Raw genomic sequence first — 57671 nt, forward strand, 5'->3', positions numbered from 1 at the left:
GTTGAGGTCGGGCAGCTTGCGCTCCGCGATCTCCTTGATCTGAGTCCGGCTCAGCGTGCCAACGGTCTGGGTCAGCGGGTTGGAAGCGCCCGACTGGATGCCCAGCGACTTGCGGATCAGGAAGCTGGTCGGCGGCGTCTTGTAGGCCAGCGTGTGGCTGCGGTCCTCGTAGACGGAGACGATGACCGGGATGATCTCGCCCCGGTTCTTGGCGGTGGCCTCGTCGTACTCCACCTTCACGGCACGCATGTTGGCCCCGGTCGGACCAAGCATCTTGCCGAGGTCGACCATCGCGGCGTTACCCGCCTCAAGCGCGAGGGTTACCTCATGGGTCTTTTTCTTGGGCGGCATTGCGTAGGGCTCCTCTTAGGCGCGCTGCGGGCTGAATGCGCAGCTCGCCAGCATCATCAACACACGACAGTTACACACGAGAACCCCGAGACCTTACTACCGCGGTCCGGACAGGGTCAAAACGCCTGGCTTGATCAAACGGCAGTGGATTCTCGGGTACCGCCTACCAGCATAACTCGGCGCTCAGTACTGGTCGCACTTGCACCGGGTCATCAGTGCCCGGACGGTCGACACGTACTGCGGGTTGGGCACGCTCTTGGTCGCGCCGTCCTCCTCGATCGAGCCCTGCCCGGCGTTGTAACCGGAGATCACCACGTTGAGCAGGCACCACGACGTGGTCGTCTTGCACCTGCTGGGGCTCAGGTCGTACTTGCCGCCGAAGTAGAGGTCGCCGGCGTGACGCGTCAGGTAGGCCAGGTAGTTGGCGCCGGCCAGCGCGTTCTGCTTGTAGTCGGAGGCGTCGTAGTCGAGGCCGAAGCGCTGGTTGATGAAGGCCACCGTGTCGGGCATCACCTGCATGATGCCGGCGCCGCCGTCGCAGTTGTGGATGTTGCTCTGCCAGCCGCTCTCCATGTATGACACGCCCTTGACCAGCGTGTAGTTGAGCTTGAGCTGGGGCGCCTCATGAGTCCAGTAGATGCGGCCGGACGCGGCCTTGAGCGCCGCCTTGACCTTGCTCATCGAGACCGGCTTGGTCTTGTCCTTGTGGGCGCAGGACGGCAGTTGCTCCCAGAACGGCTGCTCGGTCGGGGTGGTGCTCGACGGCTTCTTGGTCGCTTTGGTCTTTTTCGGCGTCGGTTTGGTCGTCGGCTCGGGTGCCTGGGTCGTCGGGTCGGGCGCCGGCTCGTCGGTGGTCGGGTCGGCCGACGGCACCGAGGCCTGGTCGGCCATCGGGGCGGCGTCGTTGACCGGCTCGTGACGACCGCCGAACACACCGCAACCACCGAGGACCAGCAGCGCCGTGGTCGCCACAATCAGGTGCCGGATCTTCCCCATCGACGACCTTTCCTACCCCGAGCCGAACCGATGGCGAACGGTAACAGTCGGTCGTCGCGCCGCGCTGCCCGGCGAAACGGACAAAGAGCACGTGTGACGGAACCGGTCCCATCGATTCAACCCCGGAACGGCAATCGCAACCGTCGCCGGGGACAATAGAGGTATGCAGACCCGCACCGACCTACGCAACGTCGCCATCATCGCCCACGTGGACCATGGCAAGACAACCTTGGTCGACGCCATGCTGCGCCAGGGGAGCCAGTCCCACGCGCGCGGTGAGATGGCCGACCGCGCCATGGACTCCATGGACCTGGAGCGGGAAAAGGGCATCACCATTCTCGCCAAGAACACGGCGATCAGCTACCAGCCCGCCGGCGACTCGAAGCCCGTCACCATCAACATCATCGACACCCCGGGCCACGCCGACTTCGGTGGTGAGGTCGAGCGCGGCCTCACCATGGTCGACGGCGTCGCACTGCTGGTCGACGCCAGCGAGGGGCCGCTGCCACAGACCCGCTTCGTGCTCCGCAAGGCGCTCGCCGCGAAGCTGCCGATCATCCTGATCATCAACAAGGTGGACCGGCCCGACGCCCGCATCAAGGAGGTCGTCGACGAGACCTACGAGCTCTTCCTCGACCTCGACGCCGACGAGCACCAGATCGAGTTCCCGATCGTCTACGCGTGCGCCCGCGACGGCATCGCCTCGCTGACCATGCCCAAGGACGGCACCGTCCCGGAGGACGCGACCGACCTCGAGGTGCTGTTCAACACGATCCTCGAGACCATCCCGGCACCGACCTACCACGAGGGTGCGCCGCTGCAGGCCCACGTGGTCAACCTCGACGCGTCCAACTTCCTCGGCCGCCTCGCGCTGTGCCGGGTGCACGAGGGCACGATCCGCAAGGGTCAGACCGTGGCCTGGTGCAAGACCGACGGCACGATCACCAGCGTCCGCATCTCGGAGCTGCTGATCACCGAGGGCCTGGAACGTAAGCCGGCCGAGAGCGCCGGGCCGGGCGACATCATGGCCGTCGCCGGCATCGCCGACATCATGATCGGTGAAACCCTGGCCGACGCGGAGAACCCGATCCCGCTGCCGCTGATCAGCGTCGACGAGCCGGCCATCTCGATGGTCCTGGGCACCAACACGTCGCCGATGGTCGGCAAGGTCAAGGGCGGCAAGGTGACCGCCCGCATGGTCAAGGACCGGCTCGACCGGGAGATGGTCGGTAACGTCTCGCTCCGGGTCCTGCCGACCGAGCGCCCCGACGCCTGGGAGGTGCAGGGCCGCGGCGAGCTGGCGCTGGCCATCCTGGTCGAGCAGATGCGCCGCGAGTCGTACGAGCTGACCGTCGGTAAGCCCCAGGTGGTCACCAGGATCATCGACGGCAAGATCCACGAGCCGGTCGAGCGGCTGACCATCGACGCGCCCGACGAGTTCATGGGCGCCATCACCACGCTGCTGTCCACCCGCAAGGGCCGGATGGAGGAGCTGATCAACCACGGCACCGGCTGGCTGCGGATGGAGTGGCTGGTCCCGGCGCGCGCGCTGATCGGCTTCCGCACCGAGTTCCTGACCGAGACCCGCGGCACCGGCATCATGCACCACCTGTTCGAGACCTACGAGCCGTGGTTCGGCGAGCTACGCACCCGCAGCAACGGCTCGCTGGTCGCCGACCGGGCGGGCGTGGTGACCGCGTTCGCGATGACCAACCTGCAGGAGCGCGGCCAGCTGTTCGTCGAGCCGACCACCGAGGTGTACGAAGGCATGATCGTCGGCGAGAACTCCCGCCAGGACGACATGGATGTCAACATCACCAAGGAGAAGAAGCTGACGAACATGCGTCAGTCGACCTCCGACGAGACCGAGAAGCTGATCCCGCCGCGCAAGCTGTCGCTCGAGCAGGCCCTCGAGTTCTGCCGCGAGGACGAGTGCGTCGAGGTGACCCCGGCGGCCGTGCGCATCCGCAAGGTGATCCTCGACCAGCAGACCCGTGGACGGCAGGCGGCACGGCGCAAGCACGCGCAGTAGAGCTCCTGCTCAGCGCGTACGCCCGCAAACCGCAAGCCCCCGCCCACCGTGAGGTGAGCGGGGGTCTTGTCGTTCAGCTGTGGTGAGCGGCCAACTCGCGCCGGCGCTCGCGGGCCAGGCTGGCGACGGTGGCGACGCCGAGGCAGCCGACGATGACGACCAGCGAGAGCCAGATCGGGATCTCGGGCGCCCAGTGCACGCCGTGGCCGCCGTTGAGGAACGGCAGCGTGTTGGTGTGCAGCGCCTCGAGGAACAGCTTGACCCCGATGAACGCGAGCACGGCGGCCAGACCGAGGTTGAGGTAGACCAGGCGCTCGAGCAGGTTGCCGAGCAGGAAGAACAGCTGACGCAGCCCCATCAGCGCGAAGACGTTGGCCGTGAAGACCAGGTACGGCTCCTTGGTGATGCCGAAGATCGCCGGGATCGAGTCGAGCGCGAACAGCAGATCGGTCGTCCCGAGCGCGATCATGACGATGAGCATCGGGGTGACCATGCGCCGCCCCCGGCTGAGCACCGTCAGCCGCCCGTCGCCGAAGCTGCCGGACACCGGCAGGACCCGCTTCGCCCAGCGGATCAGGACGTTCTCCTGGAACTCCTCGTCGCCGCCGTTCTCCTTGACCAGCGTGACGGCGGTGTAGACCAGGAACGCGCCGAACAGGTAGAACACCCAGGAGAACTGCGAGATCAGGGCGGCACCGGCAGCGATGAACGCGCCCCGCATCAGCAGGGCCAGCACGATGCCGATCAGCAGCACCTTCTGCTGGAACTGCCGCGGCACGGCGAACCGGGCCATGATGATCACGAAGACGAACAGGTTGTCGACGCTAAGCGAGTATTCGGTCAGCCAGCCGGTGTAGAACTCGCCGGCCGCGCGGCCCCCGCTCACGAACCAGACGCCGAGCCCGAACAGCAGCGCCAGAGCGACATAGAAGGCCACCCAGAGGCTCGACTCGCGCATCGTCGGCTCGTGCGGACGCCGTCCGACGATCAGCAGATCGACCGCGAGCACGGCAACCAGGGCGACCAGGGTGGCGATCCACGCCCAGGCTGAGACGTTCACAATGAACCTCCGGCAGACACGATTCGGCGCTGTGTCCGCCGTTGGGCCTGTTCCCGGGCTTACTGGCGTGCACAGCGACGTGCGGCTGTCGGAGGTCTCTTCCGCCGCCCCCATCACGTGGGACGACCGCCGGGCCCGGGTCGGCCCTCGGGTGGGCCTTCCGTGTTGACGATCCCGGCGCGGGGGAATACTCCCCTCCTACGAGTAGCCATTCTGTCTCATGGTCGGCCGTTCTGTTAGGGCAACCCCGGGAAACGTGGGGGCGGTCTCCCTGGAGAATCGCCCATCTCGTTGATCGCGGTGGCTTCCCGGGCCGGCGAACGCGTTCGCTACGATCCTGTTCATGAGTCCGCGTCGGGTGCCGGTCAGCCGCCGGGACCGGCCGGCCAAAGCGCCGCTCAGCCGGGCGGCGGTCGTTGCCGCCGGCATGCGGGTCATGCGGGAGGAAGGGCTCGAGCGGCTCACCATGCGGCGGCTCGCCGCCGAGCTCGACACCGGGGCGGCATCGCTCTACGTGTACGTCGACAACATGGCCGAGCTGCACGGGGCGCTGCTGGACGAGCTGCTGCGGGACCTTCCGCTGCCGCCGATCGCCGCGGCCGGTTGGCAGGACGCGGTGATCGGGGTGCTCAGCGATTACACCCGCATGCTGTGGACCTATCCGAGCCTGGCCCGGTCGCTGCTCGCGCTGCTTCCGTCCGGGCCGCACTACCTGCGCCTGATCGACCGTGTGCTGGGCCTGCTGGTGGCCGGCGGGGTGCCGGCGCGCGCCGCGGCGTGGGGGGTGGACCCGCTTCTTCAGCTGGCTACGGCCACCGCGGCCGAGCAGGGGACACGCCGCGAATCGGCCGAGGCGGCCGGCGAGGAACAGCACCTGCAGGCCGCGGTTCGCGAGGCGCAGCCGGCCGACCACCCGAACATCGCCCGCGCGCGCGACGACCTCTTCTCCGGGACCGGGGAGCAGAGGCTCCGCTGGTACTTCGGCATCCTTCTCGCCGGCATGGCCACCACCCCCCTGCCCGTCACGCCGCCCGGTAGCGGGCTCGACGGCCCCGCAGGGTGAAGCCGACCTCCTGGTAGAGGCGGGCGGCGCCCGGGTTGTCGACGTTGACGTTGAGCCAGGCCTCGGGCTCGCCGGCCGCGGCCATGCGGCGCAGGGCCTCGGTGACCAGGGCCCGGGCCAGACCGCGGCGGCGGGCGGCCGGGACGACGCCCACCTGCACTATCCAGCCGGCCGCGGCGGTCACGAAGCCGGCGTCGCCGACGCCGGGCAGGTGGGCCAGCAGCGACCAGCCGGGACGGAAGTCGTCGTCGGTCTCGTTGTCGGCGATCCACTCGGCGGCGGTCGGGGCCGGATAGCCGGGACGGCTCCGGAACGCGGCCGCGTAGACGTCGAAGAATCGGCCGGCCCGGCCGGTCGTCCACGTGCTGACGGCGACGCCGGGCGGCCAGCACGGGAGGCCGTCGAACCAGGTCAGGTCGATGCAGAGCACGTACTCGGCGAAGATCGGCCGCAACCCGCGCGAGCCGAAGAGGGCCGCCGCCCGATCGGTCAGCGACTCCGTCTCGACGGTGGCGGCGCCCCCGCCGAGCGAACCGGCCATGGTCAGGCCGTGGTCGAGCAGCCGGCCGCCGACGCCGCGGCCGCGCGCCGCCGGATCGACCAGCCCGGTGATGATCGGACCGGGTCCGGCTCCCGGGCACACCACGCCGGCCGCCATCAGCTCGCCCGAGGAACCGCGCAGGCCGAAACGGACCGCCCCGGCCGCAGCCCACCGCCGCCGCAGGAACCCGGGTTCGGCGGCCAGCGGCAACCCGCCGTCGGCGACCAGGCACCGCCGAGCGAGCCGCACCAGCTCCTCCGGCACATCCCCGGCCACCTCGGCCCACGGCACCTCGCGGCCGGCCGCAGCCGGACCACGGCTCGCCTGCGGCTCGGGGGTCGACGCCTCGGTCGAGGTCATCGACCGAGGCTATCGAACCGGACCGATGGACCGGGACTGGCGAAGTGGCGCTATTTGACGCCGGTCATGTCCATGCCGCGCAGTTCCTTCTTCAGCTCGCTCATCTCGTCGCGGATGCGGGCGGCCAGCTCGAACTGAAGTTCGCGGGCGGCGGCCAGCATCTGCTCGTTGAGGTCCTGGATGAGCTGGGCCAGTTCGGCCCGCGCCATGCCGGCGGTCGCCGCGGGTGTCGTGGCGCCGCGGCCACGGGACCGGGTCTCGGGGACCGGGGCCTTACCACGGGACATCTGACGGCCGCCGCCGCCGACCATCGGACCACTGACCGTGGCGTCGGTGTCCTCGGCCTCGCGGTAGATGTCGTCGAGGATGTCGTGGATCTTTTTGCGGAGGGCCTGCGGCGTGATGCCGTTCGCCTCGTTGTGGGCGATCTGCTTGGCCCGGCGGCGGTCGGTCTCGTCGATCGCGTCGCGCATCGACGGGGTCATCTTGTCGGCGTACATATGGACCTCGCCGGACACGTTTCGCGCGGCGCGGCCGATCGTCTGGATCAGCGAGCGGCCGCTGCGGAGGAAGCCCTCCTTGTCGGCGTCGAGGATCGCGACCAGCGACACCTCAGGCAGGTCGAGGCCCTCGCGCAGCAGGTTGATGCCGACCAGGACGTCGTAGTCGCCCTTGCGGAGCTCCTTCAGCAGCTCGACCCGGCGCAGCGTGTCCACCTCGGAGTGCAGGTAGCGCACGCGGATGCCGTTCTCCAGAAGGTAGTCGGTCAGGTCCTCGGCCATCTTCTTGGTCAGCGTGGTGACCAGGACCCGCTCGTTGCGCTCGGTGCGCAGCCGGATCTCGTGCATCAGGTCGTCGATCTGGCCCTTGGTCGGCTTGACCACGACCTGGGGGTCGACCAGGCCGGTCGGCCGGATCACCTGCTCGACGTACTCCCCCTGGGCCTGCTGCATCTCCCACGGCCCCGGGGTCGCGGACAGATAGACCGACTGGCCGACCCGCTCGAGGAACTCGTCGAACCGCAGCGGGCGGTTGTCGGCCGCGCTGGGCAGCCGGAACCCGTGCTCGATCAGGATGCGCTTGCGGGAGGCATCCCCCTCATACATCCCGCCGATCTGCGGGATCGTCACGTGCGACTCGTCGATGACGGTGAGGTAGTCGTCGGGGAAGTAGTCGAGCAGCGTGAACGACGGATCGCCCGGCGACCGGCCGTCCATGTGCATCGAGTAGTTCTCGATGCCGTTGCAGAAGCCGACCTGCCGCATCATCTCGATGTCGTAGGTGGTGCGCATGCGCAGCCGCTGAGCCTCGAGCAGCTTGCCCTGCCGCTCGAACTCGGCCAGCCGCTCCTCGAGCTCGGCCTCGATGCCGCGGATCGCCCGTTCCATGCGCTCCGGACCGGCCACGTAGTGGGTCGCCGGGAAGATGATCAGCTCGTCGACCTCGCGGACCACGTCACCGGTCAGCGGGTGCAGATAGTAGAGCCTCTCGACCTCGTCACCGAAGAGCTCGATGCGGATCGCCAGCTCCTCGTAAGCCGGGATGATCTCGAGCGTGTCGCCCCGGACCCGGAACGTGCCCCGCTGGAACGCCATGTCGTTGCGCGAGTATTGGATGTCGACCAGCCGGCGCAGCAGCTTGTCGCGGTCGACCTCGGCGCCGACCTTGATCTTCGCGGCGCGGTCGACGTATTCCTGCGGGGTGCCCAGGCCGTAGATGGCGCTCACGGTGGCGACGACGATCACGTCGCGCCGGGTGAGCAGCGACATCGTCGCCGAGTGCCGCAGCCGCTCGACCTCCTCGTTGACCGACGAGTCCTTCTCGATGTAGGTGTCGGTCTGCGCGATGTAGGCCTCGGGCTGGTAATAGTCGTAGTAGCTGACGAAGTATTCGACCGCGTTGTTGGGCATCAGCTCGCGCAACTCCTTGGCGAGCTGCGCGCAGAGCGTCTTGTTGGGAGCCATCACGAGCGCCGGCCGCTGCAGCTTCTCGATCAGCCACGCGGTCGTGGCACTCTTGCCGGTGCCGGTCGCGCCGAGCAGAACCGTGTTGCGGTCGCCGCGCCGGACCCGTCGCTCCAGCTCAGCGATGGCCGCCGGCTGGTCACCGGCGGGCTGAAACTCACTGATGACCTCGAAACGGCCGTCGAGGACAGGGATGTCGAGCGCCATGGCAACCACCGTACGTCGGGGGTACGACAAGTTCCCGCAGTCGCCGGACGCCCTCGGCGAACAGCAAAGCCGGCACCGTGCTGAGGGTGCACATTCAGCCCCCGCGGCGGCCATGTACTGCGTCGTGCGACACACCTAGGCTGTGGCGGGTAGGCCGCTCGCGGCGGTCGCCCGGGATGCAGCGGATAACCACACGTCCGACATTCCGGCCCATGGTCGATGCGCCCCGGCACTAGCCCGCTGGGCGCACCCAGGGAGGTCGCGCGCATTGCGCCGACCGGCCGCCGCGAGCGCCACCTCTCTTTCAAAACCTTTTCCCGTACGCGGGTGAGCCGCGCGACAACCACACCCGCGCCGCCCCGGGCTGCTCACTCGTCCGGCGGCTGCCACCCGGTGGCTGCGGCCCATTCGTCGGCGGCCAGTGCCTCCGCCTCGAACCAGGGTTGTTTGGCTTCGCCGTACGGGAAGAAGTTCTGATTTTGCCGTGACCAGCCCGCCTTGGCCGTCGCATAGTCGTCGCGGGCCGCCGGGACCGCCCGCAGGTGATCGCGCATGAGCAGGGCGAACCGCCACCCCGGCGACCCGGCCACCCGAACGTGCAGCTTGGCCGGCCGGCCCGGGTCGGCGTTGCCGTGCAGCCGTTTCGGCCAGGTCTCGCCGGGCCGGCCGTGCGCGTTGTCGGACCACTCCCCGGCCCGGCGCGGGAACCCGGCGTCGGCCAGCCGCCCGGCCAGGTCATCGGCCTCGTCGAGGGTGCGCACGGCGAGCATCAGATCGATGACGTCCTTGGCCGGCAGCCCCGGAACCGCAGTCGATCCGATGTGCGTGACCTGGGCGTTCCCCACCGCCGGACCCAGCGCGTGCCGGATCCGCCCGATCAGCCGCGCTGCCTCCGCCGGCCACGCCGGGTCGGGGTCGCGCACAGTCACCTCCGAGCCGATCGGCGCCGTCGTGCGCAGCCGATGATGCTCCTCGAACGGCCGCAGCCGCTCCCGCACCAGCGCGTCGACCCGTCGGTGAAGCCCCACGAGGTCCCCGTTGTTGTCGATCAGCACGTCGGCCGCGGCCCGGCGCTGCCCGTCGGTGGCCTGCGCGGCGATCCGCGCCGCCGCCTGAGCCTCGCTCATCCCCCGCGTCTCGACAAGCCTGGCGATCCGCCGTTCCTGCTCGGCGTCAACCACCAGGACGAGATGGTACGAACTGGCCAGCCCGGTCTCGACCAGCAGCGGAACGTCGTTGACGACGATTGCGTCGGGTGGGGCGGCGCGGGTCAGTTCGGCTGTCCGGGCCCGGACCCGCGGGTGAATGATCCTCTCGAGGCGCCGGCGGGCATCGTCGTCACCGAAGACCTCAGCCCCCAGAGCCGGCCGGTCGAGCGCCCCGTCCGGGCCGAGAATCTTGTCACCGAAGGCGCCGACGATCTCGGCCAGGCCGTCGGTACCCTTCTCCACGACCTCGCGGGCCAGCCGGTCAGCGTCGATGATGATCGCGCCGTTGTGGGCCAGTCGTTTGGCTACTTCGCTTTTGCCGGCGCCTATGCCCCCGGTCAGCCCTACCTTTAGCACTCGGTCAGTATCTCCCGAGCCCCCGCCCCGAACCCTGGCCACCACTCGGAGATCTCCCCGCGACGTGGGCGGGGTGCGGGGCCGGGCGTTCGCCTCCCACCGGCCATGAGGCGACCACCCCAAACCCGAGTGTCGGCGACGCGCGAAAGTTGCCGCCGCTGCCCTTGCCGCCCGCCTCGGCCCAACCCAGACCCGACCCGACCCGACCCGGCACGGCCCGGCACGGCCCGGCACGGCACGGCCCGGCACGACCCAGCGCGGGGCGGCGCGGCGCGGCACGGCGAGGCGAGGCGAGGCGAGGCGAGGATCTGCCGGGCGAGCTCGCGCAATGCGACCTGTGGTTCGCGCCGGCCGAGGTGCCGTTCAAGGTTCGGTCGCCCGGGCGGCTCGCCGATGATGGTGATGGTGACGGTGATGGTCTGCGGCTACTGGCCTGGTTGTCCGCAACGATGATCCCGACCCGGCATCGCCGCCCTTTGACACCGGGCCAGGGCTGGCCTGCGGCCAGGAATCCCCGCGACCGCAACCGATGCGGCCGCGCGCAAAGCTTTAAAGAGGCAGTCCAAGCTCAGCTTGGCCTGCCCTCGGCGACTTCCCCCGAGCAGGCGCCGACCGTAAGCCCACCGCGAAGCGCTGCGGGACAGCCGAGCGTGAGTCACACCCGGCGGCATGGAACCTCGATGACGGCCGCATCCACTGACCGGGAGCAGGCAAGGAATTTGGGGCGGGGTGACCAAGAACGAACTAGATGCTTTACCTAGTTCTTGGTCACCCCGCCCAAATTCCGTCCGAGCGCAAGAAAAAGACCGCCCCGGACCAAGAAGGCCCGGAGCGGTCTTTCAAACAGAACTAGTTCTTCCCACCAGCAAGCTTCTCGCGAAGAGCAGCGAGAGCCTCATCGGTGGCAAGGGTGCCGGCCGGCTCCTCACCAGCACGCGCCGGAGCGGGCGAGCTGGAAGAGGAGGAGGAGGACGACGACGACGAGGTGGCACCGGCGGCCGCGGGCGGAGCCGGGTTGAGGGCGGCCTCGGCGTCGGCGTCGCGGGACGCCTGGACCTGCTTGGTGTGGGCCTCCCAGCGCTCGCGGGCGTCAGCGTACTGCTTCTCCCACGTCTCGCGCTGCTTCTCGTATCCCTCGAGCCACTCGCCCGTCTCGGGGTCGAAGCCTTCGGGGTAGATGTAGTTGCCCTCGGTGTCGTACGTCGCGGCCATGCCGTAGAGGGTCGGGTCGAAGTGCTCCTCGCCCTCGACGAAGCCCTCGTTGGCCTGCTTGAGCGACAGGCTGATGCGGCGGCGCTCCAGGTCGATGTCGATGACCTTGACCAGGACGTCGGAGCCGACCTGGACGACCTGCTCGGGCAGCTCGACGTGGCGCTCGGCCAGCTCGGAGATGTGGACCAGGCCTTCGATGCCGTCGTCGACGCGGACGAAGGCGCCGAACGGGACCAGCTTGGTGACCTTGCCCGGCACGATCTGGTTGATCGCGTGGGTGCGGGCGAACTGGCGCCACGGGTCTTCCTGGGTGGCCTTCAGCGACAGCGAGACGCGCTCACGGTCGAGGTCGACGTCGAGAACCTCGACCTCGACCTCCTGGCCGACCTCGACAACCTCGGACGGGTGGTCGATGTGCTTCCAGGAGAGCTCGGACACGTGCACCAGACCGTCGACGCCGCCGAGGTCGACGAACGCGCCGAAGTTGACGATCGAGGACACGACGCCCTTGCGGACCTGGCCCTTCTGCAGCTTGTTGAGGAACTCGGTGCGCACCTCGGACTGCGTCTGCTCGAGCCAGGCGCGGCGGGACAGGACCACGTTGTTGCGGTTCTTGTCCAGCTCGATGATCTTGGCTTCGAGCTCGCGGCCCACGTAGGGCTGCAGGTCGCGCACGCGGCGCATCTCGACCAGGGAGGCGGGCAGGAAGCCGCGCAGGCCGATGTCGAGGATGAGGCCACCCTTGACGACCTCGATGACCGAACCGCGGACGACGCCGTCGTCCTCCTTGATCTTCTCGATCGTGCCCCACGCCCGCTCGTACTGCGCGCGCTTCTTCGAGAGGATCAGACGGCCTTCTTTGTCCTCCTTGGTGAGGACGAGAGCTTCGATGTGGTCACCGACCGACACCACTTCCGCGGGGTCCACGTCATGCTTGATCGACAACTCACGCGAGGGGATCACGCCCTCGGTCTTGTAGCCGATGTCGAGCAGGACCTCGTCCCGATCGACCTTGACGACGGTGCCTTCGACAATGTCGCCGTCGTTGAAGTACTTGATGGTCTCGTCGATGGCGGCGAGGAAAGCTTCCTCAGAGCCGAGATCGTCGATGGTGACCCTGTTGGCGCTCGAGGTGGCCTCGATGCTGCTCGTCATGTGGACTGTTGCTCCGAACGGATGGTGTAGTGGTGGCTCTCGCGCGCCGCGGAACTGCCGACCGCCGCAGCACGAACATCCGTTGTGATCATGACGGTGAATGTCAGATCAGGCGAGTAGATCATGCCGAGACCGACGACCACGGAACCTGCTCCCTGCCGAGGCACACGATCCGCGAGCGCATCGACTAGCTTACCGTGCGCATTACCACAGGTTGCAAGCCCTCCGGAGGAGGCGGACACATTGTTCGGCCGAAACCCCTCATCGTGCCCGTAATATGCCGAATCTGGGCGGAGACACGCCCTGCCGTACCGTTGCCGCGTGATCGAAATCCCTTCCCACGCGGCCGAGGCGGAGACGCACGTGCTGCGCCGCGCCATCACCGACGACGAGAGCCGGTCCGCCAGCCGCGCCTGGTGGGACCTCGACGCCGACGACTACCAGGCCGAGCACGGCGGGTTCCTGGGTGACGTCGACTTCGTCTGGTGCCCCGAGGGGTTGCGCGAGGCCGACGCACGGTTGCTGGGCGACGTACGGAAAAAGCAGGTCCTGGAGCTCGGGGCCGGCGCCGCGGCCGGCGCCCGGTGGCTCTCCGGGCAGGGCGCCGACGTCGTCGCGATGGATCTCTCGGCGGGCATGCTGCGGCATGCCCGCGAGGCGGGCGAACGTTCGGGGGTACGCGTACCCCTCGTGCAGGCCGACGCCCTGGCCCTCCCGTTCCGGGCGGGCGCGTTCGACATCGTCTGCACCGCGTTCGGCGCGATCCCGTTCGTGGCCGACTCGGGCGCGGCGATGCGCGAGGTGGCCCGGGTCCTCCGGCCGGGTGGTTCCTGGGTGTTCTCGATCACTCACCCGATGAGGTGGATCTTCTGGGACGAGCCCGACGAGACCGGGCTGATCGCCCGCAACTCCTACTTCGACCGCACCCCCTACGTGGAGACCGACGAGCGGGGCGTGCCGACGTACGTCGAGCAGCACCGCACCCTGGGTGACCGGGTCCGCGAGCTGGTGGCGGCGGGTTTCGTGCTGCGTGATCTCGTGGAGCCGGAGTGGCCGCCGGGGCACGAGGAGATCTGGGGTCAGTGGAGCCCGCTGCGGGGGCGGCTGTTCCCGGGCACGGCGATCTTCGTGGCCGTCCGGGGATAGCTCGCTTGCGGATCGTTTTCGCTGATCGGGGGCGGGTACCCGGCCGCCATGAGCGAATTCAGGAACGGTGACGACGTCACCTGGCGCAGCCACGGCGAGGTCGTGCACGGGACCGTCGAGAAGGAGATCACCGAGCGGACCTCGGAGGCCGGCCGGACCGTGGACGCGTCACCGGACGAGCCGCAGTACAAGGTCAGGAGCGCCAAGACCGGACGGGACGCCGTGCACAAGCCGGGGGCGCTGCACCGTGACTGACGACGTCCGGACCGAGTTCCGCGACGCGGTCAACATGACCCCGGGCGAGCTCGAGAAGTGGCTGGCGACCGACGAGTCGAAGCAGGTCGGGCAGAAGTCGTCGGCCGGCGCCGAGTCGGTGGGCCACGACTCCGGTCACCGGATCATCGGCATCCTCGGCAAGAAGAAGGCGTCCCTGACCGAGGCCGACGAGGCGCACATGCGCAAGGTCGTCGGGTACGTACACCGGCATCTGGCGCAGCGGCCGGACGGCGACGTGGCGGAGACGCCGTGGCGGTACTCGCTGATGAACTGGGGTCACGACCCGCTGAAGAAGTGATGCGCTTCCGGCCCCCTCGCGGGAGGGGGCCGATCGAGGCGGAACGACGGGGCGGTCAGCCGCCGGTGACGTTGGAAATGACGGTGCTGACGTCGAGGACGGCGCCCATGACGGCCAGGGCGGCCGGGATGAGGCGGTAGTAGACCCAGGTGCCGCGGCGGTCACTGTCGACCAGACCGGCTTCGCGCAGGACCTTGAGGTGGTGCGAGATGGTCGGGCCGCTGAGCTCGAACTCCCCGGTCAGATCGTTGACACACACCTCGCCGGCGCGAGCCGACGCGATCATCGAAAGCAACCGGAGGCGAACAGGGTCGCCCACGGCCTTGAACATCCGTGCGAAGTTGTCGGCACGGCCGGCGTCGATCGGCGCCCGCACCACCGACGCGGCGCTGGTGGCCGCTGATGGATCACCCATCGGGGGGAGGCTCGGCATTCCTCTAGCTTGTCATGTCAACTGCTGAGTCCTGAAGCCCGGCTGGCTAAACGTAAGCTGGGAAAATCCCAAAATATCGCCTGGTGAACCGGGCGGTCACGCCCCGCCGCCGTGCCGACACGGACAAGTGGATCAAAGTTCGGCCTTTTCGCCCGTTCCGGGGAGCGGGTGACTCGGTCAGTGGTCGGCGCCGTTCCAGTCGCGGCCCGAACCCACCGAGACCTCCAGCGGGACCGACAGCGGATGGGCACCGCCCATCTCGGCCCGGACCAGAGCCTCGAGCGGCTCGCGCTCGCCCGGGGCCACGTCGAAGACGAGTTCGTCGTGAACCTGCAGCAGCATGCGCGACCGCAGGCCGGACTCCTTCAGCGCCTTGTCGACCCGCAGCATCGCGACCTTGATGATGTCGGCCGCCGAGCCCTGGATCGGGGCGTTGAGCGCCATCCGTTCGGCCATCTCGCGGCGCTGGCGGTTGTCGCTCGACAGGTCGGGCAGGTAGCGGCGGCGTCCGAGGATGGTCGCCGTGTAGCCGTCCTGCACCGCGCGCCGCACGACCGCCTGCAGGTAGTCGCGGACCCCGCCGAAACGCTCGAAGTATTCGTCCATCAGCCCGCGGGCCTCGTCGACACCGATCGTGAGCTGGTTGGACAGGCCGAACGCGCTCAGGCCGTAGGCCAGGCCGTAGTTCATCGCCTTGATCTTGCGGCGCTGGTCGGGCACGACCTCCTCCACCGGCACGTGGAAGACCGAGGACGCGGTCGCGGCGTGGAAGTCGAACGCCGAGTTGAACGCGGCGATCAGCGCCTCGTCGCCGGACAGATGCGCCATGATGCGCATCTCGATCTGGCTGTAGTCGGCGGTCATCAGCTGGTCGAAACCCGGCCCGACGACGAAGGCCCGGCGGATCCGCCGGCCTTCTTCGGTACGGATGGGGATGTTCTGCAGATTCGGGTCGGTGGAGGAAAGGCGCCCCGTGGCGGCCACGGTCTGGTTGAACGTGGTGTGGATGCGGCCGTCGTCGGAGACCGACTTGAGCAGCCCGTCGACCGTCGACTTGAGCTTGGCGACGTCGCGGTGGCGCAGCAGGTGGGCCAGTACCGGGTCCTCGGTCTGCAGGTAGAGGCTCTGCAGCGCGTCGGCGTCGGTGGTGTAACCCGACTTGATCTTCTTCGTCTTGGGCAGGCCCCGCTCGTTGAACAGGATCTCCTGCAGCTGCTTGGGCGAGCCGAGGTTGAACTCGCGGCCGACCACCTCGTGCGCGGCCTGCTGGGCGGCCTTGACCTCGGCCGCGAAGTGGGCCTCGAGCTCGGAGAGGTATTCGGTGTCGGCGGCGATGCCCAGATGCTCCATCTCGCCGAGCACCTCCGACAGCGGCTGCTCGACCTCCATGAGCAGCTTCTGCGAGTCGCCGTCGTCGCGGGAGAGCTCCTCGGTGAGCACGTCGGCCAGGTCGAGGGTGGCCCGGGCGCGCAGCATGACGCCCTGCTCGGCCGCACCCTCGTCGGTGCCGAGCCCGTCGAACGTGAGCTGGCCGGTCTCCGGTTCCTCGACCCGCAGCTCGCGCTTGAGGTAGCGCAGGGCGAGGTCGGTCAGGTCGTAGGCGCGCTGGTCGGGTTTGGCGAGGTAGGCCGCGAGGGCGGTGTCGACGCGTACGCCCGAGAGCTGCCAGCCATGCGCCCGCATGGCCAGCCGTGCCGGTTTGGCGTCGTGGACGACCTTGGGCCGCTGAGGGTCGGCGATCCAGGCGGCGACCGCCTGCTCGTCGGCCTCGTCGAGGGACTCCGGGTCGAACCAGGCGGCCGGCCCGTCGCCGGTGGCGACCGCGATGCCGGTGAGCCGGCCGGTGCCGCGCCCGAAGTGGCCGGTGACCGCGAGCCCGACCGGAGCCTCGGCGGCGTGCGCAGTGAGCCAGGCGGCAACCGTGCCCGGGGCGAGGATCTCGCCGGCCAGGTCGAAACCGGCCTCGGCCTCCGGCTCGACGGCATCGAGATAGGAGTAGAGCCGCTCGCGCAGCACCCGGAACTCGAGCGCGTCGAAGACCCGGTGGACGGCCTCGCGGTCCCAGCCGTGCCACTTCGCGTCCTCGGGGCGCAGCGACAGCTCCAGGTCGCAGACCAGCTTGTTCATCTCGTAGTTGCGCATGACCTCGGCCAGGTGGGCGCGCAGGCTCTCGCCGGCCTTGCCCTTGACCTTGTCGGCGTTGGCGATGATGCCGTCCAGGCCGCCGTACTCGTTGATCCACTTGGCGGCGGTCTTGTCGCCGACGCCGGGCACCCCGGACAGGTTGTCGCTGGCCTCGCCGACCAGGGCCGCCTTGTCGCGGTAGCGCGACGGGGGCACGAAGTATTTCGCCTCGATCGCCTCGGGGGTCATCCGCCAGACCTCGGAGACGCCGCGCACCGGGTAGAGGATCGTGACGTGCTCGTCGGACAGCTGGAACGCGTCGCGGTCACCGGACGAGATGATCACTTCCATGCCGGCCGCGCGGCCCTGCGTGGCCAGCGTGGCGATCACGTCGTCGGCTTCGTAGTTGTCCTTCTCCACGACCGGGATGCGGAGCGCCTCCAGCACCTCCTTGATCAGGCTGACCTGACCCTGGAACGGCTGCGGCGTCTCGGAACGGCCGGCCTTGTAGTCGGCGTAGATCGCGGTGCGGAACGAGACCCGGGACAGGTCGAACGAGACCACGATGTGGGTCGGCTTCTCGTCGCGCAGCATGTTGATCAGCATCGACGTGAAGCCGAACACCGCGTTCGTCGCCTGGCCGGTCGCGGTGCTGAAGTTCTCCACCGGCAGGGCGAAATAGGCTCGGTAGGCCAGCGAGTGGCCGTCGAGCAGCAGCAAACGGGGGGTCTGGGCGTCGTCGCTCACGTCGGTGAACTCTAGTCGCGGGGTCCGACATCTTTTTCATCGCAGTGCGGCGGCGCCGCCAAAGAATGAAACAGCTGTTGCGGGGCGATCTAGACGGTGACGGGTGCCGGCTCCGGGAGCTCATCGACCGCCGTGACGATTCGCCGGCGGCCCGCGGTCTTGGCCTGGTACAGCGCGGCGTCGGCGCGGACGATCAGCTCGTCGGAGCTCTCCGACCCGTCCCAGCGGGCAAGTCCGGCGGAGAAACTCTGACCGAGCGGGGTGACGTCGAGGGCCCGGCGGAGGATACGCAGGGCTTCGTCCGTCGTCGCGTCCGGCAGCAGCACGATGAATTCCTCGCCGCCGTACCGGGCGAGGATATCGCCCTGGCGCAGCACGCCATGCCAAGCCTGCGCGGCATCGGTCAGGAGGCGGTCGCCGGCGGGATGGCCGTAGCTGTCGTTGAACAATTTGAAGTGGTCGAGGTCGATCATGGCGACGCTGACCGGGATGTTGCCGCGGCGGGCGTTCTCGAGCGCCCGGGGTATCTCGTCGTTCCAGGCGCGGCGGTTCGGCAGTCCGGTGAGTTCGTCCTGGCGCGACAGTGTGCGAACCCGGTCGGCTTGCCGTTCGACTTCTCGGACCAGCTGTGACATGCGCACCACGACGAGCAGAAACAGCACCGTGGAGCCGAGCACGATGGCCGGGCCGTCGACGGGCGTGCCGGTGTACAGCTGAAAGCCGAGCAGGGCCGGCGCGATCAGCGAGGCGACGGTCAGTGAGGTGAGCATCGGGGTGCTGAGACGCGGCGCGGGCTGAACGGCTGTCCGGTCGAGGTCTCGGGCGCTCGGGTGCAGGGCGGCGATGCCGAACAGGGAGTACGCGACCAGGAAGATCATGTCGACTCCCCGGTTCGCGACCTGAACGTCGTTGATGTCGATCCCGAGGTTGTTGAGTACCACCCAGGTCGTGTCGCCACCGAAGAAGGCGATACCCGACCCGGTGATCCACCAGAACGCCGGGCCACGGGTGCCACCCGAGCGCATCAGCCGGACAAGCATGGCCAGCAACAGCAGGTCGCCGATCGGATAGGCGATCTGGACCAGCCGGCCGAGCAGCGGGGTCCCGGCGCTGAAGGTGGCCGGTTCGATCACGTAGACCCAGGCCAGCAGGCCGAGGCCGGTGGTGAACGTGCCCGCGTCCACCATCGCTGCCCAGTTGCTGCGAGGCTCACGAGCCCTGGTCAGCAGGGCGAAGCCCACGGCGCAGGCCGGGTAGAGCAGCAGGAACAGTGGATCAGCCAGGGTGGGTGACTCGTCGACGTGCAGCACCTCGGACGAGTAGATCGCCACCGCGATCCCGGAGGTGTTGGCGAACAGGCCGAACGCGAAGCACCACCACGGGATCCGCCGGCCGATCCGGAGCCGGCGCACCCCGAACAGGACCGCGGCGACGGCGCCGTAACCGATGCTGATCTGCCAGGTCGCCTTCCACCACGGAGACTCGGGGATGAGCTGGTAGCCCAGGATGCCCAGCGTGGCCAACAGGGCGTACAGCTTCCAGCCGCGGCCACCCATGACACCCTCGTTTCGTCGCGATTGACACCAACGACGAGCACACCGCAACCGGGGGTGATTCTCGGGAGCGTGACGGTGGCAGGATGGTTGCGGAACGAACCCGGGCCCGGGTCCAGCACTGATCGGGTGGTGCCGGGGCCGAGGTGGACAGGGCCGGGCCTTCGGCCGAGCTTGCGGCTGGTCACCTCTGCTCGCACCGATGGCCCTCCCAGGGCCTTACAGCACCTTGCTGAGGAATGCCTTTGTTCGTTCCTGCTGCGGATTGGCGATGACGTCGCGCGGCGGGCCCTTCTCGACCACCACGCCGCCGTCCATGAAGATCAGCGAATCGCCCACCTCGCGGGCGAACCCGATCTCATGGGTGACCACGACCATCGTCATGCCGTCGCGGGCCAGGTCCTTCATCACGTCGAGGACCTCACCGACCAGCTCCGGGTCGAGCGCGCTGGTCGGCTCGTCGAACAGCATCAGCTTGGGCCGCATCGCCAGCGCCCGGGCGATCGCGACCCGCTGCTGCTGGCCGCCGGAGAGCTGGCTCGGGTAGCTGCCGATCTTGTCGGCCAGGCCGACCCGGTCGAGCAGCGCCGCGGCCCGGTCGCGTACCTCCGCCTTGCTCTCCCCCTTGACCCGGCACGGCGCCTCCATGACGTTCTGCAGCACCGTCATGTGCGGGAACAGGTTGAACCGCTGGAACACCATGCCGATCGAGCGGCGCTGGCGGGCGACGTCCTTCTCGCCCATCTCGTGCAGCTTGCCCTTGCGCTCCTGGTAGCCCATCAGCTCGCCGTCGACGAAGATGCGCCCGGCGTTGATCTTCTCCAGGTGGTTGATGCAGCGCAGGAACGTCGACTTGCCGGAGCCCGACGGGCCGAGCACGCAGCACACCTCGCCCGGCTTGACGACCAGGTCGACACCCTTGAGCACCTCGAGCGACCCGTACGCCTTGTGGATGTTGTCGGCCCGGATCATTTCGTCGCTCATGTGGCCTCTCCCTCCGGCGTGACCCGCCCGGTCTGCTCGACCTGCAAGTCTCGCAGGCGCTGCCGGGCTCGCCCGGTCGAACCGTAGCCGCGGCCGAAGTGCCGCTCCACGAAGAACTGTCCGATCATCAGGATGCTGCACAGGATCAGGTACCACAGCAGGGCCGCGACCAGGACCGGCAGGACCACGAACGTCCGCGACTCGACCGCCTGGAGCTGGAAGAACAGTTCGCCGGTGACCGGCACGAAGGCGACCAGCGAGGTGTCCTTGACCATCGCGATGACCTCGTTGCCGGTCGGCGGCACGATCACCCGCATCGCCTGCGGCAGCACGATGCGCCGCAGCACCTGGCCGCGGGACATGCCCAGGGCCACCGCCGCCTCGGCCTGGCCGGGGTCGATCGACTGGATGCCGGCGCGGATGATCTCGGCCATGTACGCGGCCTCGGACAGCCCGAGCGCCAGCATGCCGGCGGTGAAGCCGGCCAGCAGGTCGACCGCCCGGACGCTGTAGAACTGGGCGTTCAGGTCGTGGATGCCGAACAGCTTGCCGATCTGCTGGTCGAACGGCAGGCCGAAGCCGATCCGGGTCCACAGGATGTTCAGGTTGCCGAAGAGCACGGCGAGCACGAGGCGCGGCGCGGCCCGGAAGAACCAGGTGTAGAGCCAGGCCACCGTCGACAGCACCTTGTTCGGCGAGAGCCGCATGATCGCGATGACCACGCCGAGCCCGATGCCGATGACCATCGCCGTGACGGTCAGCAGGATGGTGCCGCGCAGGCCCTGCAGGACCGGGTCGGTGAACATCACGCCGCGCTTGCCCGGCGCGTACGAGGAGAAGATGAAAGACCACTTGAAGGCCTTGTTCGTCACCAGCAGGTGCACGAACATCGCGGCCAGTACCGCCAGGACCGCCAGCATGAGCCAGCGGCCGGGGTGCCGCACGGGCACGGCCTTGATCGCTTCAGGCCGTGCCCGTCCGGTTTGTGTCTGCTCCGTCATGCCGGTGGCTCAGGACGCCGGCGGGTTGACCGCGGGGGCCGTGATCGCGCCGGCCGAGACGCCCCACTTGTCGAGGATCTGCTTGTACGTGCCGTCCGCGATGAGGGCCTGCACCGCTCCGCTGATCGCGCCGGCGAAGTCGGTCTGGGTCTTGCCGACCACGTAGCCGTACGGCGCCGAGTCGTAGATGTCGCCGACCAGGGCCAGCTGGCCGCTGGTCTGCTTCACCGCGTACGCCGCGACCGGCGAGTCGGCGAGCATTGCGTCGTCCTTGCCGGTGACGACCGCGTTGGTGGCGTCCGACTGCTTCTGGTACTGGTCGATCGTGATCTTGCCCGAGGTGCACTTCTTGTTGCGCTTCGTGATGTCGTCGACCTGAACCGTGCCGGTCTGCACCGCGATCTTCTTGCCGCAGGCCGTGTCGGGCGTGATCGACGCGCCCGCCTTGGCCGCCCACTGGGTGCCCGCCGAGAAGTAGGAGATCATCGTGACCTGCTTCTCACGGTCGGCGTTGACCGTGAACGAGGACACGCCGACCTGGTACTTCCCGCTGTTCACACCCGGGATGATGCTGGTGAAGTCGGCCGACTGCCACGAGGTCTTGAGCCCCAGCTTGGTCGCGACCGCGTTGAACAGGTCGACGTCGAACCCGATCACCGTCTTGCCGTCCTGGTCGAGGAACTCACTCGGTGCGTACGTCGAGTCGGTGCCGATCGTCAGAGTGCCGGCCGACTTGATGTCGGCCGGGACCTTCGCGGCCAGCGCGGCGTCGACCCCGCCGCTGCCGCCGCTCGCCGAGGCGGCCGGCGCGGCGCCGGTGCCGGAGTCACCGCCGCTGGTTTCCGACCCGCAGGCGGCCATCGAGGTGGCGAGCGCCGCCGCAACGGCCAGGCCGAGGATCGCCCGCCGGCCTGAAGAAGTGCGGAACATCGAATATCTCCTCAGAACAGGTGTATCGGTTAAGCGACGCCCAGATAGGCGTCCTTGACCGCGGGGTCGTCGAGCAGCTCCGCGCCGGTGCCCTCCTTGACGATCCGCCCGGTCTCCAGAACGTAGGCCCGGTGGGCCCGCGAGAGTGCCTGCTGTGCGTTCTGTTCCACCAGCAGCACGGTGGTGCCCTGCTGGTTGATCTCCACGACGATGTCGAAGATCTGCTGGATCAGGATCGGCGCCAGGCCCATCGACGGCTCGTCGAGCAGCAGCAGCTTGGGCCGGCTCATCAGCGCCCGGCCCACCGCCAGCATTTGCTGTTCACCGCCGGACATGGTGCCGCCGACCTGCTTCTCACGCTCCCTCAGCCGAGGGAACAGCGTGAAGACCCGCTCCAGATCCTCGTCGATCTCCGCCCGGACGCGCCGCGTGTAGGCGCCCATCTCCAGGTTTTCCCGCACCGTCATGCCGGGGAAGATGCCCCGGCCTTCCGGTGACTGCGACACGCCGCGGACGACCCGCAGGTCGGCGCGCAGCCGCGTGATGTCCTCGCCGTCGAACCGGATCGAGCCCTTCGCGACCGGCCGGAGCCCGGAGATCGCCCGCATCGTCGTCGTCTTGCCGGCGCCGTTGGCACCGATCAGCGCGACGATCTCGCCCTGCCCCACGGTCAGGCTGATGCCGTGCAGGGCCTCGATGTGCCCGTACAGCAAGGTGATGTTGTCCAGCTCAAGCAGCATCGGTCGGCACTCCCAGGTACGCGGCGATGACCGCCGGGTTGTCCCGCACCTCGGCGGGCGTCCCCTCGGCGATCTTCTTGCCGAACTCCAGCACGACGATCCGGTCGGTGACGCCCATGACCAGGCGCATGTCGTGCTCGATCAGCAGCACGGTCACCCCGGTGTCCCGGATCTTGCGGATGAGCTTGAGCAGCTCCTCCTTCTCCGCCGGGTTGAAGCCGGCGGCCGGCTCGTCCAGGCAGAGCAGGATCGGATTCGTCGCCAGCGCACGCGCGATCTCCAGCCGCCGCTGCTCGCCGTACGACAGGTTGCGGCTGACCTCGCCGGCCCGGTTGGCGATGCCGACGAAGCGCAGCAGCTCGAATGCCCGCTCCCGGCCCTGCTGCTCCTCGCGCCAGTGCCGGGGCAGCCGGAACAGCGCCGACAGGACGCTCGTCTTGTGGTGCGCGTCCGCGCCCACCATCACGTTCTCCAGGGCGGTCATCTCCGGGAAGAGCCGCACGTTCTGGAAGGTGCGGGCGATGCCGCCGCGCGTGATCTGGTGCTTCTTCCGGCCGACGATCGACGAGCCGTTGAACACGATCGACCCGCTGGTCGGCCGGTAGACGCCGGTCATCGCGTTGAAGCAGGTGGTCTTGCCCGCGCCGTTCGGCCCGATCAGGCCGAAGATCTCCCCGCGGCGCAGCGAGAACGACACGTCGTTGAGGGCCACCACGCCGCCGAACCGCAGCGTGACGTGGTCGAGCACGAGCAACTCGTCGCCCTCCGCGACCCTGGGGGCCGAGCCCGGGGCACCGGATATCGAACCGGTCGGAGCCGGCTCGTCGACCGGCCGCTCGTTCGCGCGGTCCAGCTCCTCGGGCGTCTCGATGTGCGGCTCACTCACTGCGGAGCCACCTCCTTCTCGCGGTCCTTCAGCTCCATCGCCCGGCGCCGGCTCGGAATCAGGCCCTGCGGCCACACCACCATGATCACCAGGATCACCAGGCCGAACAACGCGAACCGGTACTGGAAGAGGTCCGTGCTACCGAGCGAGATGCCCCGTAGCCGGTCCGGGATGTAGGAGATCAGCGTCCCACCGAGGATCGCACCCGCGATATTGCCCGAGCCGCCCATGGTCACCGCGGCCACGATCAGGATCGAGAACTGGATGACGAACGTGCTCGAGTTGACGAAGCCCTGCTCGCCGACCCACAACACGCCGCCCAGGCCGCCGACGCCGGCACCGATCGTGAACGCCCACAACTTGAACTTGACGGTCCGCACACCCATGATCTCGGCGACTTCCTCGTCCTCCCGGATGGCCAGCCAGGAACGGCCGACCCGGCTCCGGTCGAGATTACGGATACCGAGAATGACCACCACGATGACGGTGAGCCCGAGCCAGAAGTACGGCGTGGCGTCGGCCACACCGAAGATCGGCGTCCCGTCGGCATGCTTGCCCGGCGGATGAGGGATGCCGGACAGGCCCTGGTCACCGCGGGCGAACTTCGGCGTGCTCGTCGCGATGATCCGGATGATCTCGGCGAAGCCGAGCGTCACGATCGCCAGATAGTCACCGCGCAACCGCAGCGTCGGCCAGCCCAGGATCAGACCCGCCAGCAGTGAGACCACGATCGCCACCGGCACCGCCGCCAGCCACGCCCAATGCGTGTGCCACAGGCTGTCCGACGAGGTCAGCAGCGCCACCGTGTAAGCGCCGATCGCGAAGAAACCGACGTAGCCCAGGTCGAGCAGGCCGGCGTAACCGACCACCACGTTCAGGCCCAACGCGAGCAGGACGTAGTACGCGATGTTGAACAGCGCACTCGGCCAGTCGATGCCCTGGGTGACGATCTGCGGTCCGATCACCGGAACATTGCCGACGTAGGGCAGGAAGTAGGCCCCCACCAGCAGCGCCAGCAGGATGCCCCAGCGCGCCGGCGCCGGCTGCCGGCCGAACCAGCCCCGCACACCACCCGACGCGCGCCAGCCCCGGCGCTGCGGAGTCGATGTCGTCGTCATGCCCGTGCCCTCCCCAGCGACTCACCCAGCAGGCCCGTCGGACGGAACATCAGAATCAGCACCAGCAACACGAACGCGACCGCGTGCTGCCACGCCGTACCGAACAGGCTCGACGCGTAGCTCTCGAGCAGGCCGAGCAGCAGGCCGCCGAGCAGCGCGCCGCGCAGGTTGCCGATGCCGCCGAGCACCGCGGCCGTGAACGCCTCGATGCCGAGAATCGTGCCCGCGTCGTAGATCGTCGTGCCGATCTTGAGGTCGTACATCACCGCCGCGACGCCGGCCGTCAGACCGCCCAGAAGGAACACCAGGGAGATCACCCGGCCCTTGTTGACACCCATCAGCGCCGCACTGTCCGGGTTCTGCGCCACCGCGCGGACACCCCGGCCCAGCCGCGAGTTGTTGATGAACCGGTCCAGCGCGAACATCGCGCCCAGCGCCAGCACGATGATCAGGATCTGCAGGTTGGTGACGTGCATGTTCCCGATCGTGAACACGTTCTTCTGCGCGATGACGGGCTGGATGCCCCGCGACTGGTGCTGGGTGAAGACACCCGCCACCTCGGAGAGGAACAACGACGCGCCGATCGCGGTGATCAGGAAGGTCAGGGGCGGCGCATTACGCCGCCGCAACGGCCGGTACGCGGCGAACTCCAGCGTCAGCGCCGTGATGCCCGACGCGACCACCGCCGCCACCAGACCGGCCACCAGCAGGCCCACCATCGGCCAGAACGCCGGCGCCCGCGAGTTGACCGTCAACCCGAACAGGCCCCAGGTCGCCCACGCCGCGTACGTCCCCATCAGGAACACCTCGGAGTGCGCGAAGTTGATCAGGCGCAGGACGCCGTAGACCAACGTGTAACCCAGCGCGAACAGCGCGATGATCGCGCCCTGCGCCAGACCCAGAATCGTCAGCGGCCCGACATTGTGAGCCAGATTGGAAAAGTGCAAGGAGGGGCTCCCGAAACGACGAGGGCGGTGCGGCCGGAGATCATCCGGCCACACCGGCCCTGCAAACCTTGCGCTATTTGGTCAGGACGTCTTGATCTCTTGGTCCGGTGCGACCTTGCCGTCCGCGCCCATCTTGAACGCCCACACCTTCACCAGAGCCGGGTCAAGGTCGCCGTTCGCCTGGAACTTGTACTCGTTGGCGATGCCCTTGTAGTCCACCGTCGACAGGTACGTGTTCAGCTTCGCCGTGGTGGTGTTACCCGCGTCGATGCCACCCAGGAAGATGTTGGCCGCGTCGAACGCCACGTCCGAGTAGGTGCCGGCGTCGACGTTCCACTTCGCCTTGTAGTCGGTCAGGAACGAACCGGACGCCTTCGCCGACGGCTGGCACGGGCAGGTCAGGATCGTGCCGGCCGCGTTCGCGTTACCGGCCGCCTTGGCCAGGCCCGGGTCGTTCATGCCGTCGCCGCCGACCAGCGTGCCCTTCCAGCCACCCCCGCGCAACTGCTTGAGCAGCAGACCGCCGTTGGTGTAGTAGCCGCCGTAGAACAGCACCGTCGCGCCGCTGCCGATGACCTTCTGGACCGTGCTCGAGAAGTCGGTCTGCTTGCCGTCACCCTCGGTGTGGTCGGTCTGGACCACCGCGGAGCCGAGCGTCTGGGTCACGCCGGCCGCGAGGCCCTGCCCGAACGCCGACTGGTCGTCCGCGACGAAGACCTTCTTCGCCTTCAGCACGTTCTTGATGTACGCGCCGGCGGCCGGGCCCTGGTTGGCGTCGCTCGCCACCGCACGGTGGAACACCTTCCAGCTCTTCTGCGACAACGTGATGTTCGTCGCCGAGGGGGTGATCGTCGGGATGCCCGCCTGATCGAAGATCGGGTCGGCCGCCTGCGACTCACCGGAGAACGGCGGGCCGACGACACCGAGGATCTTCTTGTCGGCCACCAGGCTCCGGGCGACACCCGGCGCCACCGACTCCGAACCCTGGGAGTCGAACTTCTTCACGGTGATGCAGTTCGAGCCCTTCTTCTGGTTGTACTGAGCAACCGCCAGCTCGAAGCCCTGCTCGATGTTGACACCGAGGTTCGACGAGGAACCCGTCAGCGCCCCGAAGTACGCCAGCTCGTAACCACAGCCCGAACCACCACCGCTGGCCTTGTCGTCACTGGAGCTGCTGCTATTACAGGCGGCGGCACCGGCGATCATGCCGATCACGGCCACACCGCCGATAGCGCGTGCGAGAACCTGCCTCAAGGTCGGAACCCCTCCTCCATACCGAACTCACCGAGCCACCGGTGACCAATTGGCACTTGCCGTGCCACGGCCACCGCTGCCCGTCATGGGGCGGGACGCTATCCCACGTTCCGGGCTGGAGGTAAGACTTCGATCCGGCTTTCACCGAACCGTTACGTGGGGTGACGCCAGGACCGGAGAAGGTGTCACATCACCAGATCAGAAGCCGCGCAACCGGGGGGCTCAGCTGGAGGGCAGCTGCTCCGCCCCGCCGGCCTCCTGGCCCTCGGCCAGGATCCGGTCGGCAACCTCACGCATCGTCATCCGGTGATCCATCGCGGTGCGCTGGATCCACTTGAACGCCTGCGGCTCGGTCATCTGATATTTGGTCATCAGCTCGCCCTTGGCGCGCTCCACCGACTTACGGGTCTCCAGGCGGTCGGTCAGGCCGGCCACCTCCGACTCCAGGGCGGCGATCTCCGAGTACCGCGAAAGAGCGATCTCGACCGCGGGAACCAGATCCGACTTCTGGAACGGCTTCACCAGATACGCCATCGCGCCCGCGGCGCGCGCCCGCTCGACCAGGTCGCGCTGGCTGAAAGCGGTCAGGATCACCACCGGGGCGATCCGGCCGCCGGCGATGCGCTCGGCCGCCGCCAGGCCGTCCATGATCGGCATCTTGATGTCGAGAATGACCAGGTCCGGGCGGAGGTCCTCGGCCAGCCGTACGGCGGTCTCGCCGTCACCGGCCTCACCGACGACGTCGTAGCCCTCCTCGACGAGCATCTCGGCCAGGTCCAGCCGGATCAGGGCCTCGTCCTCGGCGATGAGCACCCGCTTGCGCTCGGCACCAGCCTGCGTGTCGGCCACGGAACCCCTACCCCCAACACTCCCGATGTCGCGACACCCCGGTATGTGGGTGTCGCCCCCCTAAGCCTAGTAGGTAGGCTGTCCCCTGCTCGGGCCAGCGTGACCTTGTCACGGGGGACCGTGCATGCCGGGGTGGAGGAATGGCAGACTCGGGTCACTCAAAATGATCTGCTCGAAAGGGCGTGCGGGTTCGAATCCCGCCCTCGGCACCAAAGAAGTTTGTCGTACCCCTGTTCGATAATAGGGCATGCATCCACCGGAACTCCGTGAAAAGGCAATAAGGCTCCGGGCCGAGGGCATGGCTTTCGGCGAGATCTGTCGCAATCTTGGATTGTCGCGAAATACCGTCGGGCACTGGTTCTATGGCGAGCGGGCGCACCACCGGGCCGAACTCGATGCCGAACGCTCGCGATGCCCGCGATGCGATCGGCCGCCGCGCCCACCTGATGATCAGGCGACCTATGCCTACCTACTCGGCCTGTACCTCGGAGACGGCCATCTCGTGACGCGGGCGCGGGTTCCGGTGCTCCGCGTGTTCTGCGCCGACGCCTGGCCGGGCCTGATCGGTGAGTGCGAGAGCGCGATGCTCTCGGTCATCGCGAAGAACGTCCAAAGAGTACAGAAAACCGGCTGCGTCGCAGTGCAGAGTTACTCCATGCACTGGCCCTGTCTTCTGCCTCAGCACGGGCCCGGGATGAAGCATCTGCGGCGCATCGCCTTGACCGACTGGCAGCGGCCGGTCGTCGATGCCCATCCCGGCGATCTGCTACGCGGGTTAATTCACTCCGACGGCTGCCGAACGACAAATCGAATAAGGCGCGGAAACAAGTTCTACACCTACCCCCGCTACAACTTCTCCAACGAATCCGGCGACATCATGGCGCTGTGCCAGGAATCGCTGGACCGCCTCGGCATTTCGTGGCGCATGTGCCGCCGCAACATGCTGTCGGTGGCTCGCCGGGAGGCGGTCGCGCGGCTGGATGCGTTCGTCGGCCCGAAGTGGTGACCGATCCTGCCCGTCCGGGCAAGATCGGTCACTTCGGTGTCTTGTTCGGGCGGGAGCCCTTGCCAGGTCCGCCCGGGGTGGGCTGGTGGTGGGACGGGGTCGGGTGGGCGGGTGCCGGGTGCGACGGCGTGGTGCGCGCCGTGGGGGGACTCGGCGGCGGTGACGGTGGCGGTGTGCTCTCGCTCGGAGGTGCCGAGCGCGGCGTGTTCGGGGCGGGTGGGCCGGCGCTCGGCGGCGGGGCCGAGCGGCGCAAGCGGTCGCAGTAGTCGGGGATGCGTTGTTCGCCGCCTGCCGCGGTGCGCAGCCGGCGATGGTTGTCGCCGCTCAGGGGTGTTCCGCCGGGTTGCCAGTCGGCGCACCAGCCGAGTTCGACGACGGCGGGGCCGGTCGGCCGGGACGGGGACGGGCCGGCCGACGCGACCGGGGTCGGGTGGCCGGTGGGGCCTGTTCTCGGCGCCGGTACGCCCAGCGCCGAGAACAGGTGGTGCGCGTGCTGCTGCGCGCCGTCCGGCAGGTTGCCCGTCCGGGCCGCCAGGGCGGTGCCGCCGAACATCAGGAGAGCCAGGGCGGCCAGGGTCGGAACCAGGACCGCTCTCGTCGACGTTCTCCGGCGTGCGGCGCGGGCTGCACGTTTGCGGTGCGTACGGAACGCGGCGACGGCGGCTTTCTCGGCGCTCAGCTCGCCCGGGGTTCCGGGGGCGCGCAGGGCTTCGAGCAGGGTGCCGAGCCCGGCCTGGGTGGGGCCGGGCGGGTCGCCGGTGACCAGCCGGTCGGCCTCGTCGAGGTCGATCCGCTGGGTTCGTCGCGTACGCATCGCATGGAGAAGAGCGCGCGGGGATCGCATCCTGTTACACCTCCTCCCGGGCGAGTAGGCGGGTTATCTGGGGGTTTGAAGCTAGGCGCCGGAGTCCGCGCATGGTGGCGATGCGGACGGCGCCGGGGCGTTTGCCGAGGATCCGGGCGGTGGTGGCGACGTCGAGGCCGGCGACGACGCGGAGCATGACCGCTTCGGCCTGGTCCGGCGGGAGGGTGCCGACGAGTGCGAGGGCCCAGGTGGTGCCGCCCTCCTCGATGGCCTGGGTGGCGGCGTCGGGTGCGGTGCCGCCGCCGGGGTCGGCGGTGGGGGTGGCGGCGCGGCGGCGGCGCTGGTCGATGCCGCGGTGGCGGGCGATGCGGAACAGCCAGCCGCGGAAGTCGGCCGGGCCGCCCTGGAAGCGGTGCAGGTCGCGGATGACGTGGAGCCAGGTCTCGCTGGCGGCGTCCTCGGCGTGGTCGCCGATGAGCACGCGCAGGTAGCGCAGGACGGCGGGTTGCAGCGTGCGCCACAGAATGGCGAAGCCGGCGGCGTCGCCGTCCTGGGCCGCGCGGAGGGCGTCGGCGAGGTCGTGGTCCGAGGACAACAGTGGCTCCCGGGAGGGGTGGGGTGATCCTCCCTTACCCTGCTGTGAATCTGAGCGAACGCCCCGTCGCGTACCTCGATGGGTGTTGTCATGTCTTCATGTTGTGGTCGGGTTCTGCGTCCCGGGCGGGCGCGCGCGACAGCATGTGGGGGCTGTTGTTGTTCGCGGGGGTGGCGTGGCTGGCGATCGGCTGGTGTGTGCTGCGCCTGGCGCCGTCGGACGTGGTGACGGTGGCTTCGGCTGTGCTGTTCTTCGGGGCGTTGTGCGAGCTGGTGCGGGCCCTGGTCGGCATGCGGACGTGGTGGCTGAACGCGGGTATGGCGGTGTTGTTCGCCGGGACCGCGGCGGTGCTGCCGGCCGACCGCGACCAGGTGTACACGACGCCGTTGTCGCTGGTGGCGTGGTTTCTGATGGTGCGCGGGGCGCTGGATGTCGCGGTGTCGGTGATGAACCGCGGGGTCGATCGCACGTGGGGCCTGGTGCTGACGCTGGGACTGGTGCAGGCGGGTCTGGGGTTTGCGGTGGCGACACCGGCGGTGGCGGCGGCCGATCCGGTGATCGTGACGCTGGGCGGCCTGGCGCTGCTGCGGGCGCTGGCCGATCTGACCACGTCGTTGCGTTTGCGGGAGGTCGCGCACGCCCACCACGACGTGCTGGAACTGCCGCCGGAGCGCCAGGCGGGGGTGGCCGGCTATGCCGCCGGGCGGGGGGATTATCCGGCGGCGGCGGAGCCGGGTAGCCGGGCCCGGCATCGGGCCGAGTCGTTCCACGACGAGGTGGTGCGGACGACCGCCGACCTCGACACGATGATCAAGAACGCGGGTGTGACCGGGACGGGTGCCTCGCCGCACCGGGTCCCCGAGGATCTGCCGCCGGTGCCGGACACTCCGGAGAGCGCGGCCGACACCACCGCAGCCGGCACCACGGCGGCCCATGGGGAAAATGCCTGATTCCGCGGACACCGCCGCCGCGGACGGTCATGATCAGGGGCAGTAGCTTCTCCCCGCCCCGCCGGGCAGGATCCGCAAGCGGTCAGTCGCCGGACCGGGATCCCGCCGGGCGGGGCCCCATCGTCAGCGCCGCTCGCCGACCCGGCGCAGCAGGCCTTCCTGTACGGCGCTGGCGATGTGCCGCCCGTCCTCGGTGAACATGCGCCCGCTGGCCAGGCCGCGGCCGCCGCTCGCGGACGGGCTGACGCAGTCGTAGAGGAACCACTCGTCGGCCCGGAACGGCCGGTGCAACCAGAGCGCGTGGTCGAGGCTGGCCCCGATGACACCGCCGGGCCCCCACACCTCGCCGTGCACCGAGAGCACCGCGTCGAGCAGGGACAGGTCCGACGCGTAGGTCAGGGCGCAGGCGTGCAGCAGCGGGTCGTCGGGCAGTTGCCCGTCGATGCGCATCCAGACCTGCTGGCGTTCGGCGGCGACCCGGTCGCCGGGCGGGACCCAGCCGGGCACACCGACGTAGCGCACGTCGATCGCCTGGGGCGCGGCGGCGAACGACGCCGCGCGGCTCGGGTATTGCCGCACCCAGTCGCGCATGGTGCGGACCTCGGCCGGGGGCGGCACGTCGAGCGGGGCCGGCGAGTGGTGGTCGAGGCCTTCCTCGGTCACCTGGAACGACGCCGACATGAAGAAGATCGTCTTGCCGTACTGCTGGGCGGTCGAGCGGCGGACCGAGAAGGAGCGGCCGTCGCGGATCGTCTCGACGCCGAACTCGATCGGCTCGGTCGGGTCGCCGGGGCGCACGAAGTAGCCGTGCAGGGAGTGCACGTGACGGTCGGGGTCGACGGTGCGGCCGGCGGCGACCAGCGCCTGCCCGGCGACCTGGCCGCCGAACACGCGCTGGGCCCCGGTCTGCGGGCTCTCCCCGACGAACCGGGCCGCGTCGAGCTGCTTGAGGTCGAGGACCTCGAGCAGTCTGTCGACGGCGGCCTGGCCGCTCAGTGGTTGCGTCACCGGAACGTCGTCAGCGGGTCGTCTCGGCCAGCGTGCCGATCTTGTGGACGCGCAGGGTGTTGGTGGAGCCGGGCGCGTTCGGCGGGGAGCCGGCCACGACGACCACGTAGTCGCCCGGCTTGGCCAGGCCGAGCTCGAGCATCAGGGTGTCGACCTGCTGGAACATGTCGTCGGTGTGCTGCACGAAGTCGGTCAGGAAGGTCTCGACGCCCCAGCTCATCGCCAGCTGGTCGCGCACCGCGGGGACTGGGGTGAACGCGTAGAGCGGGAGCTCGCAGTGCAGCCGGGAGAGGCGGCGGACGGTGTCGCCGGTCTGCGAGAACGCGACGAGCGCCTTGGCGCCGATGTTGCGGGCGATCTGCGAGGCCGCGACGGTGAGCGCGCCACCGTGCGTACGCGGGTCGTGCTGGAGCCTCGGCACCGAGAACGACCCGGCCTCGGTCGTCGAGACGATCTTGGCCATGGTGCTGACCGTGAGCACCGGGTATTTGCCGACCGAGGTCTCGCCGGAGAGCATGACCGCGTCGGTGCCGTCGAGCACCGCATTGGCGACGTCGGACGCCTCGGCGCGGGTCGGCCGCGAGTTTTCGATCATGGAGTCGAGCATCTGGGTCGCGACGATGACCGGCTTCGCGTTCTCCCGGCAGAGCTGCACGGCCGTCTTCTGCACCAGCGGGACCTGGTCGAGGGGCAGCTCGACGCCGAGGTCGCCGCGGGCCACCATGACGCCGTCGAAGGCCAGGACGATCGCCTCGAGGTGCTCGACCGCCTCCGGCTTCTCCACCTTGGCGATGACCGGGACCGTGCGGCCCTCCTCGGTCATGATCTCCTTGACCAGCTTGATGTCGTCGGGCGAGCGCACGAACGACAACGCGATCAGGTCGGCGCCGAGGGCGAGCGCGAACCGCAGGTCGGCCTCGTCCTTGTCGCTCATCGCGGGCACGCTGACCGCCACGTTGGGCAGCGAGACGCCCTTGTTGTTGCTGACCGGGCCGCCCTCGACGACCAGGCAGCGGATGTCGGTGCCACCCTCGACGGCCGAGACCTCGACGGCGACCTTGCCGTCGTCGATCAGCAGGCGGTCACCGACCCGGACCTCTTCCGGCAGCTTGGTGTAGGTGCAGGAGACCCGGTCGGGGGTGCCGAGGATGTCTTCACTGGTGATGGTGACCAGGTCACCGGTGCGCCACTCGTGCGGCCCGTTGGCGAACTTGCCGAGCCGGATCTTCGGGCCCTGCAGGTCGGCGAGGACGGCGACGGCGCGGCCGGCCTCCTTGGCGGCATTGCGCACAAGGTCGTACACCTTCTGGTGGTCCTCGTGGCTGCCGTGGCTGAAGTTGAGGCGGGCCACGTCCATGCCGGCCTCGACCAGGCCGAGCATCCGCTCGGCGGAGGCGGTGGCGGGCCCCATGGTGCAGACGATCTTTACGCGGCGTGTCACAGCCATCAGGCTAGTCTCTCTTCCGGATCGGCCCGGCGGCCGACCCCCGTCATGGGGATGAACTGCGCCGGTCGCGCCTCTCGCGAGGCTCGCGCGCAGCGCCAACTGGGCGGGCGTCGGCGACCGCGGCAACAGCTTATCGGCCCGCCTCCGGCGGCCGGCTCCGGATCCGGTACGTGGGAGCGCGCCCAGAGCGACTACGCGCAGTGACCGCCGCGGTACGCGATCTAGGGCACGGGCTCCGGCTCGGGTATCGCCGCCCGCCGGGTGCGCGAGCGGCGGGTGGCGAGCACCGAGCCGGCCAGGATCAGCCCGAAGCCGCCGACGATGCTCCAGGTCAGCGACTCGTCGAGGAACAGGACGCCGAGCACGACCGCGACCGCCGGGTTGACGTAGGTGATGACCGTCGACCGGACCGGTCCGACCTCGTCGATCAGGGCGTAGAAGAGCAGGAACGCGACCGCCGTGCAGAGCAGCGCGAGCACCGCGACCGAGGCCAGTACGGACGCCTTCGGCCAGGCGTGCGGGAACTGGGCCACGCCGACCGGCAGGTAGATCAGGGCGGTCACGGTCAGGGCGGCCGCGGTGACCCCGATGCGGGGCGCGCCGGCAAGGCCGTGGGCGAGGATGAACGGGCCCAGCGCGTAGCCGATCGCGACCACGGCCAGCTCGACCAGCGCGATCGCATTGCCCCGGCCCAGGTCGAGGCCGGCCAGGGCGGCCACGCCGAGCAGGCCGACGCCGAGGCCGGCCGCGCGGCGGGCGTCGAGCCGGTCGGTGCGGGTGACCCAGCCGAGGACGGCGCCGACCAGCGGGACCCCCGCGATCAGCAGGCCGGTCAGCGAGCTCGACAGGTGGGTCTCGGCCTTCGACAGCAGCAGCCAGGGCACGGCCAGCTCGGCGGCGGTGAACGCGAGCAGCGGCTTCCAGTGCTTCAGCAGCGGGCGGATCTCGCCGCGCGCGATCGCGATCGGCAGCAGGATCAGCGCGGCCAGGCCGGTGCGGCACAGCACCAGCGAGGCCGGCGACAGCACTTCGACCGCGACCTTGATGAACAGGTAGGGCACGCCCCAGATCACGCTCATCGCCGCGAACAGCAGCCAACCCCGCTTGGACACTCCGGCACCTCTCCCCTGTCAGGGGCGATTATGCCGACCGCTCCTTTCAACTGTCACGGCGATGAGATCAGGCCGACAGGGGCTGGGCGTCCGCGCGTACCGGCGCCGGCAGGTTGCCGTCGGCACCCAGGTAGTCGTGGATCGCGGCGGCGGCGGCCCGGCCCTCGGCGATCGCCCAGACGATCAGCGAGGCACCGCGGTGCATGTCGCCGGCGACGAAGACGCCGTCGGCCGCGGTCTGCCAGGTCTTGTCGGCGTCGAGCGCGCCCCGCCGGTTGCGGGTCAGCCCGAACTGGTCGAGGAACGGCTGCTGCTCGGTGCCCTCGAAGCCGATCGCGAGCAGCACCAGGTCGGCCCGCAGGTCGCGCTCCGAGCCCGGGGTGATCGTGACCGTGCGGACACCGTCGACCCGCTCGACGACCACGTCGGCGACCCGGACCGCGGTGACGTTGCCGGCGTCGTCGCCGACGAACTCCTGGACGGCCACGCCGAAGACGCGGTCGCCGCCCTCCTCGTGGGCCGGGTAGTTGCGCAGGATGACCGGCCAGGTCGGCCACGGGTGCAGCGCGTCGACCCGGACCTCGGACGGCAGCGGGTACTGGTCGAGCTGGATCACGTTGGCCGCGCCCTGCCGGTGGGCCACGCCCAGGCAGTCGGCACCGGTGTCGCCGCCGCCGATGATCACCACGTGCTTGCCCGCGGCGTCGATCGGCGTCGTGTCCGAAAGGCCCGCGACGACCCGGTTGGCCGGCACCAGGTGTTCCATCGCCAGGTGCACGCCGTTGAGATCGCGGCCCGGGGTCGACGTGGCGTCGCGGCCGGCGAGCGCGCCCGCCGCCAGCAGCACCGCATCGAACCGCTCGCGCAGGTCGTCGGCGGTCACGTCGGTGCCCACGTCGACGCCGGTCTCGAAGACGACGCCCTCGGCGATCATCTGCTCGAGCCGGGCATCCACCACGTGCTTCTCGATCTTGAAGTCGGGGATGCCGTAGCGGAGCAGGCCGCCGATCCGGTCGTCCCGCTCGAAGACGGTAACCGCGTGACCGGCCCGGGCCAGCTGCTGAGCGGCGGCCAGGCCGGCCGGGCCCGAGCCGACGACCGCGACCCGCTTGCCGGACTGCACTCCGGCGGGCTGCGGGCGTACGTAACCCAGCGCGAACGCGTGGTTGGCGATCTCGACCTCGACCTGCTTGATCGTGACCGGGTCATCGGCGATGCCGAGGACGCAGGCCGCCTCGCAGGGCGCCGGGCAGAGCCGCCCGGTGAACTCCGGGAAGTTGTTGGTCGCGTGCAGCGCCTCGGCCGCCGCGCCCCACGCGCCGGTGCGGACCAGATCGTTCCAGTCCGGGATGCGGTTGCCGAGCGGGCAGCCCTCGTGGCAGAACGGGATGCCGCAGTCCATGCACCGGGTGGCCTGGTCGCGGATCAGCTCCTCGCCCGCGGGCGGGTAGACCTCGCGCCAGTCCCGGATGCGTACCGGCACCGGCCGCCGCTTGGGCAGCTGCCGCTCGTAGCGCAGGAAACCGTTCGGATCAGGCACCGTGACCTCCCATGACCGCCTCGTCGACGTCGCGACCGGCGGCTTCGGCGGTCCTGATCAGTTCCATCACGCGCTTGTAGTCGCGCGGCACCACCGCGGTGAAGCGCTCGGCCGCGGCCGGCCAGTCCTTGACCAGCCGCTCGGCCACCGCCGAACCGGTCTCGGTCAGGTGCTTCTCGACCAGGGTGTGCAGCCGTTCCTGCTCGTCGGCGGTCAGCGGGGCCAGGTCGACCAGCTCCGGGTTGACCCGGGTCGGCGACAGGTCGAGCACGAACGCCGTGCCCCCGCTCATGCCGGCCGCGAAGTTGCGCCCGGTCGGGCCGAGCACCACGACCGTGCCGCCGGTCATGTATTCGCAGCCGTGGTCGCCGACGCCCTCGACGACCGCGGTGGCGCCCGAGTTGCGGACCGCGAACCGCTCGCCGGCCCGGCCGCGCAGGAACAGCTCGCCGCTGGTCGCGCCGTAGAGGATCGTGTTGCCGGCGATGATGTTGTCCTCGGCCACGAACGGCGCGTCCTCGTCGGGCCGCACTACGACCCGGCCGCCGGACAGGCCCTTGGCGACGTAGTCGTTGGCGTCGCCGATCAGCCGCAGCGTGACCCCGCGGGGCAGGAACGCGCCGAACGACTGGCCGCCGGTGCCCCGCAGGGTGAAGACGATGGTGTCCTCGGGCAGGCCGGTGCCGCCGTAGCGCCGGGTGACCTCGCCACCCAGCATCGCCCCGACACTTCGCTGGTCGTTGCGGGCACCGAGCTCCGCGCGTACCTCATGGGCGTCGGCCAAGGCCGGCGCCGCAAGCTCGATGAGCTTGTTGTCGAGCGCCTTCTCGAGGCCGTGGTCCTGGTCCTGGGCCTTGCGCAGCGAGGCCCCCGGTGCGAGCTCGGGCACGAACAGAATCGGCGACAGGTCGAGACCGTGGGCCTTCCAGCGGTCGACCGCGGGACGCACGTCGAGCACCTCGGCGTGGCCGATCGCCTCGTCGATCGTGCGGAAGCCCAGCTCGGCCAGGTATTCACGGACCTCCTCGGCGAGGAAGAGGAAGAAGTTCTCCACGAACTCGGGCTTGCCGGTGAAGCGCTCGCGCAGCACCGGGTTCTGGGTGGCGATGCCGACCGGGCAGGTGTCGAGGTGACAAACCCTCATCATCACGCAGCCGCTGACGATCAGAGGAGCAGTGGCGAAGCCGAACTCCTCGGCGCCGAGGAGCGCGGCGATCACCACGTCGCGGCCGGTCTTGAGCTGGCCGTCGACCTGCACGGTGACCCGGTCGCGGAGCTTGTTGAGCAGCAGGGTCTGCTGCGCCTCGGCCAGACCGAGTTCCCACGGGGAACCGGCGTGCTTGAGCGAGTTGAGCGGGGACGCGCCGGTTCCGCCGTCGTGCCCGGAGATCAGGATCACGTCGGCCTTGAGCTTGGCCACGCCCGCGGCGACGGTGCCGACTCCGATCTCGGAGACGAGCTTGACGTGTACGCGGGAGCGCGGGTTGACCATCTTGAGGTCGTGGACCAGCTGGGCCAGGTCCTCGATCGAGTAGATGTCGTGGTGCGGCGGCGGCGAGATGAGCCCGACGCCCGGGGTGGCGTGCCGGGTCTTGGCGATCCACGGCCACACCTTGTTGCCGGGCAGCTGGCCGCCCTCGCCGGGCTTCGCGCCCTGCGCCATCTTGATCTGCAGGTCGTCGGCGTTGACCAGGTATTCACTGGTGACGCCGAAGCGGCCGGACGCGATCTGCTTGACCGCGGAGCGGCGCTGCGGGTCGTAGAGGCGGTCGGTGTCCTCGCCGCCCTCGCCGGTGTTCGACTTGCCGCCGAGGCGGTTCATCGCGATGGCCAGGGTCTCGTGGGACTCGGCGCTGATCGAGCCGTAGCTCATCGCGCCGGTGGCGAAGCGCTTGACGATGCTCTCGACCGGCTCGACCTCGTCGAGCGGGACCGGTTCCCTTTTCCTGAACCGGAACAGCCCGCGCAAAGAGCCAGCCTCGGCGGCCAGGTCGTCCACTTTCTCGGTGTATCGGCGGAAGACGTCGTACTGCTTCGAGCGCGTCGCGTGCTGGAGCAGGAAGACCGTCTCCGGGTTGAAGAGGTGGACCTCACCCTCGCGGCGCCACTGGTATTCGCCGCCGACCTCGAGCCGCCGGTGGGTGCGCTCGGCCGGATTGGCCGGGTACGCCTTCTCGTGACGGGTCTTCACCTCGGCGTGGATCTCGGCCAGGCCCGATCCGCCGATCCGCCCGCTCGTGCCGGCGAAGTAGCGCTGCAGCAGCTTGTTGTCGAGGCCGACCGCCTCGAACACCTGCGCCCCGCAGTACGACGAGACCGTCGAGATGCCCATCTTGGACATGATCTTGAGGACGCCCTTGCCGAGCGCCTTCACGTAGTTGCGCACCGCGGCCCGCGAGTCCATGCCGGCCAGCGGGCCGGTCGCGATCAGGTCGTCGACCGACTCGAACGCCAGGTACGGGTTGACCGCCGCCGCGCCGTAGCCGATCAGCACCGCCGCGTGGTGCACCTCGCGGCAGTCGCCGGACTCGACGACCAGCGCGACCTGGGTGCGGGTCTGCTCGCGCACCAGGTGCTGGTGGACGGCCGCGGTGAGCAGCAGTGACGGGATCGGGGCCAGACCGGCGTTGGAGTCGCGGTCGGACAGGACCAGGATGCGTACGCCGTCCTCGATCGCCTCCGACACGTGCCGGCAGATCTGGGTCAGGCGGGCCTGGATGCCGTCCGCGCCGTCGCGCAGCGGGTAGAGGCCGGACACCCGCACCGCCTTGAAGCCGGGCAGGTCACCGTCCTCGTCGATCGAGAGCAGCTTGGCCAGCTCGTCGTTGTCGATGATCGGGTAGGGCAGCACGACCTGGCGGCAGGACGCCGGGCCCGGGTCGAGCAGGTTGCCCTCCGGCCCGATCGTCGTCGACAGGCTGGTGACCAGTTCCTCGCGGATCGCGTCCAGCGGCGGGTTGGTGACCTGCGCGAACAGCTGGTGGAAGTAGTCGAACAGCAGCCGCGGCCGGGTCGACAGCGGCGAGATCGGCGTGTCGGTGCCCATCGAGCCGAGCGGCTCGGCGCCGGTGCGGGCCATCGGCGCGACCAGGATCTTGAGCTCTTCCTCGCTGTAACCGAACACCTGCTGGCGCCGGGTCACCGAGTCGTGGGTGTAGATGACGTGCTCGCGCGGCGGCAGGTCGTCGAGGTGGATCAGGCCGGCGTGCAGCCACTCGTCGTAGGGCTGCTCGGCGGCCAGCCGGGCCTTGATCTCGTCGTCGTGCACGATGCGGCCGGCCTCGGTGTCGACCAGGAACATCTTGCCCGGCTGCAGGCGGCCCTTGGCGACCACGGTGGCCGGGTCGAGGTCGAGCACGCCCGCCTCGCTGCCCAGCACGACCAGGCCGTCGCGGGTGTGCCACCAGCGCCCGGGTCGCAGGCCGTTGCGGTCGAGCACCGCGCCGATCATCGACCCGTCGGTGAACGCCACACTGGCCGGGCCGTCCCACGGCTCCATCAGGCTGGCGTGGAAGCGGTAGAAGGCGCGCCGCGCCGGCTCCATGCCCGGGTCGTTCTCCCAGGCCTCGGGAATCATCATCAGCACGGCGTGCGGCAGGCTGCGCCCGGCCAGGTGCAGCAGCTCGAGCACCTCGTCGAAGCTGGCCGAGTCGGACGCCTCCGGCGTGTTGATCGGGAACAGCCGCTTGATGCCGCCGGGCAGCACCTTCGACTTCAGCAGCGCCTCGCGGGCGGCCATCCAGTTCTTGTTGCCCCGGATCGTGTTGATCTCGCCGTTGTGCGCGATGAACCGGTAGGGATGGGCCAGCGGCCACGACGGGAAGGTGTTGGTCGAGAACCGGGAGTGCACCAGCGCGATCGCGCTCTCGACCCGCGCGTCGGTCAGATCGGGGAAGAACGCCGGCAGCTGGTCGGGCGTGAGCATGCCCTTGAAGGTGATCGTGCGCGAGGAGAGCGACGGGAAGTAGACCCCGACGCCGCGCTGCGACGACTCCCGCTCGGCCTGCTTGCGGATGGTGAACGCGACCCGGTCGAGTTCGATGCCGTGCAGCGGCGCGTCCTTCGGGCCGGCCGCCGAGCCGGTGAGCCGGTGCGCGGCCAGGAACACCTGCCGGATCACCGGGCGGGCCTCCTCGGCGGTCACGCCGAGGCCCTCCGGGCGTACCGGCACGTCGCGCCAGCCGAGCACCTCGCCGCCCTCGACCAGCGCGTACTTCTCGAAGATCTTGACCGCGCGGGCCTGCTCGGCCGCGTCGTTGGGCAGGAAGGCCAGGCCGGTCGCGTAGTAGCCGGGCTCGGGCAGATCGATCCCGGCGGCCGCGCGGTAGTACGCGTCGGGGATCTGGATCATGATGCCGGCGCCGTCGCCGGTGTTGTGCTCGGCGCCGCGGGCGCCCCGGTGGTCGAGACGGATCAGCGCCGACAGGCCCTTGGCGACCACATCGTGGGAACGCCGCCCGTAGAGGTCGGCCACGAAGGCCACACCGCAGGCGTCGCGCTCCGTCGTCGGGTCGTAAAGCCCCTGGGGGTGCGGATATGCCACCGGGCCTCCTGTCGTCACTGGTGTTTCACATCAAGGTCGGGACGACGTCGGCCCTGCAAAGTTCCTAGAGTCTACGGTAAGGGCTACCGATCTCCGCCAGTTCGGGTTGATCACACCTCGGGGCGGGAATGCCGTGACGCCATCATCACCGTGATTGGGTAGTCTCGCGCGGTGGCGCAAGCGGATGTCGACGTCTTTGTCAGGCTCGAGCGTTTCTATGACGCCGTCCCCCGACCTTACGCAACGGTCGAGGATTTCGGTGGTCTCGTGCTCTTCATCCGCGATGGTGAGGGATGGCCCTATTACGCCCGCCCCCGGATCGGGGCGGAAACGCCGTCCGCCGCCGATATTACTGCGGTCCGCCGCCGCCAACGAGAGCTGGGCATTCCCGAGGCGTTCGAATGGGTCCACGAGACCACGCCCGATCTGCTCGCGGTCGCCCGCTCGGCCGGTCTCGACGTCCACCTCGCGCCGCTGCTGGTCCTCGACCCGGCCGCGTTGCTGCCCGAACTGCCGGTTCCGGGCGCCACCGTGCGGGTGCTCGACCCCCGGTCGCCGACCTTCGCCGACGACGTGGCCGCCTCCCGCGCGGTGTCCCGGCTCGCGTTCGGCGCACCGGCCAATGCGACGCCGCTCGAGGGCGCCACCTCGGGTTCCCTGGTCACGATGGACGCCGGCCCGGCCGAGCGCGACGCCGCCACGGTCGCCCTCCCGCCCGGCGAACTTCAACGGGTCCGGACCCACTCGGCCGGCACCGACTTCCTGACCGCGGTCGCCGACTCCCCGGCCGAGGGCATCCTGGCCACCGGCGGCATCCAGCGCGCGGGCGACATCTCCGAGGTGGTCGGGGTGGCCACCCTCCCCTCGGCCCGCAACCGCGGCTACGCCTCCCAACTCACCGCCACCCTGGCCCACCGCACCCTCGACACCGGGGCGACCACGGTCTTCCTCTCCGCGAGCGACGACGACGTGGCCCGCCTCTACACCCGGGTCGGTTTCCGGCGCATCGGCACGGCCTGCATCGCCGAACCGGCAGCCGCCGCCATCCAGGGCCTGGGTTAGGCCGGATTCCCGGCGACGGTCATCGAGGGGGCGGCCGCTTCGGCTTTCCCCGCCGACGGCCGGCGCACCTGCAGCACGACCGCCGACGAGAGCACGAGCAGGCCGCCCGCGAGCTGCACCGGCGTCAGCGTCTCGCCGAACGCCGCCGCGGCCAGCCCGGTCGTGACCACCGGCTCGAAGGTCGACAGGATCGCCGCGGCCGACGGGCTGGTCCGCCGCAGCCCGGCGAAGAACGCGAGCATCGCCACCACGGTCGAGACGACCGCGATGCAGGCGAGCCAGAACCATCCGGCCGCGCCGAAGCCCGGGCCGACCCCGCCGGTGAGCAGCGCCCGGCCGCCGAGCGACCCGGCCGCACCGGCCATCACCAGCGTCGACAGCACCAGCGGGGGCACCCGGTCGACGACGGTGTCGGCGACCAGGATGTACACGGTGTAGGTGACCGCGGCCCCGAACGCCATCAGCGCGCCGACCGGCCGGAACCCGGCCCCGCCCGCCCCGGCCAGCACCAGCAGCGTTCCGGCCGAGGCCGCCAGCAGCGCGAACAGACGCCGGCGGGTGAGCCGTTCCCGGCCCAGCAGCACCGCGCCCACGGTCACCAGGATCGGATAGGTGTAGAGGATCAGCGACAGCATCGACGCGTCCATCCGTTGCAGCGCCGAGAAGAAGAGGCTGGCCTGCGTCGCGTACCCGAAAGCACCGAGACCGATGGCAATCGCCATCGCCCGTCCGCCGATCTTCACCGGGACCCGCCGCGCGAGCAGCACCGCCCCGAGCAGCACGGCCGCCAGAGCGAAGCGGACCAGCACGAGGGCCGCCGACGAAACCCCGGCGTCGTAGGCGAGCTTGCCGAAGATCGCCATCGCACCGAAGCAGGCCGCCGAGACGAGACACAGAACCGCACCCATGAATCGAGCATCGGGCACGTGACCCGCCAGGTACAGCGATGATTCATGGAGCTGACTGGTTAGGATTCTCGAATGGATCTGCGGCGGCTGCGGTTCCTCCGCGAGTTCCAGGAGCGCGGCACCCTCGGCGCGGTCGCCGCCGCCCTGGCCTACAGCCCGTCGACCGTCTCCCAGCAGCTGGCCCTGCTCGAGAAGGAGGCCGGCACCAGACTCTTCGAGAAGGCGGGCCGCGGCGTACGCCTCAACGACGCCGGCCGGCTGCTCGCCGAACACGCCCGCGTCCTGCTGGCAGCCGCCGAGGCGGCCGAGGCCGACCTGGCCGCGCTGAGCGGCGACATCCGGGGCACCGTCCGCGCCGGCGGACTCCAGTCGGCCGCGCGGCGCCTGCTGATCCCGGCCCTCGCGGCGGTCACCGAGGCACACCCCCGGGTCCGAGTGGAAATCTCCGAACTCGAACTCGAACAGGCCCTGCCCGGCCTGCGGCTGGGCGCCGCCGACCTGGTCATCGGCGACGAATACGACGGGCACCCCCGCCCGCGCCCGGCCGGCCTCCGCTTCACCCGGCTGCTGGAGGAACCCCTCCGGCTGGTCCTGCCCGCGGCGCATCCGCTGGCCGGTTCGCCGGGCCCGGTCGCGATCAACGCACTGCGGGACGCCGTCTGGACCGCCTCGGCCGAAGGAACCGGCCACCACGCCATGGTCATCGGCACCTGCCGCGCCCTCGGCGGCTACGAACCCGACCTGCGCCACCGCTCCAACGACGCCGACGTCCAGCTCGAACTGGTCCGGGCCGGCGCCGCGGTCGCCCTCATGCCACCCCTGGCGATGCCGGCCCGCGACCCGGCACTGGCCATCCGCGACATCGCGGAGACGACCGTCCGCCGCCGCCTGGTCGCGGTCACCCGCGACACGCCCCCGGCGCCCGCGCTGACCGCCTTCCTCGCCGAGGTCTCGGCGCAGGCCGGGCGTTTCGGCCACGCTTCCTTCTGATACGGGAGCCCGGCCGCCCAGCCCGAGCCGTCGCCGTTACGTCTCCTCTACTTGGGGTGGTCCCTCTCCGAGAGTTTCCCACACGCCCACCGGCTGGTCCCTCTCCGAGCGTTTCCCGCACGCCCACCGGGTGGTCCCTCTTCGAGCGTTTCCCACACGCCCACCGGGTGGTCCCTCTTCGAACGTTTCCCGCACGCCCACCGGCTGGTCCCTCTTCGAGCGCTTCCCGCACGCCCACCGGCTGGTCGCCCTCTTCAGCGTTTTTCGAACGCCCGCCGGGTGGTCAGTCCGGGGGCAGCCAGTCCGCCGTGTCGTGGGTGTGGCCGAGGATGCGGGGACGCATGTGGTTGAGGGCGGCGTCGCGGGCCCGCAACGCAAGGCGGCCGCGGGCCTGCACCACCGCCGACATGCGGCGGGTCTGGCGGACGACGCTGGTCGTGCGGGGCCGACGCGTACGGCTGTACGCCTCGATCGCCGCGACGAGGCCGGGACCCGGCTCGGCGCCGGCCACGAGCGAGCGCAGGGTGGCCGCGTCCTCGAAGGCCAGGCACGCGCCCTGGCCCAGGTGGTGCGGCATGGCGTGGGCCGCGTCGCCGAGCAGCACCACGCCGCCGGTGCCGGAGGCGAAACCGTAGGCCCGCGGGAGCGGGCGCAGCTCGCGGACCTCCTGCGGGATCAGGTCGGACGGCTCGGTGGCGGCCAGCAGGTCGCCGATCGGGGCGTGCCACCCGGCGAACCAGCGCCGCAACAAGGCCAGCTGGGTCGCCGCCGACTCCGGCCGGGAGGCGCCCGCAGCAGTCGCGACCCAGTAGGCACCGCCCCGGCGGCCGCCGAGCGGGATCGAGATGAACCGGTAGCCGGCACCCAGGGTCTCGCCGCCGGCGTCGAGCCGAGGTGCGCGGTACGCCGGAATCACCGCCTGCCAGGCCGCGAAGCCGGAACCGACCGCGACCGCCTCGGGTGCCAGCGCACGGCGGAGCGGGCTGTCGATGCCGTCGGCGGCCACCACCAGGTCGGCCTCGATCATCGTGCGGCCGTCGCCGACCACCGGGCGCTGGCGCGGACCCGTGCGCAGCGTCGTGACCGCGAAACCGGTACGGATCTGCACCAGGTCGCCCAGACCGGCGACCAGCGTGTCGTACAGGTCCTCGAGATGGACCACCACCGGGGCCGGACCGGCACCGGCCCGGGCCCGCGGCGCGACCACCCACTGCCCGTCGGGGCGGCGGACCCCGCCGTCGGGCAGCGGCGAAGCAATCGCCGACCAGCCGCCGTCCGGGTCGAGGGACTCCAGGGCGCGGCGGCCGTTCGACCAGAGCACCAGCGCGGTCGGGGGCGCCGCCACCCGCTCACCGCGTTCGAGAACCGTCACCTGCCAGCCGGACCGGGCCAGCCCGCCGGCCGCCGCCAAGCCGGCCATGCCGGCGCCCACCACCACGGCCGTGCGCACGCCCGCCCGCCTCTCGCCGCGGCCCGGCCGTCAGTGGTCTTCGCCGGAATCGCCGTCGCCGCCCTCGGGGGCGGCCGCCGACTTGCCGGCGGCGGCCCCGGTGGACAACACGGCCGCGCCGATGCCGGCCGGGCCGGCCGGGTCTTCCGGGTCCTTCGGGTGACCGCCCGCGGCGATCTCGAGCTCCACGTCCTCCGGGGTGTCGGGCGGCAGGATGCCGGTGCGCCGGTAAGCCTCGAAACGGGCCTCGCTCACCACCTGGTAGGACTTGGGGGCCCGGGCCGGCTCGCTGCCCGCGTCGGCCACGTCGACCGGGGAGACGTCGCTCGCGGCGACCGGCTCCGGCTCGGTCTCCGGCGCGTCCTCCGGCACGACGTAGGCGCGCGGCCCCTTGACCACGAGGAAGTAGATCAGGCCGCCCAGGAACACGATCGCCGCCGTGAACACGTTGAGGCGGATGCCGAAGAACTTGTTGGCCTCGTCGTCGCGCAGCATCTCGATCCAGAAGCGGCCGGCCGTGTAGGCCATCACATAGATCGCGAACGCCCGCCCGCGGCCGAACTTGTATTTCCGGTCGAGCAGCCAGACCAGCAGGCCGACGCCGAGATCCCAGAGCAGCTCGTAGAGGAACGTCGGATGGTAGAGCCCGGGCTTCACCGACGCCTTGCCGTCGAACGTCAGCGCGTGGCCGGGATCCTTGTCGCTCATGTCGTGCACCCGCAGGCCCCAGGGCAGCGTGGTGAGCCGGCCGTACAGCTCGTTGTTGAACCAGTTGCCGAGCCGGCCGATCGCCTGGGCCACCGGCAGACCGGGGGCGAGCGAGTCGGCGAGCACCGACAGCGGCAGGCCGAGCTGCCGGGCCGCCAGCCAGGCGCCGAACGCGCCACCGGCCACCGCACCCCAGATGCCGAGGCCGCCCTCCCAGATATAGAGCGCCTTGATCGGGTCACCGCCGGAACCGAAGTAGTCCTGCGGCGAGGTGATCAGGTGGTAGATGCGCGCCCCGACGATGCCGAACGGCACCGCCCACACCGCGATGTCGAGCGAAGCCCACGGCGCGACACCCCGGGCCCGCAGGCGACGCTCCATGATCAGCACGGCGGCGACGATGCCCAGGACGATGCAGATCGCGTACGCCCGGACGGGCAGGCCGAACACATGCCACACGGACGTTGAGGGGCTCGGGATGGCGGCGACAATCACGGAGCACACGCTACCGTCGTCGACCCTTGTGGGAGTTAACAGGGGCAGCTGTATTTGCTGGCTCCGCTTCGCTCCGCGAACGGTCGCCCCTTTAGGTCGGCGTCATGACACGGCTTTTTCTGCCGCCCGCAAAAACCGACGGACGACAGAAAAAGCCGGGCCATGACGCCGACGGGCGACCGCTCAACCATGCCGTGGGTCGCGGCGGGCTCAGTCCACGCCGACGGGCGACCGCTCAACCATGCCGTGGGTCGCGGCGGGCTCAGTCCACGCCGACGGGCGACCGCTCGACCACGCCGACGGGCGCGATGAGCTCAGTCCGCGCTGGTGGGGCGCTAGAGGTTGCGGACTCCCTTGGCTAGTTCGGTGGTCAGGGTGCGTAGCCGGGACAAGCCTGTGGGGCGGTCGGGGGCCTCCAGGACGCAGCGGATCAGGGCGCTGCCGACGATGACGCCGTCGGCGAACGAGGCGACCTCGGCGGCCTGGGCGCCGTTGCCTACGCCCAGGCCGACGCCGACCGGCATCTGCGGGTCGGCGTGGCGTACCCGGTCGACCAGTTCGGGCGCCTGCGAGGAGACCGTCTTGCGGGCGCCGGTGACGCCCATCAGCGCGGTTGCGTAGACGAAGCCGCGGCAGTTGGCCACGGTCATCGCGATCCGCTCGTCGGTCGACGACGGCGAGACCAGGAACGTGCGGTCGATGCGGTGCTCGTCGGCGGCGGCGATCCACTCCGCCGCCTCGTCCGGGATCAGGTCCGGGGTGATCATGCCGGTGGCGCCGGCCGCGGCGAGGTCGCGGGCGAACGCGTTCACGCCGTACTTCTCGATCGGGTTCCAGTACGTCATCAGCACGACCGACGCCCCGGCCGACGCGACCGCGTCGATGATCCGCAGCGTGTCGCGGGTGCGCACGCCGCCGGCCAGCGCGATGTCGCTCGCCTTCTGGATCACCGGTCCGTCCATCACCGGGTCGGAGTACGGCAGTTCGACCTCGATGACGTCGCAGCCGGCCTCGTGCATCGCGATCATCGACGCGATGCTGTCGTCGACCGTCGGGAACCCGGCCGGCATGCAGCCGATCAGCACCGCCCGGTTTTCCGCCCGCGCCTTGCCGAAGACCGCTGAAATGCTCACTCTTGCTCTCCCGGCACCAGCGTCTCGACCGAGTCGAGGATCCCGAAGTAGGCGCCCGCGGTGTGCACGTCCTTGTCGCCGCGCCCGGACAGGTTGATCACGATCGTCGGCGTGCGCCCCAGCTCCTCGCGCAGCATCGGGACGATCTTTGCCGCGCCGGCCAGCGCGTGCGCGCTCTCGATCGCCGGGATGATGCCTTCGGTGCGGCAGAGCAGCTGGAACGCGGCCATCGCCTCGTCGTCGGTGACCGGCGAGTACGTCGCGCGGCCGGTGTCGTGCAGCCACGCGTGCTCGGGGCCGACGCCCGGGTAGTCGAGCCCGGCCGAGATCGAGTGCGACTCGATGGTCTGGCCGTCGTCGTCCTGCAGCACGTACGTCCGGGCTCCGTGCAGGACCCCCGCCGAGCCGCCGGTGATCGACGCGGCGTGCCGGCCGGTTTCGATGCCGTCACCGCCGGCTTCGAAGCCGAACAGCTGGACGTCTTCGTCGCCGACGAACGCGTGGAAGATGCCGATCGCGTTGGACCCGCCGCCCACGCAGGCGGCGACCGCGTCCGGGAGGCGCCCGAGCTGATCGAGACATTGCGCACGCGCCTCGACGCCGATGCCGCCCACGAAGTCGCGCACGATCTCCGGGAACGGGTGCGGGCCGGCCGCCGTGCCGAGCAGGTAGTGCGTGGTGTCGACGCTGGCCACCCAGTCGCGGAGCGCCTCGTTGAGGGCGTCCTTGAGCGTGCGGGAACCGTTGGTCACCGGCACCACGGTCGCGCCGAGCATGCGCATGCGGGCGACGTTGAGCGCCTGCCGCTCGGTGTCGGTCTCACCCATGTAGACCACGCACTCGAGGTCGAGCAGGGCGGCCGCGGTCGCGCTGGCCACGCCGTGCTGGCCGGCCCCGGTCTCGGCGATCACCCGGGGCTTGCCCATGCGCTTGGCGAGCAGGGCCTGACCGAGCACGTTGCGCACCTTGTGGGCGCCGGTGTGGTTGAGGTCTTCCCGCTTGAGCAGGATCTCGGCGCCCAGCCGAGCGGACAGCCGCCGGGCCGGGTAGAGGAGCGACGGCGTGCCCGCATAGTTGCGCAGCAGGTCGCGGAACTGGTCCTGGAACGCCGGGTCGACCTTGGCCGACCGGTAGGCCGCCTCGAGCTCGTCGAGCGCGCGAATCAGCGCTTCCGGGACGAAACGGCCACCGTAGCGCCCGAAATGTCCGGCTAGATCGGGAAGAACCGTCATCGCACCGGCCTCGGGGTCGCGGGATGGTTGCCGGCGTTGACCAGCTCGGCCACCGCGTCGCGCGGCGACTTCTGGGTCACCAGGCCCTCGCCGACCAGCACCGCGTCGGCACCGGCCGACGCGTACCGGATCAGGTCGTGCGGACCCCGCACGCCCGACTCGGCGATCTTGACGACGTTGTTGGGCAGGCCCGGCGCGATCCGGTCGAAGACGCCCCGGTCGACCTCGAGCGTCCGCAAGTCACGGGCGTTCACCCCGATGACCTTCGCGTTCGCCTCCAGTGCCCGGTCGGCCTCTTCCTCGTTGTGCACCTCGACCAGAGCCGTCATGCCCAGCGACTCGACCCGCTCAAGGAGGCCCATCAGAACGTTCTGCTCCAGCGCCGCCACGATCAGCAGCACCAGGTCGGCACCGTGCGCGCGCGCCTCGTGGATCTGATAGCTGGAAACGACGAAGTCCTTGCGGAGGACCGGGATCTGAACGGCGGCCCGCACCGCCTTGAGGTCGTCGAGGGAACCACCGAACCACCGTCCCTCGGTGAGCACGCTGATGCATCGGGCGCCGCCCGCAGCGTATTCGCCGGCCAGGTCGGCCGGGTCGGGGATCTCGGCCAGTGCGCCCTTCGAGGGCGACGACCGTTTCACCTCGGCGATGACCGCCACGCCCGGCTTGCGGAGGGCGGCGTACGCGTCGAGAGCCGGCGGCGCCGCCGCGGCCAGTTCGCGTACCTGATCCAGCGGCACCTCGGCCTGCCGGATCGCCACGTCCTCGCGCACTCCGGCGAGGATCTCCTCCAGCACGTTCTGCGGCCGGCCACTGCCCGCTGACGCTTGCTGATCGGATGTCACGTAATGACTCCCCTCTCCGGGTGTCTCCGGCCCGATGCTAGGAGGTCGCGGTCGTTGCCGCCCGCCCGGGGTATGGCGAGCCGCACGAGGTGGGCTCAGGCATAATGCGCCCTGCTCACTTGATGTTGTCACGTCCGTCACAAGATCTTCAGTGCCCGCCGGGCGTCTGTGCTGGGACACCTCATCTGATCGGTGGACCCCCACGGCACGTTGACCAGGGCGTCACAGTCCGGAAACGCGACTCCACGACACTGGCGGCAGGGCACAATCGTTCCCGGCGCCGCGCAAGCAGCGCCTGATAGCCGAGCATCGATCGTGGAGTTCACCGTGGCCTTTCCGACCGCACCGACCGCACCGGCCGAGCAGGCCGGCTTCGCCGCCGTCTCCCGCGCCGTCGTGTCCGCCGCCGCCGATCTAGTGACCGGCGTGCAGCGGGCCGTCGTCGGCCCGACCAACATCCGCACCGCCCGCGACAACGCGTGGGACGCCATCCTCGCCGACCGGGCGCGCAACGCGGCCCGCGACGAGCTCACCCGCGAAGTGACGGCAATGCTTTCCCGCTCCCGCTGAGCGGTTCCTCCGGTACGCGGAGGAGCCGCGCCCGGCCGCAGCCCGCGGCGCCCCGCGAAGATCGGTTACCCCGATCGGCGGTAAAAGATCATCCGGTCGGGTCGTCGCCGCGGTCCAGCGCATCCCAGGCCGTGCGGTGGTCGGCCGGAGCAAGGTCGGGGTCCGAGGCCTTCTCCGCCGGGCTGTACTGCGAGGGCGCGACCGGCTTGCGGTCGTAACGGGCCGACATCGTGGGCCAGCCGGCCCCGAAACGGGCCGCCGTCACGCCGCCCGCGGCGATGATCACCCCGCCGAGCACGCACAGAACGGGCCAGACCGTCGAGCCCGCGCCGGCCGCGCCCGGGTCGACGCCCACCCGGCCGATCACCGCGCCGACCGCCACTCCCGCGCCGGCCAGGGCCAGCAGCACGCCGAGCACCCGGCGCACGACACTCCGGGTCGCCAGCAAGGCCCCGGTGCCGGCCAGCGCGACCAGGGCCAGCCCGATCACCCACGGCGAGGCGTCGGTGCCGGTGCGGGCCGTACGCAGGTCGGACATGCCGGTTCGCGGAGTCAGCTGAAGCGACCAGGTGCGCGTCACCGCGTACGCCGCAAGCACCGAACCCACCAAGCAGGCGGCGAGCGTCCAAGCGTAGGTCCGGCGGGTCTTCATCGGGCCGCGCGCAACGTCTCGGCCGAGGCTATCGCCGCCAGCACCGCCGCCGCCTTGTTGCGGGTCTCCTGCTCCTCGGACGCCGGATCGGAGTCGGCGACGATGCCGGCGCCGGCACCGACGTACGCGACCCCGCCCTTGATCAATGCAGTGCGGATGGCGATCGCCATGTCCATGTCGCCGGCGAAGCCGAAATAGCCGACCGTGCCGCCGTAGAGGCCGCGCCGGGTCGGCTCGAGGCTCTCGATGATCTCCATCGCACGGACCTTGGGTGCCCCCGACAGCGTGCCCGCCGGGAACGTCGCGGCCAGCGCGTCGAACGCCGTCCGGTCGTCACTGAGCTGGCCGACCACCGTCGAGACGATGTGCATGACATGGCTGTACCGCTCGATGCGCGCGAACTCCGGCACCTCGACCGTGCCCGGCGCGCACACCCGGCCCAGGTCGTTGCGGCCCAGGTCGACCAGCATCACGTGCTCGGAACGCTCCTTCGGGTCGGCCAGCAGGTCGGCGGCCAGGGCGTTGTCCTCCTCGGGCGTCTTGCCGCGCCAGCGGGTGCCGGCGATCGGGTGGAGCAGCGCCCGCCCTGAGGAGCTGACCTTCAGGTGGGCCTCGGGCGACGAGCCGACGATGTCGAAGTCGTCGAAGCGCAGGAGGTACATGTACGGGCTCGGGTTGGTCGCCCTCAGCACCCGGTAGACGTCCAGCGGGTCGGCGTCGGTCGGCCGCTCGAAACGCTGCCCGACGACGATCTGGAAGCACTCCCCGGCCCGGATCGCCTCCTTGGCCTCCTCGACCGCCTTCTGATATTGGCCGGGGGCGGTGCGGCTGACCGGCTCACCGGCCGGCACCCGGTCGACGGTCGAGATCATCGGCGGGGTGGGCCGCGACAGGGCGGTGGTCATCGCGTCGAGCCGGCCGACCGCGTGGTGATAGGCGGCGCGCTTCGCCAGCTCGTCGGCGTGTTCCGGCAGGATCGCGTTGGCGACCAGGAACGCCGAGCCGTCGTAGTGGTCGAGCACCACCAGGTCGGTCGCCAGCATCATGCCCAGCTCGGGCAGGAGCAGGTCGTCGGTGGTCCGGCTGGGCAGGCGCTCGAACCGGCGTACGAGGTCATAGGCCAGGTAACCCACCATGCCGCCGGTCAACGGCGGCATGCCCGCCGCTTCCGGCCCCTCGGCCAGAGCGGCCACCGTTTCCCGCAGGGCCACGACGGGGTCACCGTTCAGCGGTACGCCGTCCGGGGGCGAACCCAGCCAGGCCGCCTCGCCGTCCCGCTCGACCAGCGTGGCCGCGCTGCGGACCCCGACGAACGAATAGCGCGACCAGGCCGCACCGGACGGGCCCGCGCCCTGCTCGGCCGACTCGAGCAGGAAGGTGCCCGGGCCGCCGGCCAGTTTCGTGTAGACGCCGACCGGGGTCTCGCCGTCGGCCAGCAGCCGCCGCACCACCGGCACCACGCGCCGGGTGGAAGCCAGGAACGCCGCCTCGTCGGGCGTCACCACGCCGCTGGTCACCGGCTGACCTCCAGCTCGGTGTGGAAACAGGTGTGCTCGCCGGTGTGGCAGGCCGCGCCGACCTGCTCGACGGTGACCAGCAGCGCGTCGCCGTCACAGTCGAGCGCCACCGCCCTGACGTATTGATGGTGACCCGAGGTCGCGCCCTTCACCCAGTATTCCCGGCGGCTGCGCGACCAGTACGTCGCCCGGCCGGTGGTCAGCGTGCGATGCAGGGCCTCGTCGTCCATCCAGGCGAGCATCAGCACGTCGCCGCTCCCGTGCTCGCGCACGATGGCGGCGACCAGGCCGTCGTCGGTGCGCTTGAGGCGGGCGGCGACGGCAGGGTCGAGAGTCGGTGATTCGGGCACCCACCGATTCTCCCCCACCCGCGCGGCGGCGCTCAGCAGGCCGGGCCCGGCCCACGATCCGGTCACAGGGGATGTGCCCGGACGCCGGGGAAGGTACCGTCGTCGGGTGCTGCGCCCTGGCCTGGGGCGCGGTCACCGCTCCCGCCGGGGTCAGCACGATTTCAGGCGGGTTGCGCCTGCCTCGCGACGGGAGTCGAAGACCGATGGATCCGACGTCCAGCCCCGACAACGCCCGATCGGCGCGTGGCCAGTCGCACCCCCGGCCCGACCTCGACGATGCCGCCGAGGGCACCCTTCCGGGTGAAGCCGAGATCGTCGCTCTCGAGTTCAGCCTCCCCCCGGCGTACGCGGAAGCCGTGACCGGTGTGACCCCGCCGGGCGTCCGGCCCGTCCCGCCGTACGCACCGTTCGCCTCGGCCCGCGGGCCGCAGCCGCCCTCCTCGTCCTCGCCCGACCCGTCCTCGCCCGACCCCTCCCCGGCCGGCCGGCCGGCCTCCGGCGGACCGCCTTCGGGCGGCCCCGCTCGCGGCGGTCGCAAGCAGCCGTTCGGGCCCCGCCCAGGCAGCGATGCCGGTCACGCCCGGCCCTCGGAGGCCGACGCCGCAGAGTCCCCGCAGGCCACCCCTTGGCAGCGGGACACCGGCTCGTTCGGAGGCCTCGGCCTCGGCGGGCGGTTCCTGTTCGGCGGGCGCAACCCGGCCGACACCCGACCCGCGGGGGTGAACGGCAACCACCCCAAACCGCCTAACGGCGTGTCACCGGGCAAGCCGGCCGCCGACCTCCAGACTTCCCAGGAGCCACCGGCCGGCCCCGATCCGAGCGGTCCGGCCACAGCTCAGGCGGAACGAAGCGACGAGAACGGGCGTGATGACATGAACGGACGATCCGGGGTTCCCGGTCAGCCGAAGACGGCCGACACCGAGGACGCCGCACCGTCCGGCGGCCGCCGCCGCGACCTGGGCGACGCCGAACCCGCCCGCGGCCAGGCCACCGGCTGGGCGTCCGTGCCCACCTCGACCCACCCGGTGGTCGCACCGACCTCGGGCGGCGCGGCCGGCCCGGTGTCCCCCGGCTACCCGGCCCCCACCTATACCCCCGGCCCGGTCTCCGGTGTGCCGGCACCCCGATCGGGCCGCCCGGCCCAGACCCCGCCGGCGGGGTTCAACCCGGGCCGCGACGCCGAACGGCCCGGCAGCGCCGCACCGGTGTCCGGGTCGGCTCCGGTCCGCGGCGCCACCGGCTCACCCGCCGGGCTGTCCTCGCCGGCCGGCCCGGGATCCGCCAATGGGCTCGGCGCCGGCCCGGCTGACGTATTCGGACCCGGCCGGACGCCCGGGAACGGGCCGGGTGACGGCCTCGGTTCCCCTTCCGGCCTCGGTGGCGGTAGCAGCGCCGACACTGTTCACCTCGGGCCCGAAGCACTCAACGGCGCCGGACCCGACGCCGACCGGCCGGGTGGTGACGTTCGCCGCGCGGGTGCCGACCCGCTGGGCACCGACGCTCCCACTTCCCGCCGCGCAGATGTACCCGGCGGCCGGCCCGGCACGGACGCTTTCGGTTCCGGTGACGCTTCTGTTCCAGGAGGCGGCCGGCCCGGCGCGGAGGCTTTCGGCCGTCGCCCGGGCGGCGCCGACCCGCTCGCTGCGGACGCTCCCAGCGGCGACCTGGCCAGCAAGGGTGCCCACGGCACCGACCAGGAAGCCGACGAGTCCCGTCGTCCCGGCCACGGACTGACCGCCTTCCGGCCGCGCGGCGGCAACCTTGGCACGCCGACCACCGGTTTCGGCATGCCCGGCGCACCTGCCGGCCCAGCCGCTGCCGACCGGCCCGGCCTGGACGCACTGAGCACCGACCAGTCCGAACCAGGTCAGCCTCGCTCGGGCCGGTTCGGCGCGGGCCTTTCGGGCCCGGATCCCCTCGGTACGGACCAGCCCGGTTCGCGCCGCTCCGGCGCCCCGAAGCGCGGCGCCGGCCTGTTCGGTCCCGCTGAGTCGGTTCCGGACCAGCGCAGCGCGGACCAGGCCACCGGAGGCCGACCCGGCCCCGGAAACACCGACCCGGAGCAGCTCGGCGCGGACCCGAACCACGCCGGCTCCAACCACACCGGCTCGGGCCACGCCGGCTCGGGCCAGCCCGACTCGAACCTGCCCGGGGCGGGCCGAGCCGACGCGGGCCGCCTCGGCTCCCGGCGGTCCGACTCGGGTCCGCTCGACGCGGGCCAGGCCGGCGCAAACCACGCGCGCCCGGGACGGTCCGACTTGGATCCGCTCGGCGCAAGCGCGAACCACTCCGGCTCGGGACCGTCCGACTCGGATCCGCTCGGCGCGGGAGCGAACCACGCGGGCTTCGGACGGTCCGACACGGATCAGCTCAGCGCGGGCCAGGTCGGCGCGGGCCAGGTCGGCGCGGGCCAGGTCGGCGCGGGCCAGGTCGGCGCGGGCCAGCTGGGGCCGGAACGGTCAGCCTCGGATGTGCTCGGCGGAGGCCACGCCAACACGAACCATCTCCGCCCCGGACGGTCCGACACGAATCCGCTCGGCGGAAGCCGGTCCGGCAGGAAGCAGCCGGGACGGTCCGAGTCCGATCTGCTCGGTACTGATCAACCCGGTGGAAAACAGACCGGGATGGAACGGCCCGACTCGGATCCGCTCGGTCCCGGTCGCCGTGGCACGAACCAGCCCGGTCCGGGTCCGGTCGGCGTAGGCCAGAGCGGCACCGATCTGCTCGGCGCAGGCCAGAGCGGCGCGCAACTGCTCGGCGCAGGCCAGAGCGGCGCGGAACTGCTTGGGACCGGCCAGAGCGGAGCGGAACTGCTTGGCCCAGGCCAGAGCGGCGCGGAATTGTCCGGCGCGGGCCAGACCGGCTCGGAGCGGCTCGACGCGCGCCAGGCCGGCGCCGCGGGCCAGGGCGCCGCAAGGCTGCTTGGCACGGGCCAGGCTGGCTCCGATCTGCGCGGCGCGGGCGAGGGCGGCACGGACCTGCCCGGCTCGGGACAGGGCGGCTCGGGACAGGGCGGCTTGGGACAGGGCGGCTCGGGACAGGGCGGCCTCGGTCAGGGCGATCTCGGCCAGGGCGCCTCGGGTGGGTCTGGTGCGGGGCTGTTCGGCGCCGGGCGGGTCGGGGCGGAGCCGGTTGGATCGGAGACGCTGGGTGCGGGGGCGTTCGGTCCCGGGCGGCCGGTTTCCGGGGTGCCTGGTGTGAGTGCCGCTGCCGCGCGGGCCACCGTCGCGCCGCCGCCGCCCGGTATGACCGCGGTGCCGATGGCCCGGCCGGACCGCAGCCGTGGGGCCGTTGCGCGGGAGGCGGAACCGCTGGGTTCCGATCCGCTCGGCTCGGTGTCCGCCGGCCCGACCGGTGCCGTGCTCGGGGCCGGGGTCACCGCTTCCGACGCCGCTCCGGCGGGTGGCCGTCGTGCCGCGCGGGAGGACGACGACGTTCCCGCGGCTCGGCGCTCGGCCAGCCTGGAAGATGCCGAGCCGGCCCGGCGTGGGCGCCGCGCCGCGCCGGACGACGACGACCTGCCGGACGATGGTGCTCTGCGGCCGGGAGACCTTCCCGAAGGCAAGATCGCGTTCTGGGACGAGGATGCCACCCGCCACTTCCGCGCGGCCTGGCACGAGGTGAAGGCCGAGTTCGTCGACGACCCGGTCTCCGCCCTGACCCGCGCCCACGACCTGCTCACCGACGCGGTGAACGAGCTGACCGAGTCGCTGCTCGCCGAGCGCGACGAGCTCGACCCGCTTCGCGGCAGCGCCACCCCGGACACCGAGAGTATGCGCATGGCGATGCGGGGCTACCGGGAGTTCCTGGAGCGCATTCTCGCCCTGTAACCGCACCCGAATCTCGCGCTGACAGCCACGCACCCGGCCGGGTGCGTGGCTGTCTGCGCGTACGGGAAGAAGGCCGCCCTCAGCTGAGGGCGACGTCGTAGACGAGCCAGCCCACCGCGGCGACGACCAGCGCGGCGACGACGACCCACGGCCAGCGGCCGGCTGCCGAGGAGACCGGGGCCGGCGCGGGGGCCGGCGCGAGGGAACGGTTCCAGGGGGCGGCGTGTCCGTAGGGACGGGGTGTGTACCGGCTCGGGTCCTTCTTCATCGGTGTCTCCCGATTGCGAGGGGATGAGGGCTGCTTGTGCCCGTTCAACGGGTTTCTGACGGACTTGGGCACGCATCGATGGACCGGAACGGGGTCGTCCGAACGGTTATATCGACGGGCGCGGAATTCATCTACTGTTGAGTTCATCAGGTGATGAATTCAGGAGGTGGCGATGGACAGCGCAGTCGAAGTGCGGGATCTCGTCGTGGAACGCGGGCGGCGCACGGTGCTCCACGGCATCGGGTGTGCGATTGCGGCCGGGAGCGTGACCGGGCTGCTGGGGCCCAGCGGGAGCGGCAAGACCACGCTGATCCGGGCGGTCGTCGGGGTGCAGCGGGTCAAGTCGGGTGTCGTCACGGTGCTCGGCCGACCGGCCGGCCACCCCGCGAACCGGCAGAAGGTCGGGTACGTGACGCAGGCGCCGAGCATCTACGCCGACCTGACCGTCGCCGAGAACGCGCGCTACTTCGCCCGCCTGCACGGGCTGGCGGCGAAGGCCGCCGACCAGGCGATCCAGGATGTCGGGCTGGCCGGCGCGAAGGCCCAACTGGTCGGCGACCTCTCCGGCGGCCAGCGCAGCCGGGCCTCCCTGGCCTGCGCGCTGATCGGCGAGCCCCGGCTTCTGGTGCTCGACGAACCGACGGTCGGCCAGGATCCGGTGCTCCGGGCCGACCTCTGGGCACGCTTCCACGAACTGGCGAAAGCCGGCACCACCCTGCTGATCTCCAGCCACGTCATGGACGAGGCCGGCCGCTGCGACCGGCTCCTGCTGATCCGCGAGGGCCGCCTGATCGCCGACGACTCGCCGGCGGCCATCCGCCAGGAGGCCGGCACCGACGATCTGGAGGAAGCGTTCCTCC

Annotated in this window: 49 protein-coding genes and 1 tRNA gene (2 of these 50 only partly in view); 12 read left to right on the forward strand and 38 right to left on the reverse strand. The window is 70.5% G+C overall.

Going from position 1 to position 57671, the window contains the following annotated elements; genetic code table 11:
- Positions 1 to 351, reverse strand: partial view of an uL11 family ribosomal protein gene (locus tag ACIA5C_RS05090; protein WP_396051378.1) — the 5' portion only. Its footprint begins 75 nt before the window's first position; only the first 351 of its 426 coding nucleotides appear in the window; it begins with the start codon at positions 349 to 351; its stop codon lies off the left edge, out of view.
- Positions 352 to 534: 183 nt separating this feature from the next.
- Positions 535 to 1347 (reverse strand): transglycosylase SLT domain-containing protein, encoded by an 813-nt coding sequence (locus tag ACIA5C_RS05095; protein WP_396051380.1) that lies wholly within the window; start codon positions 1345 to 1347, stop codon positions 535 to 537.
- Positions 1348 to 1510: 163 nt separating this feature from the next.
- On the opposite strand from ACIA5C_RS05095, the gene typA reads away from it, so the two are divergent.
- On the forward strand, positions 1511 to 3379 hold the full coding sequence (gene typA, locus ACIA5C_RS05100) for a translational GTPase TypA (RefSeq protein ID WP_396051382.1): 1869 nt from the start codon (positions 1511 to 1513) through the stop codon (positions 3377 to 3379).
- A 73-nt stretch (positions 3380 to 3452) separates the two neighbouring features.
- On the opposite strand, the gene ACIA5C_RS05105 is transcribed toward typA, so the two are convergent.
- Positions 3453 to 4439 carry a TerC family protein gene (locus ACIA5C_RS05105; RefSeq protein WP_396051383.1) on the reverse strand — a complete coding sequence of 329 codons (987 nt, stop codon included), beginning with the start codon at positions 4437 to 4439 and terminating at the stop codon, positions 3453 to 3455.
- 343 nt (positions 4440 to 4782) lie between these two features.
- Between ACIA5C_RS05105 and ACIA5C_RS05110 the strand changes: the two genes are divergently transcribed.
- On the forward strand, positions 4783 to 5502 hold the full coding sequence (locus ACIA5C_RS05110) for a TetR/AcrR family transcriptional regulator (RefSeq protein WP_396051384.1): 720 nt from the start codon (positions 4783 to 4785) through the stop codon (positions 5500 to 5502).
- On the opposite strand, the gene ACIA5C_RS05115 is transcribed toward ACIA5C_RS05110, so the two are convergent.
- From ACIA5C_RS05115 to ACIA5C_RS05135, 5 genes are all read right to left on the reverse strand, one after another.
- Positions 5462 to 6403 (reverse strand): GNAT family N-acetyltransferase, encoded by a 942-nt coding sequence (locus ACIA5C_RS05115; RefSeq protein WP_396051385.1) that lies wholly within the window; start codon positions 6401 to 6403, stop codon positions 5462 to 5464. The genes ACIA5C_RS05110 and ACIA5C_RS05115 overlap by 41 nt on opposite strands.
- Before the next feature lie 50 nt (positions 6404 to 6453).
- Positions 6454 to 8574 (reverse strand): excinuclease ABC subunit UvrB, encoded by a 2121-nt coding sequence (gene uvrB, locus ACIA5C_RS05120; protein ID WP_396051387.1) that lies wholly within the window; start codon positions 8572 to 8574, stop codon positions 6454 to 6456.
- Positions 8575 to 8942: 368 nt separating this feature from the next.
- Entirely contained in the window at positions 8943 to 10139 is a 1197-nt protein-coding gene (coaE, locus tag ACIA5C_RS05125; RefSeq protein ID WP_396051390.1) for a dephospho-CoA kinase, read from the reverse strand.
- Between the two features lie 849 nt (positions 10140 to 10988).
- The gene (rpsA, locus tag ACIA5C_RS05130) at positions 10989 to 12506 is read right to left on the reverse strand and encodes a 30S ribosomal protein S1 (RefSeq protein WP_396051392.1); all 1518 of its coding nucleotides are present in this window, start codon (positions 12504 to 12506) and stop codon (positions 10989 to 10991) included.
- Complete coding sequence (locus ACIA5C_RS05135; RefSeq protein ID WP_396051394.1) at positions 12503 to 12649, reverse strand: hypothetical protein; 147 nt, start codon at positions 12647 to 12649, stop codon at positions 12503 to 12505. The genes rpsA and ACIA5C_RS05135 overlap by 4 nt, the downstream gene beginning before the upstream one ends.
- Positions 12650 to 12827: 178 nt before the next feature.
- Here ACIA5C_RS05135 and ACIA5C_RS05140 point away from each other — a divergent pair, with 178 nt between their 5' ends.
- The 3 genes from ACIA5C_RS05140 to ACIA5C_RS05150 are packed head-to-tail and all read left to right on the forward strand — an operon-like array spanning position 12828 to position 14226.
- A complete protein-coding gene (locus tag ACIA5C_RS05140; protein WP_396051396.1) occupies positions 12828 to 13652 on the forward strand; it encodes a class I SAM-dependent methyltransferase in 825 nt (274 codons plus the stop codon).
- Positions 13653 to 13700: 48 nt separating this feature from the next.
- Positions 13701 to 13907 carry a DUF2945 domain-containing protein gene (locus ACIA5C_RS05145; RefSeq protein ID WP_396051399.1) on the forward strand — a complete coding sequence of 69 codons (207 nt, stop codon included), beginning with the start codon at positions 13701 to 13703 and terminating at the stop codon, positions 13905 to 13907.
- Positions 13900 to 14226, forward strand: coding sequence for a DUF3140 domain-containing protein (locus tag ACIA5C_RS05150; RefSeq protein ID WP_396051401.1), 327 nt, complete (start codon positions 13900 to 13902; stop codon positions 14224 to 14226). Before ACIA5C_RS05145 ends, ACIA5C_RS05150 begins: the two co-directional genes overlap by 8 nt.
- A 55-nt stretch (positions 14227 to 14281) precedes the next feature.
- Here ACIA5C_RS05150 and ACIA5C_RS05155 read toward each other — a convergent pair whose 3' ends face one another.
- From ACIA5C_RS05155 to ACIA5C_RS05210, 12 genes are all read right to left on the reverse strand, one after another.
- Positions 14282 to 14641, reverse strand: coding sequence for an ArsR/SmtB family transcription factor (locus tag ACIA5C_RS05155; protein ID WP_396051403.1), 360 nt, complete (start codon positions 14639 to 14641; stop codon positions 14282 to 14284).
- A 195-nt stretch (positions 14642 to 14836) separates the two neighbouring features.
- A complete protein-coding gene (gene polA, locus ACIA5C_RS05160; RefSeq protein WP_396051406.1) occupies positions 14837 to 17530 on the reverse strand; it encodes a DNA polymerase I in 2694 nt (897 codons plus the stop codon).
- Positions 17531 to 17619: 89 nt separating this feature from the next.
- Complete coding sequence (locus ACIA5C_RS05165) at positions 17620 to 19086, reverse strand: GGDEF domain-containing protein (RefSeq protein WP_396051408.1); 1467 nt, start codon at positions 19084 to 19086, stop codon at positions 17620 to 17622.
- A 216-nt stretch (positions 19087 to 19302) separates the two neighbouring features.
- Positions 19303 to 20067, reverse strand: coding sequence for an amino acid ABC transporter ATP-binding protein (locus ACIA5C_RS05170; RefSeq protein ID WP_396051410.1), 765 nt, complete (start codon positions 20065 to 20067; stop codon positions 19303 to 19305).
- Positions 20064 to 21068: an amino acid ABC transporter permease gene (locus ACIA5C_RS05175; RefSeq protein ID WP_396051412.1), complete on the reverse strand. Its 1005-nt coding sequence runs from the start codon at positions 21066 to 21068 to the stop codon at positions 20064 to 20066. The genes ACIA5C_RS05170 and ACIA5C_RS05175 overlap by 4 nt, the downstream gene beginning before the upstream one ends.
- A gap of 9 nt (positions 21069 to 21077) precedes the next feature.
- Complete coding sequence (locus ACIA5C_RS05180; RefSeq protein ID WP_396051413.1) at positions 21078 to 21998, reverse strand: ABC transporter substrate-binding protein; 921 nt, start codon at positions 21996 to 21998, stop codon at positions 21078 to 21080.
- 29 nt (positions 21999 to 22027) lie between these two features.
- On the reverse strand, positions 22028 to 22738 hold the full coding sequence (locus ACIA5C_RS05185) for an ABC transporter ATP-binding protein (protein WP_396051415.1): 711 nt from the start codon (positions 22736 to 22738) through the stop codon (positions 22028 to 22030).
- Positions 22728 to 23540, reverse strand: coding sequence for an ABC transporter ATP-binding protein (locus ACIA5C_RS05190; protein WP_396052029.1), 813 nt, complete (start codon positions 23538 to 23540; stop codon positions 22728 to 22730). Before ACIA5C_RS05190 ends, ACIA5C_RS05185 begins: the two co-directional genes overlap by 11 nt.
- An 80-nt stretch (positions 23541 to 23620) precedes the next feature.
- Complete coding sequence (locus tag ACIA5C_RS05195) at positions 23621 to 24742, reverse strand: branched-chain amino acid ABC transporter permease (protein WP_396051417.1); 1122 nt, start codon at positions 24740 to 24742, stop codon at positions 23621 to 23623.
- Complete coding sequence (locus ACIA5C_RS05200; protein WP_396051419.1) at positions 24739 to 25689, reverse strand: branched-chain amino acid ABC transporter permease; 951 nt, start codon at positions 25687 to 25689, stop codon at positions 24739 to 24741. Before ACIA5C_RS05200 ends, ACIA5C_RS05195 begins: the two co-directional genes overlap by 4 nt.
- A gap of 81 nt (positions 25690 to 25770) precedes the next feature.
- Entirely contained in the window at positions 25771 to 26943 is a 1173-nt protein-coding gene (locus tag ACIA5C_RS05205; RefSeq protein WP_396051421.1) for a branched-chain amino acid ABC transporter substrate-binding protein, read from the reverse strand.
- A gap of 222 nt (positions 26944 to 27165) precedes the next feature.
- The gene (locus ACIA5C_RS05210; protein WP_396051422.1) at positions 27166 to 27792 is read right to left on the reverse strand and encodes an ANTAR domain-containing response regulator; all 627 of its coding nucleotides are present in this window, start codon (positions 27790 to 27792) and stop codon (positions 27166 to 27168) included.
- A gap of 126 nt (positions 27793 to 27918) precedes the next feature.
- Here ACIA5C_RS05210 and ACIA5C_RS05215 point away from each other — a divergent pair.
- Together ACIA5C_RS05215 and ACIA5C_RS05220 are read left to right on the forward strand one after the other, a co-directional pair.
- Positions 27919 to 28004: transfer RNA gene (locus ACIA5C_RS05215), tRNA-Leu, on the forward strand.
- Between the two features lie 86 nt (positions 28005 to 28090).
- Positions 28091 to 28798, forward strand: coding sequence for a transcriptional regulator (locus ACIA5C_RS05220; protein ID WP_396051424.1), 708 nt, complete (start codon positions 28091 to 28093; stop codon positions 28796 to 28798).
- A 28-nt stretch (positions 28799 to 28826) separates the two neighbouring features.
- On the opposite strand, the gene ACIA5C_RS05225 is transcribed toward ACIA5C_RS05220, so the two are convergent.
- Both ACIA5C_RS05225 and ACIA5C_RS05230 read right to left on the reverse strand, forming a co-directional pair.
- Complete coding sequence (locus ACIA5C_RS05225; protein ID WP_396051426.1) at positions 28827 to 29612, reverse strand: hypothetical protein; 786 nt, start codon at positions 29610 to 29612, stop codon at positions 28827 to 28829.
- A 34-nt stretch (positions 29613 to 29646) separates the two neighbouring features.
- Complete coding sequence (locus tag ACIA5C_RS05230; RefSeq protein ID WP_396051428.1) at positions 29647 to 30198, reverse strand: RNA polymerase sigma factor; 552 nt, start codon at positions 30196 to 30198, stop codon at positions 29647 to 29649.
- Positions 30199 to 30296: 98 nt separating this feature from the next.
- On the opposite strand from ACIA5C_RS05230, the gene ACIA5C_RS05235 reads away from it, so the two are divergent.
- Positions 30297 to 31148, forward strand: a complete 852-nt coding sequence (locus ACIA5C_RS05235; RefSeq protein ID WP_396051430.1) for a hypothetical protein — start codon at positions 30297 to 30299, stop codon at positions 31146 to 31148.
- A gap of 123 nt (positions 31149 to 31271) precedes the next feature.
- Here the strand turns inward: ACIA5C_RS05235 and ACIA5C_RS05240 are convergent, their stop codons facing one another.
- The 5 genes from ACIA5C_RS05240 to gltB form a co-directional block, all read right to left on the reverse strand.
- Positions 31272 to 32156: an acyl-CoA thioesterase gene (locus tag ACIA5C_RS05240; RefSeq protein ID WP_396051432.1), complete on the reverse strand. Its 885-nt coding sequence runs from the start codon at positions 32154 to 32156 to the stop codon at positions 31272 to 31274.
- A gap of 10 nt (positions 32157 to 32166) precedes the next feature.
- Positions 32167 to 33603 (reverse strand): pyruvate kinase, encoded by a 1437-nt coding sequence (gene pyk, locus ACIA5C_RS05245; RefSeq protein WP_396051435.1) that lies wholly within the window; start codon positions 33601 to 33603, stop codon positions 32167 to 32169.
- 221 nt (positions 33604 to 33824) lie between these two features.
- Entirely contained in the window at positions 33825 to 34715 is an 891-nt protein-coding gene (locus tag ACIA5C_RS05250; RefSeq protein ID WP_396051438.1) for a DMT family transporter, read from the reverse strand.
- A 67-nt stretch (positions 34716 to 34782) separates the two neighbouring features.
- Positions 34783 to 36255 carry a glutamate synthase subunit beta gene (locus ACIA5C_RS05255; protein WP_396051440.1) on the reverse strand — a complete coding sequence of 491 codons (1473 nt, stop codon included), beginning with the start codon at positions 36253 to 36255 and terminating at the stop codon, positions 34783 to 34785.
- Entirely contained in the window at positions 36248 to 40798 is a 4551-nt protein-coding gene (gene gltB / locus ACIA5C_RS05260; RefSeq protein WP_396051443.1) for a glutamate synthase large subunit, read from the reverse strand. Before gltB ends, ACIA5C_RS05255 begins: the two co-directional genes overlap by 8 nt.
- Positions 40799 to 40969: 171 nt before the next feature.
- Between gltB and ACIA5C_RS05265 the strand changes: the two genes are divergently transcribed.
- Positions 40970 to 41860, forward strand: a complete 891-nt coding sequence (locus tag ACIA5C_RS05265; protein ID WP_396051444.1) for a GNAT family N-acetyltransferase — start codon at positions 40970 to 40972, stop codon at positions 41858 to 41860.
- Here the strand turns inward: ACIA5C_RS05265 and ACIA5C_RS05270 are convergent.
- A complete protein-coding gene (locus ACIA5C_RS05270) occupies positions 41857 to 42768 on the reverse strand; it encodes a DMT family transporter (RefSeq protein WP_396051445.1) in 912 nt (303 codons plus the stop codon). The two genes, ACIA5C_RS05265 and ACIA5C_RS05270, sit on opposite strands and share 4 nt — an antisense overlap.
- Before the next feature lie 72 nt (positions 42769 to 42840).
- On the opposite strand from ACIA5C_RS05270, the gene ACIA5C_RS05275 reads away from it, so the two are divergent.
- Positions 42841 to 43758 (forward strand): LysR substrate-binding domain-containing protein, encoded by a 918-nt coding sequence (locus tag ACIA5C_RS05275; RefSeq protein WP_396051447.1) that lies wholly within the window; start codon positions 42841 to 42843, stop codon positions 43756 to 43758.
- Positions 43759 to 44041: 283 nt separating this feature from the next.
- On the opposite strand, the gene ACIA5C_RS05280 is transcribed toward ACIA5C_RS05275, so the two are convergent.
- The 5 genes from ACIA5C_RS05280 to trpC form a co-directional block, all read right to left on the reverse strand.
- Complete coding sequence (locus ACIA5C_RS05280; RefSeq protein ID WP_396051449.1) at positions 44042 to 45208, reverse strand: FAD-dependent oxidoreductase; 1167 nt, start codon at positions 45206 to 45208, stop codon at positions 44042 to 44044.
- A 30-nt stretch (positions 45209 to 45238) separates the two neighbouring features.
- Positions 45239 to 46411 (reverse strand): prolipoprotein diacylglyceryl transferase, encoded by a 1173-nt coding sequence (gene lgt / locus ACIA5C_RS05285; RefSeq protein WP_396051451.1) that lies wholly within the window; start codon positions 46409 to 46411, stop codon positions 45239 to 45241.
- 335 nt (positions 46412 to 46746) lie between these two features.
- Positions 46747 to 47544, reverse strand: coding sequence for a tryptophan synthase subunit alpha (gene trpA / locus ACIA5C_RS05290; RefSeq protein ID WP_396051453.1), 798 nt, complete (start codon positions 47542 to 47544; stop codon positions 46747 to 46749).
- Complete coding sequence (trpB, locus tag ACIA5C_RS05295; RefSeq protein ID WP_396051455.1) at positions 47541 to 48776, reverse strand: tryptophan synthase subunit beta; 1236 nt, start codon at positions 48774 to 48776, stop codon at positions 47541 to 47543. The genes trpA and trpB overlap by 4 nt, the downstream gene beginning before the upstream one ends.
- Complete coding sequence (gene trpC / locus ACIA5C_RS05300) at positions 48773 to 49576, reverse strand: indole-3-glycerol phosphate synthase TrpC (protein WP_396052031.1); 804 nt, start codon at positions 49574 to 49576, stop codon at positions 48773 to 48775. Before trpC ends, trpB begins: the two co-directional genes overlap by 4 nt.
- Positions 49577 to 49939: 363 nt before the next feature.
- On the opposite strand from trpC, the gene ACIA5C_RS05305 reads away from it, so the two are divergent.
- Positions 49940 to 50194, forward strand: coding sequence for a hypothetical protein (locus tag ACIA5C_RS05305; RefSeq protein WP_396051456.1), 255 nt, complete (start codon positions 49940 to 49942; stop codon positions 50192 to 50194).
- Between the two features lie 88 nt (positions 50195 to 50282).
- Here the strand turns inward: ACIA5C_RS05305 and ACIA5C_RS05310 are convergent, their stop codons facing one another.
- From ACIA5C_RS05310 to ACIA5C_RS05330, 5 genes are all read right to left on the reverse strand, one after another.
- Positions 50283 to 50846, reverse strand: a complete 564-nt coding sequence (locus tag ACIA5C_RS05310) for a Trp biosynthesis-associated membrane protein (protein WP_396051458.1) — start codon at positions 50844 to 50846, stop codon at positions 50283 to 50285.
- Entirely contained in the window at positions 50843 to 52363 is a 1521-nt protein-coding gene (locus ACIA5C_RS05315) for an anthranilate synthase component I (protein WP_396051460.1), read from the reverse strand. Before ACIA5C_RS05315 ends, ACIA5C_RS05310 begins: the two co-directional genes overlap by 4 nt.
- On the reverse strand, positions 52360 to 52713 hold the full coding sequence (gene hisI, locus ACIA5C_RS05320) for a phosphoribosyl-AMP cyclohydrolase (protein WP_396051462.1): 354 nt from the start codon (positions 52711 to 52713) through the stop codon (positions 52360 to 52362). The genes ACIA5C_RS05315 and hisI overlap by 4 nt, the downstream gene beginning before the upstream one ends.
- A gap of 1241 nt (positions 52714 to 53954) precedes the next feature.
- Entirely contained in the window at positions 53955 to 55157 is a 1203-nt protein-coding gene (locus ACIA5C_RS05325; protein WP_396052033.1) for a pentapeptide repeat-containing protein, read from the reverse strand.
- A 1465-nt stretch (positions 55158 to 56622) separates the two neighbouring features.
- The gene (locus ACIA5C_RS05330; protein ID WP_396051465.1) at positions 56623 to 56811 is read right to left on the reverse strand and encodes a hypothetical protein; all 189 of its coding nucleotides are present in this window, start codon (positions 56809 to 56811) and stop codon (positions 56623 to 56625) included.
- Between the two features lie 172 nt (positions 56812 to 56983).
- Between ACIA5C_RS05330 and ACIA5C_RS05335 the strand changes: the two genes are divergently transcribed.
- Positions 56984 to 57671: the 5' portion of an ABC transporter ATP-binding protein gene (locus tag ACIA5C_RS05335; protein WP_396051466.1), read on the forward strand. 38 nt of this gene lie beyond the right edge of the window; 688 of the gene's 726 nt are visible here — the first part of the coding sequence; it begins with the start codon at positions 56984 to 56986; the stop codon falls past the right edge of the window.

Source organism: Actinoplanes sp. NPDC051343 (genome assembly GCF_044455125.1).
GTDB lineage: Bacteria > Actinomycetota > Actinomycetes > Mycobacteriales > Micromonosporaceae > Actinoplanes.

Coding starts and splice junctions, on each gene's coding strand:
- ACIA5C_RS05220 (WP_396051424.1), top strand. CDS start 28,091: ATGGCTTTCGGCGAGATCTGTCGCAATCTTGGATTGTCGCGAAATACC.
- ACIA5C_RS05275 (WP_396051447.1), top strand. CDS start 42,841: ATGGATCTGCGGCGGCTGCGGTTCCTCCGCGAGTTCCAGGAGCGCGGC.
- trpB (WP_396051455.1), bottom strand. CDS start 48,776: ATGACGGTTCTTCCCGATCTAGCCGGACATTTCGGGCGCTACGGTGGC.
- ACIA5C_RS05145 (WP_396051399.1), top strand. CDS start 13,701: ATGAGCGAATTCAGGAACGGTGACGACGTCACCTGGCGCAGCCACGGC.
- ACIA5C_RS05270 (WP_396051445.1), bottom strand. CDS start 42,768: ATGGGTGCGGTTCTGTGTCTCGTCTCGGCGGCCTGCTTCGGTGCGATG.
- ACIA5C_RS05195 (WP_396051417.1), bottom strand. CDS start 24,742: ATGACGACGACATCGACTCCGCAGCGCCGGGGCTGGCGCGCGTCGGGT.
- ACIA5C_RS05165 (WP_396051408.1), bottom strand. CDS start 19,086: ATGGGTGGCCGCGGCTGGAAGCTGTACGCCCTGTTGGCCACGCTGGGC.
- rpsA (WP_396051392.1), bottom strand. CDS start 12,506: ATGACGAGCAGCATCGAGGCCACCTCGAGCGCCAACAGGGTCACCATC.
- ACIA5C_RS05235 (WP_396051430.1), top strand. CDS start 30,297: ATGTTGTGGTCGGGTTCTGCGTCCCGGGCGGGCGCGCGCGACAGCATG.
- ACIA5C_RS05185 (WP_396051415.1), bottom strand. CDS start 22,738: ATGCTGCTTGAGCTGGACAACATCACCTTGCTGTACGGGCACATCGAG.
- ACIA5C_RS05155 (WP_396051403.1), bottom strand. CDS start 14,641: ATGGGTGATCCATCAGCGGCCACCAGCGCCGCGTCGGTGGTGCGGGCG.
- ACIA5C_RS05110 (WP_396051384.1), top strand. CDS start 4,783: ATGAGTCCGCGTCGGGTGCCGGTCAGCCGCCGGGACCGGCCGGCCAAA.
- ACIA5C_RS05225 (WP_396051426.1), bottom strand. CDS start 29,612: ATGCGTACGCGACGAACCCAGCGGATCGACCTCGACGAGGCCGACCGG.
- ACIA5C_RS05095 (WP_396051380.1), bottom strand. CDS start 1,347: ATGGGGAAGATCCGGCACCTGATTGTGGCGACCACGGCGCTGCTGGTC.
- ACIA5C_RS05115 (WP_396051385.1), bottom strand. CDS start 6,403: ATGACCTCGACCGAGGCGTCGACCCCCGAGCCGCAGGCGAGCCGTGGT.
- pyk (WP_396051435.1), bottom strand. CDS start 33,603: ATGGCTGTGACACGCCGCGTAAAGATCGTCTGCACCATGGGGCCCGCC.
- ACIA5C_RS05180 (WP_396051413.1), bottom strand. CDS start 21,998: ATGTTCCGCACTTCTTCAGGCCGGCGGGCGATCCTCGGCCTGGCCGTT.
- ACIA5C_RS05330 (WP_396051465.1), bottom strand. CDS start 56,811: ATGAAGAAGGACCCGAGCCGGTACACACCCCGTCCCTACGGACACGCC.
- uvrB (WP_396051387.1), bottom strand. CDS start 8,574: ATGGCGCTCGACATCCCTGTCCTCGACGGCCGTTTCGAGGTCATCAGT.
- ACIA5C_RS05170 (WP_396051410.1), bottom strand. CDS start 20,067: ATGAGCGACGAAATGATCCGGGCCGACAACATCCACAAGGCGTACGGG.
- typA (WP_396051382.1), top strand. CDS start 1,511: ATGCAGACCCGCACCGACCTACGCAACGTCGCCATCATCGCCCACGTG.
- ACIA5C_RS05175 (WP_396051412.1), bottom strand. CDS start 21,068: ATGACGGAGCAGACACAAACCGGACGGGCACGGCCTGAAGCGATCAAG.
- ACIA5C_RS05310 (WP_396051458.1), bottom strand. CDS start 50,846: ATGAAGACCCGCCGGACCTACGCTTGGACGCTCGCCGCCTGCTTGGTG.